Below are 57,671 nucleotides of genomic sequence, written 5' to 3' on the forward strand. Positions count from 1 at the left end.
CCCTACGTCGGTCACTTGGACCACGTGCCGATGAGCTACTGGGAGTGCTACTGGGCGGCCGACGACCCCATCGCCGACTACTACGACGCCGACCCGACCGACCAAGGCATCCACCTCCTCATCGGCCCGCCGGAGTATCTGGGGCAGGGGTACGCCGAACCGCTCCTGCGGGCGGTGACGGAGATGCAGTTCCGCCACGGCGAGACCGACCGAATCGTGACCGAACCCGACGTGCGCAACGAAATCGTCCACCACGTCTTCGAGCAGTGCGGCTTCGAACCCCAGCGCGAAATCGAGACGGACGAGAAGACGGCCCTGCTGATGGTCTGCGAGCGCGAGCGGTTCGAGCGGGAGGTGATGGAATGAGCGACCGCGACCCGACCGCCGCGGACGGCGGGACCGAGAACGTCCGTGACGTTCTCGGGGTCGGACTCGGCCCGTTCAACCTCGGACTCGCGGCCCTTCTCGACGGCGCGAACGCCGACGAGAACGCCGACGTAGACGCCGTGTTCCTCGAACAGGACGCCGAGTTCGCGTGGCACGAGGGGATGCTCGTCGAGGGCGCGACCCTCGAAGTGCCGTTCCTCGCGGACCTCGTGACGATGGCCGACCCGACCAACCCCCACAGCTATCTGAGCTATCTCCGGGCGCGTGACCGCATCTACGAGTTCTACTTCTACGAGACGTTCCAGATTCCCCGCCGGGAGTACGACGACTACCTCCGGTGGGTCGCCGAGCGTTTGGACTCGTGCCGGTTCAGTCGCCGGGTCGAGAGCGTGACGTGGGACGACGAAGCGGACTGCTTCGTCGTCACCGCTCGGAACCTCGAAACCGGCGAGGAACTCGTCTACCGCGCTCGGAACCTCGCGCTCGGCATCGGGAGTCGGCCCTCCGTCCCCGAGAGCCTGCGGGGCCACCCCGAGACCGACGTGTTCCACACCGCCGAGTACCGATTCCGGCGCGACCGGTGTCTCGACGCCGACTCGATTACGGTGGTCGGGTCGGGCCAGAGCGCGGCCGAGGTGTTTCAGGACCTGCTCGACCGGCAACCCGACGGCGACTACCGACTCGACTGGCTCACGCGCTCGGAGGGGTTCTTCCCCATGGAGTACTCGAAACTGGGTCTCCAGCACTTCACGCCCGAGTACGACCGGTACGTCTACGACCTGCCCCAGTCGGTCAAAGACGACCTGATTCCGAATCAGGACATCCTCTACAAGGGCATCGACCCCGAGACCAGCGCGGAAATCTACGACCTGCTCTACCGGCGGTCCATCGGCGACCGGGACCCCGACGTGGGGATGTTCGCCATGACCGACGTGCGGGACATCGAACCGGTCGGAGACGCCTACGCGCTCGACTGCCACCAGTGGCAGGCCGACGAGTCGTTCGTCCACGAGAGCGAGGTGGTCGTCCTCGGAACCGGCTACGAGCGTCCGATTCCGGACTTCCTCGACCCGCTGGAGGAGACCATCCACTGGGACGAGAAGGGCCGGTTCGAGGTGACGCGGGACCACCGCCTCTCGCTCGACGTGACGGGCGACGTGTTCCTCCAGAACGCCGAACTCCACACCCACGGCGTCGGCGTCCCGGACCTCGGACTCGGCTGTTACCGCAACACGAAGTTCGTGAACAGACTCGTCGGCCGGGAGGTCTTCCCCGAGGACGACGACACCGTGTATCAGGACTTCGCGGTCGAACGGTTCGCCGAGCGCACGCCCGACACCTCTCGCCGACGCGAGAGCGAATCGACTCCCCTCACCCGAGACTAACCATGAATCCGAACGACGCAACCCTGAACGACGCACTGGACGCCGAGATTTGGGAGACGGTCGAAGGCCGACTCCTGACGAAGATGCTCGAAGAGTTCGCCTACGAGGAGATAATCGCCCCGCGAAAGGTCGAGACCGGCGAGGACCGCTCGACCTACCGATTCGACCTCGGAGACGCCGCGTATCGGTTCGAGGCCACCGAGCGACTGATGGACAGCCTCCACGTCCACGGCGAGACGGTAGAGCGCCGCGCCGACGGCGAGTGGGAACCGCTCGGCGACCCCCTCCGCCTGCTCCGGGACCTCGGCGAGAACAGGGACCTCGACGGTCTGACCGAGGGTAATTTGGTCCGCGAGTACAAGCGGACCCTGCTGGCCGACGCCCACATCGAGGCCAGAAATCGCGGTCGGGACGAGAGCTTCGACCCCCTCGATTTGGACTACGCCCACCTCGAAGGCGAGATGGACGGCCACCCGTGGATTACCTACAACAAGGGCCGACTCGGGTGGGGGTACGACGACTACCGGGAGTTCGCCCCCGAGCGCAAGAACCCCGTCGAACTCTCGTGGGTCGCGGTCCGCGCGGAGAAGGCAACCTTCGTCGCCACGGAGGAAGTCGAACACGACTCGCTGGTCGAGAGCGAACTCGGCGACCGCTACGGCGAGTTCCGCGACCGACTCGCCTCGCAGGGGTTGGACCCCGACGCCTACTACTTCCTGCCGGTCCACGACTGGCAGTGGAACAACAGCATCGTTCCGCTGTTCGCCGACGACATCGCGGCCGACGACATCGTTCCGCTCGGCGATGGACCCGACGAGTACCTGCCACAGCAGTCGGTCCGGACGTTCGTCAACGTGGACCACGACGAGAAACACCACGTCAAGGTTCCGATGAAGATTCTGAACACGCTGGTCTGGCGGGGACTTCCCGGCGAACGCACCGAACTCGCGCCGACCGTCACCGAGTACATCAAGGGCATCTACGAGCGAGACGAGTTCTTGCAGGACGAAGGGCTGGTCCTGCCGGGCGAAATCGCGGGTCTCAACTACGACCACTCGGACTTCACCGACATCGACGGGTCGCCCTACCAGTACCACGAACTGCTCGGCGTCGTCTGGCGCGAGTCCATCTACACCTTCCTCGAAGACGACGAGCGCGCGATTACGCTCTCGTCGCTCATGCACGTAGACGGCGACGGCGTTCCCTACGTCTCCCGACTGGTCGAACAGTCGGGTCTCACGCTGGACGAGTGGTTGTCAGAGTTCTTCGACACCGTGCTTCCGCCGCTCCTGCACTTCCTCTACCGGTACGGGACGGTGTTCTCACCCCACGGCCAGAACACGATGCTCGTCGTGGAGGACGGCGTTCCGACGCGACTCGCCGTCAAGGACTTCGTGGACGACGTGAACGTGAGCGACCGACCCCTGCCGGAACTGGAGGCACTTCCCGACGAGATGCACGAGGTTCTCCGGAAAGAGCCACCGGAAGGTCTCTGTCAGTTCATCTTCTGTGGACTGTTCGTCTGCGTGCTTCGGTACGTCGCGGACGTGCTGGAAGTCCACGAGGACTACCCCGAGGAGGAGTTCTGGACCCACGCCCGCGAGACGATTCTCGACTATCAGGCCCGGTTCCCCGAACTCGAAGACCGGTTCGAGCTGTTCGACCTGCTCCAACCCGAGTTCACGAAGCTGAGTCTCAACCGGAACCGCATCTTCGACTACGGCTACGACGACGCACCGGGCCGACCCCACGCCTCCGAACACGGCACCGTGACCAACGCACTCCACGAAGTCGCCGAGGAACGACCGGAGTCCGCGCGGCCGATGGCTGACGACGACTGACGAGACAGTCGTCGGCTTCCTCTCGCCCGCTCTCGGTGGGCGCGTCCGAGCGCTTGGGGACAACTATACAATTGTTAAAGAAATATAATTGTTTCTTTGGGCGGTGCCGTCTGGGTAGCGCGGTAAGGAGTGACTGAGTTCGGCCGTACATCGGTCCCCGAGTCCCGACTAATCTGCGACCCAGCGATTTTAGACTGAATCAAAAACTCGATTAAACACGGCTAATGAGCGCTCTTAAGTGAAATCGGCACAAAAGAAAGTTTCGATGGCCGAAACTCGTGAGGCGTTCCTCAAAGTTTCGTGGGTGAACGTTCTGTTAAACGCCCTCAAGATTGTCGTCGAGGGGTCGATTGGTCTACTCACCGGGAGCCTCGCACTCACTGCCGACGCAGCGCACTCCGTTGCTGACCTCCTCGCAAGTGGTGTCGTCTTACTCTTGGGACGGTCCGTCCACGAAGACGCCGACAGCTCACATCCGCACGGCCACGACCGATTCGAACCGCTCTCCGCGCTCTTCGTCGGCGGGGTTCTCGTCCTCCTCGGACTCAAACTGCTCTACGATTCCGGCCGCTCGTTGCTCACCGGCGTCACTGCCGACTACAGCCTCTGGCTCGTCGTCGGTCTCCTGTTCGCACTCGGCGACATGTACGTCTGTTACTGGTACACCCGATACGTGAATCGGGAACTCGAACTGCCGAGTCTCCGTGCGCTCGCTACGGACAGCCTCAACGACCTCTACACGACCGGGGCGGCCCTTCTGGGCGTACTCGCTATGGCGGTCGGCTATCCAATCTTCGACCCGATTGCGGGCGGGGTTGTGAGCCTGCTCGTCATCTACCAAGGAATCGAAATTTCGCGGGAGAACGTCCAATATCTCACGGATAGCGCGCCCCCCGAGTCGGACCGAGAGGCAATCAAAGACCGGATACGTGAACATCCCGCAGTCCACGGCATTCACGATTTCGTGGCCTACTATTCGGGCCACGTCATCGAAGTGGAGTTCCACGCCGAAGTGGGCCGAGACCTAACCGTGGTCGAGGCCCACGACATCGAATCAGAACTCCACGAGCGCGTCCGCGACATCGAACCGGTCGCAGACGTTCACGTCCATCTCGACCCGGTAGGTCTCGGTGAGTGGAGAGACGCCGATAACTCCACCCCGACTCCCGCCAGAAGCTAAAAACAGCGAAGTTCGGTGACGGGTCGGCGCTCAGTCCGCGGACGTGGGCGGGTCGATAGTACGGTTCTTTCCGACGGTGTTCGTCCCGCTGAGCATCATCGCAGTCGTGAACTCGTTCTCTTCGTCCCCACCGACGCCCTTCGGGTCGAACGAGGCGAACGGGACGGTTACGCGCATCGTGAGCGCGAGTCGTCGCCGGTCCTCGGAGGTGTTCTCGAACGACCGGTGGAGCGTCCGCTCGTCGAAGATGAACGCTTCGCCCGCGTCGATTTCCATCCGGCGGGTGTCGTCGGTGCTGAACTCGTCGGGGTCGGCCATGTGTTGGAACGACTTGTTCGGCGGCGACTCTACTTCCGGGATAACTTCGTCGTGGGACCCCGGAATCAACTCCATCGCGCCGTTCTCGACGGTCACGTCGGTCAGCGCAATCCACGCCGTGAGCGTCACCGGCGGGTCCACGAGGACGTGGTGGTAGTGCTGGTGCCACGGCACTTCGGTCGTCCCGGGCACCTTCTCCCAGAACTTCGTACTCCAGAGCATCAGGTCGTCGCCGTAGAGTTGGCGCATCCGCTCTACGATTTCCCGCCGACTACAGAGGTCGTAGACGACGGGCGAATCGACGTGGCGGTAGAACTGCGACGAGATTTCCCCCGGCGTGGCCTCGGGGTTTTCGTCGGTGAGGACTTCGGCGTCGATTCGCTCTCTGATTTCGCGCATCTCGTTGCCCGAACAGACGCGGAACGGGTCGGTAAAGCCGCGTTCGTGGAAGGCAGATACGTCGACCGACCCGACCGCTGATTCTTCAGCCATACTATCGTAGATTATCCGAAGCAACAAAAATAAATCGGTGATTATAGGGAAATTATTCTTCCAGCGCGCGGTCGGTCGGAGTTCGTCTCCTCTCGTCCGCTCGGGCACCGGACCGCCGCGGAACCGGTCCAGACGGCTATTAGTCCCTTCTTCTTTTTATTAAATCAATCCACCCCAACTACTAAGTATATCCGTTGTTTCTCTGTACTTGGAGGTGAAACTAATGACTAACAACACAGACGACGCGATGGAAGCCGTTACCGAGGAAGTCGACGACGACGACCTCTTCGTTGCGGAACCGTACGTGGTGAGCTAATTCCGGCTCTGCCGTCTCGAATCGGCCTTCGATTATCGGCGGTTTCTCCCCGAAACCGAGTCTGACGACGGTTTCTGCCGAGTCTCGACGGAATAGCGGGAGACCAACGCGGTGTTTTGCAGTCGTCGTGACCCCCGAATACGCCCCAAACATTAAGTAGCTAAAATATTTCTATACTTTTGGAGGTGAAACTAATGACTAACAACACAGACGACGCGATGGAAGCCGTTACCGAGGAAGTCAGCGACGACGACCTCTTCGTTGCGGAACCGTACGTGCAAAGCTGATTCCGGGTCTATCGACTCGAATCGGTCTTCGATTACCCGCGATTTTCGCCGATAGCCGAACTCGACAGTGACGGTGCCCCTCAGTCCACGATGGCGTACCCGAACAGCGGTTCCCGAAGCGGGTCGAGTCCGAGTCGCTCCGAGAGCGTCCGACGCCGCTCGACTCGTCCGAAATCGAACTGGCGGTTCAGTCCAGCGCACGCGCACGCGAGCGTCTGGAGGACGTGACCGACATCGTGTTGGAGAACGCGAAACACCAGCGGGTCGCGGTACTTCGCCATGTTTCTCTCGACGACCGACGTGAAGAACGCGACCAGCGACGGCGGTTCCGGCGTGGACCCGAAGAGGGCGTCGAGTACCGCGTCGGGGTCCGTCTCGGCGATGCGCTCCAGCGCGTGCGTCTCGACGGAGTAGTGATAGACGCCGCGCTCGATTCCGTCTACGTCTCTCACCACGAGGTAGCCTTCCGTCGGGTGCAGACCGCCGCCGGACGGGTTCGGCTTCTGGAGGTGATACAGCGGCGAGTCGTAGTTACCGACGCCGGTCTGTCCGAGCGCCAGATACAACAGAAACGATAGCTCCTCGGGAGACAGCGGTGCGTCGTCCGGTTCGCCGGTCGCACCGACGCTCCCGTGGAGGACCTCGGACAGCGACGGGGATTGTTCGACCGAGAACGGGTGGGGGAGTGTCACCGTCTCGGCGTCCGGGTAGCGCACGTACCGCGACGGGAGGCCCTCCGTCTCGGACATCTCGCGCTGTTTCTCGCCCGCGCGGTCCACGTCGTCGATGAACGGGTAGTCGTGCATGAGCAGGTAGTACCGGAACGCGGCCGTCCAGTCGTGGTCGCACCATCGACCCGCCGCCCGTTCGGGGGCCGACGACTCGTCGTCGGCCCACAGCAGGCCCGCGTCTTCCAGACCGGCGACGAGCGACTCGGCGCGTTCGGGGGCGTAGTCGAACAGTCGGGCCGTCCGTTCGACCAGCGACGGTCTGTCGATACCCTCGGCCGCGTCGGTTAGCAGTCGGTACACCCTCGGGTCCGAGATGTTCTGGTACTCGTTGGCGTAGGCGTCTACGAGCAGTAACTCGTGGGTGTCGTCGGGGCGGGGCGCGAGCGAGAGGAACGGGTTCGTTCGCAGTTCGTCGGTCATGCGTCCACCTCCCCCTGTCCGACCGCGAGGACGTAGCCCGGCGCGTGCGCGAACTCGTCCACGCCGAGGAGTTCGCTCGCCACCGACTCGCTGACCGCCGCCGTCTGGAACACCTCGAACCCGGTTCCGACCGCGGTCAGAAGCAGGCGGTGGCCCGACGCGGAAGCAGTCGTGAACAGGTTTCGGAGGCAACTCAGGTTCCCGGACTGCTGGAGGTGGGCGATTCGAAACGTCAGCACGAGGGTCATCGACGCACCGTCGATGTAGGGTTGGCCGGTCACGAGTCGCTGGACCGCGGCGTCGGCCGCCGTGCCGTCGGCGTCGTCGGCGAGCGCCGTGCCTTCGACTTCGAACAGCGCGTGGTTCGCGGGGTCGTAGCGATAGACGCCCGTGTCGAGGTCACTGCCCCGATTGACGACGAGGAACGGTGCGAGACCGGCGACGGCGAGTCGTTCGTCGGTCGTCGCCGCTTCCACGTCGCCGGACCGGACTCGGCGAATCGGCTCGAACGTGTGAAACAGGAGCGTCGAGAGCGACTGGCGGGAAATCGCCGTCCCGTCGAAGTCCCGGCAGGTCCGACGCGACAGCAGTACGTCGGCGAACGGAACGTCCGGTAGTGGCTCCGGGTCCGGAAGCGCGACTCGCGGGCCGGGCGGCGACTCGGCCGCAGTCGGCGGGTAGTCGAACGCGCTCCCGTCGGCCGGGCCGTCGTCTCTCGTCTGTAGGTGGTAGTAGAGGGCACCGTACCAGCCACGACGCACCCACTCGACGGCGGACTCCGGGGTCGCACCCGGCGCGACGAGAATCCCGTCGTCGCGGAGCGAGGCCGTCAGCGCGGTCCGCCGGTCGGCGTCGAGCGAGGAGCGTTCCCGGAGATGCTCGTCGATTTCGGCCAGCGTCCGGGGTTCGGTTGCGAACGACAGGAGCGAGAGTGTCACAGGGGTCGTGAGTTCGCGCGTCGAAACGCTCTCACCGTCGTACACGTCGATGACGGGGCGCTCCGAGTCGGTCAGGACGCCCGGAAATCGAGTCCGGAGCGTCCGGTTCGTTCGTACCACGTTCGCGGGTTGAGAAGTATGTTCGTGCATGGCGTGTGAGCTACGTCCTTCTACGTTCGACTATGACGACCGATGGATTTAAATTGTGCGTGCGGAACTTATAATAATAACAGCCGCGTCGATGACAGAGATTACTACAGTCACCGGGAAGCTGTCGGCCGACGAGATGGGTCGTACTCTCCCGCACGAACACGTCGCTTACGGCGTACCGGGTTGGCGAATAGACAAGTCGGTCGCGCCGTACGACAGAGACGAGTGCCGACGACGGGCCGTCGAGACACTGAGTCGGTTGCGCGAGGAGTTCGGTCTCGACACCCTCTTCGACGCGACGATGAACGACGCCGGACGAGACGCCCGTCTGCTCCGCGACGTTGCCGAGGAGAGCGGCGTCTCCATCGTCTGCTCGACCGGCACGTATCCCGAAAGCCGCGGTTCCACGACGTACTTCGACCAGCATCGCCGACTCCTCGGCGACGTGACCGACGAACTCGAAGAACTGTTCGTCACCGAACTCCGTGACGGAATCAGGGACACCGGAGTTCGGGCCGGAATCGTCAAGGTCGGGAGTAGCAACGGCGAGATTACCGACTACGACGACGCCCTGCTCCGGGCCGCAGCGCGCACACAGCGCCGGACCGGTGCGCCGATTCTCACCCACACCGAGTCGGGCACGATGGGCGTCGAACAGGCCGAGACGCTCCTCGACGCGGGCGCGAACCCCGACCGGACGGTAATCGGGCACATCGACCAGCACGACCCGGAGGTCCAGCGCGAACTCGTGGAGATGGGCGTCCGCATCGGGTTCGACCAAATCGGCACGAACGGCGACGAGACCGACGACGACACGCGAATCGAGCGCGTCGCCAGTCTGTGCAGGGACGGCTACGCCGACCGGATTCTACTGTCACACGACTACATCGTCAACTGGCTCGGCCGGTCGGTCGAGGTTATTTACGACGACTTAGACCAGTGGCGTCCGGACCGCCTGTTCGAGTACGTAGTTCCGGAACTCGAAACCGCCCTCTCGCCCGACGACGTGACGACGATGACCGAGACCAACCCGAAGAGGCTATTCACGGCGTGAGACGCCGACGAGATACCATGAGTGAACGAACTGTCTTAGGACTCAAGTGCGGCGTCGTGGACTACTGGGGACACGACAACAGCGTCGTCGTCGCCCGCGACGGCGAAGTGCTGTTCGCCGCCGAAGACGAGCGATACACGCGAAGCAAACACGGAAGCCACGCGTTTCCCGAGCGAACTATCGAGGCCGCGCTGAGCGAGTGCGACCTCGAACTCGCCGACGTGGACCGAATCGCGGTGCCGTACGACCCGAAACTGGAACCGAAGCGACTCGCCCGGAAACTCCGAGCGATTCCGTTCGCCGACGAGTCGCTGTCCGAACGCTTCCGCCACCTCCGCCACGCCGCCGACCACTTCCGGAAGTTCGGCCTCTCGCTCCACTCGGAGGTCCGCGACCGATTCGCGGACCTCGGGTCGCCGGTCCCGCCGATAGCGACGACCGGCCACCACCGGAGTCACGCCGTCTCCGCGTTCGCGCCCTCCGGGTTCGAGTCCGCGCTCGTCGTGACCCTCGACTCGTCGGGCGAGTACGACTCGACGGTCGTCTGGGCCGCCGACGAAAGCGGACTCGAACGAGTCGCCACCTACCCCTTCCCGAACAGTCTCGGCATGTTCTACAGCGTCGTGACCGGCTATCTGGGTTACGTACCCCTCAACGGCGAGGGGAAAGTGATGGGGTTGGCACCCTACGGCGAGCGCGACGAGGACATCGAACGCGCGCTTCGGCGGGTGGTCACGACCGGACTCGACTACGACGTGACCGCACTCACCGGCGGCGAGACCACCGAATCGGGCATCCGGCGGTTGGAGCGACTCTTCGACCGCCCGCGGACGACCGACACCGAGACGTTCTCACAGTGGGAGAAAGACCTCGCCCGCGTCGTCCAGTCGATGGTCGAGGAGACCGTCACCGACATCGTGGCCCGCTACTGTAGCGAGACGGGACTCGAAAACGTCGCAGTCGCGGGCGGTCTCGGACTCAACTGCAAACTCAACCAGCGAATCCGCGAACTTCCGGCCGTCGAGGAGTTCTTCGTCCAACCGGTTGCGAACGACGCCGGTGTCGCACTCGGCGCGGCGCTAGACCAGTTCCCCGCCGATTCGGTGCCGACGCTGGAGACGGTCTACTGGGGTCCGGAGTACCCCCCAGAAGCCATCGAGACCTACCTCCAGCGGAAGAAACTCAGTTACAGCAAGCCCGACGACTTCGAGCGAGCGGTCGCCGAACGACTCGCGGACGGCGAACTCGTCGGGTGGTTCAACGGCCGACTCGAGATGGGACCGCGGGCGCTCGGCAACCGAAGCATCATCGCCGACCCGCGGACCAGCGAGTCGCGCCAGCGCGTCAACGAGTACGTCAAGGACCGCGAGCAGTGGCGGCCGTTCGCGCCGTCGGTCGTCGAGTCGCGCGCCGACGAGTACTTCGTGGACGGACGACGCGCCCCGTTCATGATAGAGACGTTCGACGTTCGACCGGAGAAACGAGACGAGATAGCCGCGGCCATCCATCCGAGCGACGGAACGGCGCGCCCCCAGACCGTAACCGAGTCCCAGAACCCGCAGTACTACCGACTGCTCGACGAGTTCGCCGACATCACCGGCGTTCCGGTGCTGTTGAACACCTCGTTCAACGACCACGGCGAACCCATCGTCACTTCGCCGGTGCAGGCCATCTCGGACTTCTACTCGATGGGTCTCGACGCCCTCGCCATCGAAGGGCTACTGGTCGAGAAGTGAGCAATCCGGGCGACCGGTCGTCACAACGTTTTTAAAATAAGGACTTCGACTAAGTAAACAAACTGGTCCGAACACGACTAAAGCGCCGTCTGACGGCGGTAGCGACGACTTCTCCTCGTCGCCGGGCCGTCCCGTCGCTACTCGCACGCTTATGACACAGAACCTACGCACTCGACTCGCACGCCTGTTCGAACCGTTCACCGCACAGTACGCGTCGCTCCGCCATCTTCGGGACCGCGACTTGGCCCTGCTGTCGGTCGCTCGACTGCTCGACCAGATGTCCATCTCGTTCATCGTGCCGCTTCTCCCGATATACGCCGAAAACCTCGGCGCGAGCGCGTTCCTCATCGGTCTGATATTCTCGGCCGAAACGCTGTCGAAGGCCGTGTTCTCGACGCCGTTCGGCCACCTCTCGGACCGGTTCGACCGCCGCCTCCTCGTCTCGGTCGGGTTGGTAATCAGTGCGCTGAGCGTCGTCGCGTTCGGCTTCGTCGAGGTCCCGCTACTCTTCATCGGGTTTAGAGCGCTCGACGGGGCCGCCAGCGCCATGCGGGAACCGGCGGCCAACGCGTACATCGGCGACGCGTTCGACGAGAGCGAACGCGGCGGTGCGATGGGCGCGTACCGCACCGTCGGGATGCTGGGCGTCGCCATCGGTCCCGCAGTCGGTGGTCTCCTCTCGGCCTCTTACGGGTACGCGCTCCCGTTCGTCGTCCTCGGGGCCGGAACCCTCGTCGGTGGTCTCGCCGTGTTCGTGTCGCTGAATCCGTCGAGCGACCAGTCGGCCGAGTCGTCGGGCGACGACTCGGCCGACGCCGAGACCGACTGGTCGCTCCTGCCCGACCTCTCGCTCGGGACGATACGCGAGGCGACGACGCTCCCGATGGCCGCACTCGGTGTGAGCGTCTTCGTGGCGCAGGTCGGGTCCGGCGCGTTCAGTCCGCTGTTCGCCGTCCTGCTCGAAACGACGCTCGGTGCCGGACCCGCCTACACCGGAACGATGTACAGCGTCTTCGGACTCTCGATGTTCCTGTTCATGCCGGTCGGCGGAACGCTCGCGGACACGGCGGGTCGGAAGCGGAGCCTCCTCATCGGGAAGGTCCTCTGGGCCGTGGTGGTGTTCGGTCTCGCGCTGGCGACGACGCGACTCGTCCCGCCCGTCCTGCTGTTCGTCGCCGGAATCGCCTCCGCGTTCGCGGGTCCCGCGCTCGGAGCGATGCAGTACGAACTCGCACCGGAGGGCCGAGAAGGGACGGTCCTCGGCGCGTACTCGACGCTCGCGTCCGCGGGGATGGCGGTCGGGCCACTTCTCGGCGGTGCGCTCACCGACGTGTTCGGCGTCACGACGGTCTTTCTGTTGATGGGCGGCCTGTGGCTGTTCGACACCGGGACAATCGCGTTCGGCGTCCGCGAGACGGTATCGAAGGGTTCGGAGTCGTCCGAACCCTCGGACTCGACGGCCGGTAGTTCGGAGTGACAATCGGCGCGAGGCGTCCTCGGAACGGACCTCGGACTCGCCCGCGACAGACCGCAGGTCACGATTCAATCCCACGAGCGTGTCTGGAATCCGTCCGGACTCTTCCGCGAACAGCAGACCGGCGATAGCGAACGTCACCGAGTCGAGGTAGCGGGCGTGCTTCGGCGACCCCTGATTCGAAGCCGTGTGATACAGACCGACAGCGCATACCTCCGTCTTCAGACCGAGGTCAAGCGAGCGTCGGGACCACTGCTTCGGCGCGCGAAGTCCGCGGGCGCGACTTATCTGGCGGTTGCAACGCGAGGCAGAACCTACATCGGCTGATACATCTGGCTGTGAATAGGGAGGATAGATTCGACAGGAAGCGCGGTTACGTGGTGGACTCGAAGTCGAGGCCGTGCCCGGCTTCAAGATGCTCGTTGAGACGTTGCACGAACCGGGTGGCCGGTGCGCCGTCAACGACATCGTGGTCGAAGGTGACGGTGAGGCTCAGGACCTCCCGAGAACGGAGTTCGCCATCGATGAGGCGTGGTTTGGTTCCGATGCCGCCGACAGTGAGTTGGAGGGTATAGTTCGTGGGACTGATAGCCCACCCGTTTCCGGTGCCGAACATACCTATAGAGGTGACAGCGACGGTGCCAGCGAGGTGCTTCCACCGAGACGGGAACCACTGGGGGAGATGCCAGATTTGTCGGCGGAGAACTCCGGGAAGGCGACGGGCGAGGCTCGCCAGTCTGGTGTCCGTGTGGTCCGCCGTGTCCGACTGAACTCGTCGAATCTCGTCGTGAATCGATTGCAGAGTCCGCTGGTTCGCCTGCCGAATGACGTGCGGAACACCGATTCGTTCCCCGTCGAGTTCCCGTTCGATGAGAACGTTTACATCGACATCCTCGAACTCGTGGATTCGTCCTCGCCAATCACGGTACCGTTGGACGTGCGGTTGTTCATCGACCGTAGTGGCAAGACAGTAGACGACGAACGCGGTGAAGGAGACGCTCGTTCCCGTCTCCTCTTCGAGTGTCCGGATTCGTTGTCTGGTCTCGGTGACATCAATCTCGACGAGTCCGTGAACGTTACTCCGGTGTCCCGCCATCCGCATGTAATCCATCGTGTACTGCTGGTGCGGAGACATCCGTTCGAAATCATCGGCGTGACCGCTCATAATCACACATGAAGGGCCAAAATCAAAACCGTACTCCCCCATCGGAGTGCCGTTCAATGTGAACGACTCCGGCAAACTGGTATCCAACCTACCGAGATTCCTCGGTCTGCTCACTGTATTCGTCTCGTCACGCTACCTCCGTTCGGATTGTTACGCTCGGGTGGTCTGAAAGAGTGGTCGAGCGGTCAGAACCGCCCGTATTTGCTAGTCGGTCAGTCGTCGCGTGCTGGCTTCCGGGCCTCGATAGTGGCGGAGACGAGGTAGTCACCGAGATCTCGGTCGGCGTCCCAGTCGCTGATGAACTCGGTACTCTCGTCTTTGGGCGCTATCTCGATTGCTTCGAAGCCAGCGCTGTCGAGCATCGCTTCGAGGTCGGCAACGGTTGACGCACCGGCGACACAACTCGTCAACGAGTCCGGGTCCATCTTCACCTCGTCGGGGAACGAGGCGGTCTGCACGACATCCGAGATGGCGACGCGGCCGCCGGGCTTGAGGACGCGGTAAGCGTCGTCGAACACGCGTTGTTTTTCAGGGGCGAGGTTGACGACGCAGTTCGAGATGACGACATCGACCGTCGCGTCGGAAACGGGGAGGTGACTGATTTCACCGAGACGAAACTCGACGTTATCGGCATCGTTCTTTGCGACGTTCTCCCTTGCCTTCGAGACCATTTCCGGCGTCATATCGACGCCGATGACATCACCGTCCGGGCCGACCTCCTGAGCAACGAGGAAGCAGTCGAAGCCCGCACCGGAGCCAAGGTCGAGTACGGTCTCGCCGGGCGTCATCTCGGCGAACGCCTTCGGGTTCCCACACCCGAGGCCGAGGTCTGCACCGTCGGCGACCGACGCAACGTCGTCTGCGTCGTAGCCGAGGCGTTCGCTCCCGGTCGCGTCCGCATCGCCGTCACAGCATCCATCGTCGTCGGTGACATCGATGCCGACATCGCCACAGCAGTTCTGGCCCTCGGAAGCGATAGTCCCGTAGCGTTCGCGCACCATCTCGCGGGTCTCCTCGGGGCCGCGGTCACCGGCCGCCGTTTCGGTGTCGTTACTCATGGGTGTCTCGTAGGTCGTCGAGCGTTTCGAGGAGGGCCGTGGTTGTTTCGGTCGGTTCGTAGTACCGCCAGGAACCCTCCTTGCGGCGCGTGACCAATTGTGCGGTGTACAAGCGGGAGAGTGCTTGGCTAACGGCACTCTGACTGACGCCGACTGCGGCTTCGAGGTCGCAGACGCAGATGCCGTCGTCGGCGTTCGTGATTCGGCGAAGCAGTTCGTATCGCGTGTCGTTTCCCATCGCGGTCAGGACTCGAAGGTCCGTCGCCATCGCGTCCGAATCAACGTCTCCGGGTGGGGTACAGCAGGTGTCTGCCCCGTCCGTGGCTCGGTCAGTGGTCGCATCCTCCGCCATATCAGTACTAGCTTATACAAGCAAATACTAATACGCTTCCCTCGACGGAACTACGTCTCTCGGTCTCCGGAACACACTAGCGGAGCGACGAATCGCGTTGATTACGGGATGTTTCAACCGGGCGAACAGAAAAAAGACGGTAACCCGACCATGAACCACCCCCCTCGTTTCATGTGTCCATTCTCCACGTCGCCGACGAATCAGAGACTCGGGACACACCTCCGTTCGTGTTCCAAACGGTCGACATCCCTCTCACCGTAGACCCCCCTCGTTTCATGTGTCTATGTAACTCGGCGTTAGTGACTGAATTGATAGAGTTCTCCAGAACCACCCCCCACCTCGTTTCACGTGTTTCATCTGTCCCACGGACGTAACTCACCCGAACAAGGGGTTCAGTCGGTCTGACTCACGGAACGCCTCTGCTACCGTCTGCGGTTGGACCGACAGCGAATACGTGTAGTACTTCCCCCCTTTCACACCCTGATTCTTCTCCTGCACTTCGAGAAACCCTTTCAACGCTAACTGTGACAGTTGATTGTGGACAGTCCGATTCGTCTTCACATCCGCATCGATAGCATTAGCCATCTCGACGTACCGGTCGTAAATGTCCGTCCGACGTACCGGCGTCTTCCCGCGGTCGTGAAACTGATAGACGGACGCCAAAACTAACTGGTTTTGTACCGGCAGTTGCCGGAGTTCATCGGCAATCTTGCTGGCCTCCACGATGTTGTCCGCCTCTCGAACGTGCGCTTCAGTCACCTGACTCGCGTCCTGTTTCCGCGCCAAGTCCCCGGCCTTATACAGGATATTCAACGCCCGTCGCGCCGACCCGCTCTCTTGAGCGGCGAACGCGGCGGCCAATCGAATAACAGCGTCGTCTAGCACGTTGTCTTGGAACGCGGCCTTTGCGCGGTCCCAGAGGATGTGCTGTAACTGCTCGGCGTCGTATGGTGCGAAGTGGATTTCTTCGTCACACAGACTGTCTTTGACGCGGGCGCTCAAGTTATCCCGGAAGGTAAAGTCGTTCGAGATGCCGACGACGCCGACGAACGTGTCCTCGACGTGGCCGTGGGCGGTACATCGGGGAATCTCGTAGAGGATGTCGTCGTCGGTGCCGAGGCTATCCACTTCGTCCAGCACGAAGAGGACGTGACTGGCGTTCGTGGCATCGATAGCCTCCCACAGCATCTCGTACACGTCACCGGGCGCGTATCCGGTGCGGGCAATCTGGTCGTCGTCGGGTCGCAGTTCGTTGACGAGACGAACCGCGACCTTGTAACTGCTGAGGGATTTGCAGACGACTCGAACCGGTTCGACGGTGAGGTCGTCGTACTGTCGAACGTCGGAAACCAGTTTGTCGAGGACGAGTCGAGAACTCAGCGTTTTCCCGGTTCCCGTCTGTCCGTAGACGAATATGTTCTTCGGCGGAGCGTTGTTGACGACGGGTTGGAGGGCGTTCTGGAACGCGGCTAGTTCTTCGTCACGCTCAATCAGTTCGTCGGGGGTGTAATCGTCTCGGAGTACGGCCTCGTCCCGAAAGATGGTGGTCGACCGCTCGAAGTCGTTTAACCCCATGTTCTGGGCGTCTCTGTCTACTATGTTAAACCCCAAGGTTCACGTGTTTCATCTGTCGTGGTGTGTTTAATACCCCACACCCCCCTCGTTTCATGTGTTTCGTGGAAATTGGGTGGGGGAGGGTCCTCCCCCACCCTATATGAAAGGAAAGATTTAAATTTGAATACGTAAAACCATATCCGTACTCCAATTGGTACGTTTTTACTACCCAGAGTATGTTTGGAATTAACAGCAGCGACGAAACTACCCCCCATCTAATAGCGTGAAACACATGAAACGAGGGGGGTGTCCCCCACGACGAGAATACGACGTTCCCCCCTCGAAAAAGAACTCGGAAAGCAAGCAGAACGAATGGGAAGCGTACTAGATAACGAACAGCGTTCTATCGGAGCGACGGGCCTGACCGTAGACGTTCGATTGTAGCTGTGAGAACGGGTGACTGCCCCAATAACGCGCCAAGTGACCCGAAGACGAGCGGCGAGAGGACAACGCGAAGCAGTCACCTGCCGTCCCGAACAGTCACCTGCCGTCCCGAACGGGTATCAAGAGGGTCGTAGTGGAGTCGGTCCAGTTTTCGGAAGTTCGCTCCCTCGTTATACTGGAACGAGTTGTAGAGCTGTCGAACACGTCGTTGATAGTCGTCGGGCGAGTGCGACGTTCCGAGAAGGTCTAACTCCCTTGCTCGTTGCTCTAACTCGTCTAGTTTGCTTTCCTCGTTGTCCCACAGGTAGCGGTAAGAGCGAGGGTTCACGAGTCACAGCACTCGGAAAATCCACGACGGGGGTGGCGTTAGATGTTCCCGGAATACATCCCGGAGACACGGTTGGTCGCAATACCAGCATCCATTATGGATTTGGACTGGGTATACGAGGCGATTCCCGAGGATGTGACCAGTGGACGACCGAAAGATTAGCTCAGCTCGCCGTAGCCTTCCTCGCGCATGAGCTGAGCAACTTCGTCGGGATGTTCGTGTGCGAGTTTCAGTGCGAATTCCCGAGCGTCGGTCTTCGCTACACCGTCGGTATCAAGCTCGTCCGCAAGTGCCGTCAAAAACGCACTCTCTTGGTCGGCAACGTCATCCCGGACATGCACTTCCAGTCGATTGGAGCGCTCGTCGCCGACGGAGTTCCGACGGACGAAGTACGGATACTTGGCGGGGGTAGACGTGGAAGAACGTGTGCCGTCCTGTTGTGGTTCGTCGGTTGTCTCGCTCGTCTCTGGCGACGTTTGAGTTGGTGGTGCTTGCTCTGAAACGGACTCGGGGGGCGATTCGTCCGTGTCGTCGGTGTCATTTTCTTCGAAGTCGAGCGACCCTGCGCCGTTCTTGAAGCTTCCACCCATCAGTTCGTCACCTCCATTTCGGAGCGGGTTTCGTAAGAGATGGTGCGTGTGTCAGCGTCTTGGATGTCGAGTGTGAGTTCAGGGTCGATGGTCACGTCGAAGGTTTCGGTTGCGACGAAGCCAGCGAGTTCCCAGAGGGTTTCGAGGGTCTCGACTTCGCGGTCCCGGATTCGTCGTTTCCCCGGTTCGGACACCATTTCGCCGTCCGCTTCGAGGGTCTTCCAGCGTTCCTCGACGACTTTGAACGCCGACCCGCGGGCTTCCCACATCGCGTCCATCATGCTTTCGCGGTCGGCGATTGCAACCGGAGTTTGGAACTCGTCGGTCTGGAGGAATTGGTCGCGGTACTGCTTGTGGGCGTTTGTCTGGCCGACGCCTTGCGGAATGACACACGACAGTCCGACTTCGATTCCCAGTTCCTGCCGCATGTTCGTGACGAGTTCTTCTAACCCGTCGAGGCTAAGACTGCCTTTCCCGGCGGGACGGACTGGCGCAACGAGCGTCCGCATGGCGTAGATGGCGTTGTAGAGGAGGTCTTCGGCGCGCGCGTTGGGGTCGATGAGGATTGCGTCGTACGAGTTGTGGACTTCCTCGGTCTCCCAGAGAAGCTTGTACAATAGCCCGTAGCGGTCGTAGTCCTCTGCATCGATGTTCTTCATTTGTGTTTCGTAGGAGATTTTCTGTTCGAGGTTGGACGTGAAATCACCGAGCATGTCGTGGCTCGGGATGATGTCAACCCCTTCGGCGCTGGTTTCGATGAGGTCTTCGAAGTTGCCTTCCGGCATTTCGAGAATGTGGCGGACGATGTTGTCGGCCTCGGGGTCGTCGCGGTTCTCGCCAGCGTCGAATAGGGTCGTGAGGTTGCCCTCTTGTGGGTCGAGGTCGATGGCGAGAACGTCGAGACCCATGCGGTCGAGTGCGACCGCGAGGTTCGCGGTGGTGGTCGTCTTGTACGTGCCGCCGGATTCAGCGTATACGACACTGCGAATCATACGCCCTGTTTCAGACCCGCGCTACATAAACCTATACCAGATGTATGTAACATAAGTCTATAACATAAACCTGTAACAGCTGTCTGTAACAGTTGCCAGTTACAGACGCCTGTTATAAATATCTGTAACAGTGAACAGAGACCGATTCGAGGAGCCAGTATTCACATGCCATGGTTGTCTGTTGCGTTCATCTGCAGTAATCATCTGTTTTGAAAGTTTGTAACAGTTATCTGTAACAGTTATCTGTAACAGTTATCTGTAACAGTTATCTGTAACAGCTATCTGTAACAGTTATCTGTAACATAAACTCGCAACAGTTATCTGTAACAGTTATCTGTAACATAAACTCGCAACAGTAACTTGTAACAGTAACCTGCAACAGACTTTTCTAGTAGTGATGAGTAGAGAGAGTCTATTGCTGGAGTCTCTACTTGCAGGAAACAGATGGGTTCGCGTCGAATACGACAATTCGCGTCGAACACTACAACAGCTGACTGGTACGGTTGTCGTTGAGAAGGGCTTCTTCGACGAGTTGGGGTCGATACTGAACTGATACTCGTAGCCACGAGTTTCATGAGAGTCGATTCTATAAGAAACACACCCCCTCCACTTTTCACGAGGGATTTCGGGTGGAACCGCAATCGCTCTCTAGATAGGAGCATATTATAAAAGGCAAGCGGTACAACTACATCCATACTACACTTAGATAACTTTATTCCGTTTCGAAGTTAGTTCAAGTAATCGGGACGTTTCGTTCGAGGTCCTACCTCGTGCATCTACTCTCGTGAAAAGTGGTGTGTCTCTGAGAGTCAGTCCTCGTTTCGTTTCGTAGTCGTCGTACGTGGTCTGGAGTACCGACGGCCGACGAGTCGCCGCTAACCAACAGCGGGCCGTCCTTGGTTGTCGGTGTGTCGGTGTTGATTAGCCGGTTCGTCCGCGTTCTCCCCGAGACGGGTCGGTGTGGCTGGCGTCGGGGTCGGCGTGGAGACTGGTTGCTCGGAAGTCCGGTCGCTAACCAACAAAGTGGTTCTCGGGGAATGGTGTGTTGGTTAGCCGGGTTGACCTGTCTGTCCCGCCCTCGGAATCGTATCCGATATGCCCGAGGGCGGAACTCGTCGCTAGGAGCGACTCTGCTTCATTCCTCGGTGGTCTCGTCGCTTGGAAGCCCTCCGAGTTGGTGGTGAGTTCGACACTCGCTTGCTCGACGGTGCGCGTTGAGGACCATACGGGTCCGGGCTTCCACTTTACTCGGGTTACAGACGAACCTCAGTAGGGTTGAACAGCGTTGCCTGTCAGCGACTGTCGAACTCGTGCCCACAGTTCTTGAAGGCGGAGTGTAAACCCTGTCAGTCGTCTGCCGGCGAGACGGGCGCGACGTACTGACTGTGGATAGTGTCGCGGTCGCGCCACTGGAAGTAGTAGTCGCGGCCGTCGATATGCTTCGTCGTGAGCGTCCCCCTTCGCACGCGCGAGGTCCGCCTTCTCACGGGCGTTCTCGACGACCGCCGCCCACTCGTCGGGCGTCTCGCCTACGTCTCGCTCGGCGCGCTCTTCGAGTTCTTGCTCTGCCCTCCGTTCCTTCTAGTCGGCCACCTGCTCGGCGTATTCTGCGAGCGCTCGGAGTTTATCCGGCGATTGCTTCTCGACGCCGACCGTTCCTGCGTGTCGGTCTTCCCCGCGAACACGAACATTACATTGCAGACACTCGAAGCCCCCACGACCTGCTCTGAAACAGGCCGGTGAAGCTATCGCTCACGCGCCGTCAACCACGTCCCGATACGCCCGCCGTTTCGCGTCTACCCGGTCTTCGAAGTCCACCGAGTACGAAGACGGATACTCGATGTCGTACGTCGCCAGAAACGCCTTCATCGCACCATAGGCGTTGTCGAACGCTGGCGTTCCGCCCCAGAACAACCGCTGGTCGAACGCCACTTCCTCGAAGACCTCCCCGGCAAGCCGATACTGTTCGAGCGCGTCACGCTCGCCGACCAACAGAGAGGCGTCACCCAGCCACTCGCGAGCAAGTCCCCGCAAGCACGCGTCGGTGGCGTTCTCCGCGAGGTCGAGAAGCACGGGCCGGACGAGACGAACGTGGCCACGCGCCCGCGACCGATTCTCGGCGCGAACGTCCGCGCTAATCGCTTCGAGGAAATACGTTACCCCCGTCGCGGTCCCCTCACACGGTTCGTACCCGGCCTCAACTAGCTGTTCCATGCCTGCGAGCGCGTACCACTTCGCGGCCGCTCGAAGGTCGTCGTCGGCCGCCGCGTCGAGCGCGTACTGGAGGTGGTCAACGGTCACGGTAGAACTCCCGGTATCGCTACCAGTCACCTGCTTCGACAACATCGGCGACGATACCCGGAAACGCGTCTCGTTTGTACCGGATTCGTTCGACCAGCGATTCCGTCTTGATTGCCGCTTTCTTCGTGCGCTCGATGTCGTGGTCGGCGGCCCGCGCCAGTTCGAGAAACAGCGTCATGTTGACCTCGAACTCGGGTTCGGCCTGCCAGCCAATCTGGTTGCTCGTGTCGGCGTACACCGCCTGTGCATCTCGATACGCGCCGTCGAACTCCGGCAGACCGCCGAGCAGTCGGAAGTCGCCGACGTACTCGTCCATCAGCCCGCGCTGTGGCTCGTAGGCCGCAACGTACTCGCGGATGTCCGTCGCTATCAGTTCCCCCTGCTCCGCACGGTTCGCCGCGCGCTCCGGTTCGCCGCCAAGCCGGTAACAGACGACTGCAGACAAGAGATTACACAATCCCCGAGCGACATCGGTCTGGCCGTCCTCTAGCGGTTCTCGCGTCACCTGCCCCTCGCCGAGACGGTGGTATGCGGCCAGCGTGTAGTCGTCGCCCGCCTCGCTGAACCGGCCAGCACGTCGATGCTGGTTCGCCGCCTCGTAGTCGCAGTATCGGTCGTCGTCTGCTCCGGACGTGGTGTCGTTCGATTTCACGCTCTTCTACTCCGGTCTAAGTCGTCACGGTGCTGTAAGACTCCGATACAGTTCCTTCACGTCGTACTCAATATCGTTCTCCTGCATCTTTTGTTGTGCATAAGATATACTTTCTTCTCGTTCCTTCGCTCCTTCCCGTTCGTCTTTCTTAGCGAAAACGTCTCGCAGAAGCGACTCTAAACTTCCCTGTAGTTCCTCGAAAGTCGTTCGAATCTTCAGAGGGTATTTTTTAACCCAAACGTACTCGTTTTCGTCTACGATTTCGATTGAAGACCCAGTACCTACGGTCAGTTGACAGGGTTTTTGATGAACGCTGTAGCCGTACAACTCCAACAACTTCAGTAGTGAAATATGCATTTCATGGGTTGTGTTCACTGTCCGTAACTGGACACTCATATCGTCGGGGATGGCGATTCCGCTCCATCCGTCCCATTCGTCCTCAAGCTCGAAATCAATCATAGTTATTCATCCGTTGGGTCCGGTTTCTCGTCCGGTGTTTCGGCCTGTTCACCCTCATCCACTTCCGTGACAATTCCACTAATTTCGTCATTTTCGTACTCTTTTATCAGTTCTTGATCCTGAATATACCACTTTGCGTATTCGTCGGAGTACCCTGTTGCTCCAGTATATTGTTCGTGAGTAGGCACAAAGGCTGAACGAACCTCTCCGTTCATGACGAACAGGACAACTATTAGTTCCCGCCCATTAAGTATCATCCGTTTTGTGTACATCCATCGATTTTGGTCCGGGTCCTTCCAGATTTCATCAGGGTTTTCAATTATTTCGATGAGATTATTGAGGACTTCCTGTTCGGAGTTACCAATCTGATTATGGTCCCAGTCGTCCCTCCTATTGATTATTTTATCTATGACTTCATCAGATATGGTGATGTGTTCGTCACGAACTTCGTCATAGGCAGTATGCGAAGCACTAACCACGACCCCACCTAACAACCACAGTTCGATTTGTCCCGGTCCGGTCGGATTATCCCCGATGACGATTTCGTACGGTCCCTGTTGGTCGTGGATGCTCGGGTTGTCGATGACGTGTTGCACGTCGCTTCGGTCGTTCAGACCCGGCAGTCGGTAGACGTGTTCTCGACCGAACCCGCGTTCGTGGTTCCCGCCGAGCGGCATCGGCGGGTCGTCGTACGTCGTTCCGCTCGGGAGCAGAATCTCGACATCGGCTTGCTCTTGGGGGATGGTCGCTGGCACGACGTAGGAGGTGTGCCCGGCGATTGCTTCGGAGTCGTACCCACCTGCGGGACGCTGGTCGTACGTCCAGAACAGACTGCCGCCGACGGCGACCACGACACTGCCAGCAGCGGCGGCGGTCGTGACCCCACCGGCGACGGTCCCGCCAGTGACGGTGCCCGTCGTCGTCGACCCCACGGTGGTACCGGCGATGACCGGGGTAGCGGCGACATCGGCCCATTGCAGAATCGACCCCTGCGACGGGTTGACCAGCATCGAGAGTTCGTTTCCGCGAACGTCGCTGGCGTTCACGTAGTACTTGTTCGGCGCTTCGCTCGCGCGGCCGTGTTGGTGGATGCCGACGACGTACGTCGAGATGTACTCCGTCTCGCGGTTCTCGACCGTGACGGTGCGGCGGTCCACGAGTTGGACCTCCGACTGCTTCCAGAACTGACCGCCGAGATACGGGTTGTACGACCCGTTCAGTTCGACCCCTGCGATGCGCGAGTTGTCTCGGACCGTCACGCGGACGCGCTCGTTGAAGTCCTTGTTGAAGACGTAGCCGGAGTCGGCGGCGGTGATTTTGACTTTCGGCGGCCGGTCTTCGACGTGGATGCGCTCGTCCACGTAGTCGATGAACCCGTCGTCGTCGGTGTCCGTCGAGAGCGGGTCGGCCTCCCACGCGAGTTCGCTTCGGTCGTCGAGGCCGTCGCCGTCGGTGTCGGCCAACTGCGGGCTACTGTGGAGGCGGTAGTCGCCGTCGATACGTCGTCCGAGTTCGCGGCTGTCGCTGAGACCGTCGCCGTCGGTGTCGGCCTTGAGCGGGTCGGTGTAGTCCGCGATGCCGCGTTGCCCCTCGATTATCACGTCGATGTCACCCTCGCGGCCGTCGAGCAGGCCGTCGCCGTCGGTGTCGGGGTCGAGCGGGTCGGTGCCAATCTGGTTGACTTCCCTGCCGTCCGAGAGGTAGTCGGCGTCGGTGTCCGCGAGGAACGCGTTCGTCCCCTCCTGCCGTTCCGCCGCGTCAGCGAGTCCGTCCGCGTCGGTATCGACTTCGCCGGGGTTCGAAGTCGCGTGTCGCACGCGGAGCGGGGACGCCGGGTTCGACGGTGCGGGGCCGAGTGAGACCTCTTGGTCGTCGTCCAAGCCGTCGCCGTCGCTGTCTTGGCTGGTCGGACTGAGCGTGAACGAGTCGCCGTAGCCGTAGGGGATGGTCCAGCGCTGGTTCTCGCGGTAGTCCGACAGCGAGTCGCCGTCGGTGTCCTGATAGACGCGAGCGTTCCGAGCGCGGATGACCGCACTGCCGGTCGTACTCAGTCGGACGGTGACGGTCTCGCCCGCGAACGTCCCGAGGTCGAGGGTGCGCTGACGCCATCCGTCGGTGTCTTGAAGCGACGTGAACTGCTCGCCGCCGGACCCGACGATGGTGAGGTTCGCCTGTTCGTCCGGGCCTTTGTCCACCGCGAACTCCATCTCGAAGTAGACGTTCCCCGTGCCAGCGGGCACGTCGAGTTGCCACGACGCCTCGTCGTAGTCGGGTTCGTCGTCGTCGCAGGCCGCGCCGTCGCCGTCGCCGTCGCGGTCAACCTGCGCGGCGTTCGGCTGTAACGGACAGTTGTCCTCGTCGTCGTCCACGCCGTCGCCGTCGTCGTCGGGGTCGCAGGCGTTTCCGTCGGCGTCACCGTCGGCGTTCGCCTGTCCGGCGTTCGGGGTATTCGGACAGTTGTCCTCGTCGTCGTCCACGCCGTCCCCGTCGCTGTCGGGGTCTTCCGGCGGGTCGTCACACCGGTCGTAGGGGTCTTGAGGACAGGGGTCGTTCTCGTCGCGCGTCCCGTCGTCGTCTTGGTCGTTGTCGGGACACCCGTTCGGCTTACTTCCCCACGTATCCGGACACGAGTCCTCGTCGTCGGGCACGTCGTCGTCGTCGCGGTCGGAGTCCTCGGGTATCGGACAGCCATCGTTCGACTCCGGCCCGGCGGTGAAGTCGCAGTCGTCCTCGTCGTCGGGCACGCCGTCGGAGTCGCTGTCTTCCACCGGACAGCCGTTCTCGCCGTTCGCGCCTTCCTTCTCGTATTTACACTCGTCGTCGCCGTCGTGGACGCCGTCGCCGTCAGTGTCCGGACAGCCGTCACCGGCGTAGCCGGGGGTACCGGGACACTCGTCGAATCGGTTGAGCGTGCCGTCTTCGTCCTCGTCACACGTCCCGTCGGGACCCATCTCACACTGGATGGTCACGTTCTCGGACGAGTCGTCGGCGGACGCCTCGACGGTTTCAGTTTCGGTCGCGTTCTCCGTGGTGAACGAGACTGCGGTCGTGTTGGCTCCCTCGCCGATAGCGATGCTGTTGCCCGCGCTGTCACAGGCCCCGATGCAGTCGAGCGACGAATCGTCGAACTCGCGGGGGGCTTTCTTCTCGACCGAGATGGACTCGTTCCACGCGGTCCGGTTGAGAACCGTCACGTAGGTTCCGGATTCGACGCTCGCGCTCGCGGTGCCGTCGCCGAGGTCGATGTAGGTGTCCACGGGATGCCATGCTTGGTTCGTGCTACCGTTCCAGACGTACACCGTCAGGTCCTCGGCCTCCGCGTCGGTCGCGTCCGAGTTCACCGGGACTGTGACGTTCGTCGCTTCGACCGCGCTCTCGTTGGCACTGTCGATGCGGACGGTCGGCCCGGCGCTCGCGGCCGTACCGTCGTGGTACGCTGGCTTGTGTTCGACGGACGTGTTGCTGGCGGCGTTCCCGTCGCCCGTCACCGACAGCGTGACGCCGGTCTCGCCGTCTTTCTTCTCGGTGGTGTACGTCTCGTTGCCGTCCAGCGTGCCGTCGCCGTCGGTGTCGGCGACGAGCGGGTCGGCCCCGACATCCACCTCCGCGGAGTCCGCGAGTCCGTCGCCGTCGGTGTCGGCGACGAGCGGGTTCGTCCCGAGGGCGCGCTCCCGGCCGTCTTCGAGTCCGTCACCCTCCGTGTCGTTCACCGCCAATTTCGTCTTCGAGGCGGCTTCTCGCCGGTTCGTCAGGCCGTCGCCGTCGAGGTCGTCGGCACCGTCTTCGAGGCCGTCGCCGTCGGTATCGGCAACGGTCGCGTCGAGCGAGTCGTACCCGACTTCCACCGAGTCACCCAGACCGTCCGCGTCCGTGTCCGCTGCGAGGGGGTCGGTGCCGAGGTTGTACTCTTCGCTGTCGGTCAGGTTGTCCGCGTCGGTGTCGGCCGCCAGCGGGTCCGTCCCGAGGTCGAACTCGGTCCCGTCCGTGAGGTTGTCCGTGTCCGTGTCCGCGACGAGCGGCAACGTACCGACCGCCTGCTCGTCGATGTTCGACAACCCGTCCCCGTCCAAGTCCTCTTCGGGGTCGGTCACGCCGTCGCCGTCGGCGTCGGTCGCGTTCGGGTCGAGGTCGGCGAACCCGACTTCGAACGAGTCGGTGAGACCGTCACCGTCCGTGTCCTCGCTGAACGGGTCGAGCCCCGAGTACTGCTCGAACGCGGTGTTGAGCGTGTCGTTGTCGAAGTCCTCGCGGCCGTCCGCGAGACCGTTTCCGGCCTCGTCGGGCGTCGTCCGAGTCGAGTCGCTGTCCGGATTCGCCGGGTCGGTCCCGGTCGTCTGCACCTCGTAGCCGTCGAACAAGCCGTCTCGGTCGGTATCGTTCACCAAGGGGTTCGTGCCGAACGCCTGTTCGCGGACGTTCACCAGACCGTCGTTGTCGAGGTCCTCCTGAGCGTCGGTGACATTGTTCCCGCGTTCGGTAGCGTTCGTCGCGGTCGAGTTGCTATCACGACCGAGCGGGTCGGTCTCGGTCGCGTTCACCTCGAAGGAGTCAGTGAGACGGTCGTCGTCGGTGTCGCCGTCGAGCGGGTCGGTCCCGATGGTGAACTCGAATTCGGTTCGCAGGCCGTCGCCGTCTAAGTCCTCGCCGCCGTCGATGCGGCCGTTCCCCGACTCGTTGGTCGGCGTCGTCGTCGCGTTGCTGTCCCGGCCGAGCGGGTCGGTTCCGGTGACCGAGACTTCGTAGTAATCGGGGAGCCAGTCGGCGTCGAGTCGAAGCACGTCCCGGCCGACCGTCCTGTTGTCGCCGCCGTAGTCGGGCGACCATCGCCGGTTCGGGTCCGTCGCCGACACCGTAATCCGGTTGACTTGCCGCGAAAGCGTGACGTTCGTCTCGAAGGTGCCGCGAGCGCCGGGCGTCGTGTTCACCGACAGGTCGAGCGTCCGGTTCGCGCCGTTCAGCGAGAGTTCTAGCGCGAGTTCGTGGCTCCGAACGTCGAAGACGCGCCCGCGAACCGCGTACGTGATGTTGCCGTCGTGAGCCATATCCTCGCGGGTGGTGATGGTGACGTTCGGGGTCGTCGAGAGGTCGAGTACGTCGAGGGCTTGCTGGGCGTGAATCCACGCGACTCGGTACTGGCTGATGGCGGTATGCTGTTGGCCACGGGTGCGGAAGCGTTCGGCGCGGCCGACCGCCGCGCGCGCCGCCGACAGGTTCTCTGCGACGGCCGACTCGTCGAACGAGACGTTCCGGTCGCGCAGGGTCGTGGCGAGACGGTCGGCGTCTGCGATAGCCGTGTGAGCTAATCGCTCGTCGGAGCGAACGAGCAGTTTCGTGACGCTCGGCGCGAACTGCGGCGGGGTACTCGCCTCTTTGTCGCGCTCGAACAACTGGGCGGAGGTGGTGCGGTTGGCGTCGAGAACGTAGTCGAGCGATTCGTTGAGTTCGCGGAGGGCTTGCCTTTGGTGGTCGTCGGCAGAACTGCCGGGCGCGTCGAACTCGGTGGTCTGGAGGGCGTCGATGGCGGCGAGCCGGTAGTCGGCGGCCGAGGCGTTCCCGCGGAGAGAGACGTTGATGGTCGCGTTCGCCAGTGGTTCACTTCGGTTGGCGAGCGCCGACCGGTTCGAGGCTGGCGGCAGGGTCTTTGCGTTCGTGACCCATTCGGGCGGGCCGCGTTTGTCCGCGTTCGAGTCTCCGCCCTTGTTCGGCACCCACGACGGAGGTCCCCGGTTTTCCGGTGGTCCAGCGTGCGGTGGCGGTCCCTGACCGGGGTTCTCCGGCGGACCTTGGCCGGGGTTCTCGGATGGTCCTTGCGTTTTGTTCTCGGGTGGTCCCTGTCCCGGATTCGCTGGTCCCTGTGTTTTGTTCTCAGGGGTCCTTGCGGGCCGTTTCCGGGCGGACCGTTCCCTTCGTTACCGCGGGTCGTAGTCGTCTGCGTTCCTTGTGGCGGTGTGGTCGTTTGGTTTCCGAGTAGCGTCGTGGTCGTCGCGGTGGTCGTCTTCCCCGGTCCGTTCCCGTTTCCGTTACCGGGTGTATCCGGTGTACCGTAGTCCGAGAGGAACTCCGTGAGCGAGGAAAGCGCGGTGTCGGACGGGGAGTGAGTCGTTGGTTCGAGGGCGGCAGTAGCAGGCGTGACCGTCGCCGTGACGATGAGAATGGAGAAAGCGACGGCGAGAACGCGCTGGCGGTGGGTATTCATTTCGTCAGTGTAGAAGTAAGTATCTAAAGTAATTATCGGATATTATGAAATATGATTTTAAGTGGAAGATTTAAATACCAGAGTTAAAACATAATTGTTGTAGAAACGATTGATAGAGACGGACACGTCGCTCGCACTCTCCGGATTTCGACGTTCGAGATGTCAAGCGGCCACTCCTCGAACGATAGGTCATAGGTGAGTTCCGCCCGACCTGACGCACGTCCATAACGTTCCAGACGAACCCGAGTAGGTTGAAGTACGCAGTCTGTTGGTGGCCGTCGAACTCGTGCCCACAGCTTTTGAAACTGAAGTACACCTTCCGCCACCTATTGCTCGCTGGCGAGACGGGGGCGACGTACTGGCTATGGATGGTGTCGCCGTCGCGCCACTGGAGGTAGTAGTAGTCGCGGCCGTCGATGTGCTTCGTCGTGAGCGTCCCCTTCGCACGCGCGAGGTCGCCTTCTCTCGGGCGTCTTCGACGACCGCCATCCACTCGTCGCCGGATACGTCGCTTTCGAGAGACTCGATATAGCAGTTGAGGATTTACCACGAGTTGAGTTCACCTACGTCGTCCATCACTCGCCGTCCCATCGGTATCCGAGAGGCGTCCGGCAGGACGGTCGAATCGACTGATACTCACGGTCGTCGCCTCGACTACGGCGCAACCATCTTTCGACGCGGATGCTGGCCCCGCCGTCGAGTACCGCGAGAACTACCGTGACTGCGAGGCGTGTGGAGTCCGGGAGCGAGCATGTTCGGCGTCCGAGTCAGCGTCGTCCGCGTGGTCGTTTACGAGTCGCTTTGTCTTGGGCTCGGTTTGGTGGCTGAAATTGGGCGGTAGCGGGCGTGCTTCGGCGACCCCGGATTCGAAGCCGTGTGATTTTGCGGCGGAGCGCGTTCCAATCAATTGTTTGAGTATTTGTCTGGCAGATTTTTCGCGGAGGGAAACCCAGAACAGACAATTCTCGGGGAGAGACTAGCCGTGAACTCATAAATTACATTACGGTATATAGAAGTTCGGCGGTTGGGGTGGTCTCGAACGATAGGTCATAGAGAGCGGTGGGTGGCTCAGCGAGACATAGACGCAGAGAGAGGCGGGAAACGCGAGAATCGAGTCGCTGAAAACGTATGAGTCGTTTTGGTGAGTAATTTGATGGCTTCGCGGGGGTTATGAGGGCGGCCGATATATGCTGTTTTGATGTCCAGTTACAGACGAACCCCAGTAGGGTTGAAGCGAGGGCGTGGTCGCCGCGCCCATCGAGGGCATCGACGTTACAGACGAACCCCAGTAGGGTTGAAGCGTCGCGGTCCTCGCACAGTCCGGTCTCAGCATTGCAGTTACAGACGAACCCCAGTAGGGTTGAAGCCATCAGTTGATGGGCGCGAAGTCGGGCTGGGGAAGTTACAGACGAACCCCAGTAGGGTTGAAGCCCGCCACTGCCGTCCGGGTCGGTCGCCTCTTTGCGTTACAGACGAACCCCAGTAGGGTTGAAGCGGTCTGGGTCCACTGTCCATGGTCTGGTGTCTCGGCGTTACAGACGAACCCCAGTAGGGTTGAAGCGATGATGGCCAGTACGCCAGCGGCTACTCCGCCGAGTTACAGACGAACCCCAGTAGGGTTGAAGCTCAACACGTTCACGCTTGAGGACCTGACGGGAGAATAGTTACAGACGAACCCCAGTAGGGTTGAAGCTCGAACTCGTGGTTGGGCACGTCGAGGGCGTCTCGGTTACAGACGAACCCCAGTAGGGTTGAAGCCTGCTGGCTTGGCGAGCCTACCAAGATGAAGAGAGGTTACAGACGAACCCCAGTAGGGTTGAAGCTCGGCATCGACAAGGGGACGCCGTTCGCCCCGGTTACAGACGAACCCCAGTAGGGTTGAAGCGACGGCCGCGGGTCGAGGAGCGCGACGTGCTGGCGTTACAGACGAACCCCAGTAGGGTTGAAGCACCGCCGTCGTCGGCGGGATGCAGGTCCGGCCGCGGTTACAGACGAACCCCAGTAGGGTTGAAGCACGGGCACCGTCAGACGCGCCGAAGAAGGGGCGACTGTTACAGACGAACCCCAGTAGGGTTGAAGCAACCGCCGCCGAGAGGTTCGATTGCCGCACCCGCCGGACGCCCGTCGTCGCCGAGAGATTCACCATCTCGCCCTCGACGCCGCCGACCAGCCCTCGAACCCGGACAGTCGGCGCGAACTCGTCGGCACACACCGCGAGCGTCCGCGTCGTCTCGTACTCGCCCGCAACCACGTCCACATCCACCGTGTCCGGGAGCATCCCCGCGGTCTCACCGTTAAGGACTGCCTCCACCACAACCCCCGATCCCGACCCAGTGTCGGTATTCGTGTTTCGCACGCCACGCCAGTACCGCGTCTCGCGCGCTCGCCCGCGACGAGAAGAAGTGTGGTGTCCGCGTCACGTTCCCCGCCGGAGTGAGATAAACGACGGTACCGTGTAGGTCGCCGGTCACGACGTACGCGCCGCCGTAGCCGTACACCGTCCAATTACCCATCTCGTCCGAGACGGTGAGGCTGGCGTCGGCCGTCGAGAGATTCTCGTAGGGTGCATCCGACGCGCTCGCCGTCCCGCCCAATCCGAGGTCGACCGACAGCGACAGGCCGCCAGACGCGAGTACGGCCGCGACGACCAGCAGGCCGACCGCCGCGACCATCGCGGCCGTCCGCAAACTGAACTCGCGGACCACACCCGCAAGGTCGAAATCGAACCCAACGCCGACGCCGACGCCCGACGAGAGTTGACGCCGCACCTCCTCGGGCGGCACGCGCTCGACTTCGCAATCGTCGTTCGGACACTGTGTCGCGTACACGTACTCCTCGCGCCTCGTGTCGTACTGGCCGGTGATACGGTCGATACTGTCGAGTCCGGTCGTAAAACACGCCGGACACTGTAACTCCGTTCTGTCGCTCGCCTCGCCGTCTGGATAACTTCCTGTCATACCCTCGATAGTCACTCCGCTCGTACTGCATTAGTTGAACTATCTATACAGCTAACTTTGGTAGTGTATCTAGCGTATAGAGACGTAGCGTCACTAATACGTTCTGCTCGGCGAACGCTAAATCCAGATCTACCAAGTCGAGAAACGAGACCTCGGAATAGGGTGGATAGCCGAGTCTCGACACGTAAGTTAGAGTGTAGAGACGGGTAGGTAGGCGACTAATCGGGGAGATATGGAATAGATTAATGGCGGGGCGGCGAGATGGTCGGGTAGAGCGCATGTACCGGAAAATCGACTGGATGAAACCGGCAGACCAAGTTATCCTCCAAGAACTCGCACGCTACGGCGGCTGGATGAAACCCGCGTCGCTCAAACTCAACGTCCACTTCTCGGGCGATTGGGTCGGCCAGCGCTGTCGCACCCTCACCGACCACGGCCTCCTCGAACGCCACGAGGATGCATCGGAAGGCGCGTATCGCATCACCGACCGCGGACAAGAATACATTGAGGGGGCGCTTTCTGTCAGCGACCTCGAAGCGAGTGACGGATAATTATTGGAGGATAGTAATCGACCCGTCTGTTACTGAATCTCATCGAACGCCTGTTCGATGTTCTGCATCGCTTCGTAGACGGCATCCGCGTCAGTAACCTCCATTGTAGTAATAACCAGCAAGCCACCGTCATCAAGCGAGTCAATACGAGCGGCGGGCAAGCTCTTCAACCACTCACGGCCGTACGCCTCTACCATCTCTGGCGGGAACAACATTAGCCACGTCGGATGGTTAATCCGGTTCTCGGCCAACTTCTTGTCGCTAATCGGTGGCGGAACTTCAACATCAATTGCTTCAAGTCGATACGAGAGCATCCCGAAACCGTACAGCGGATCGGTCGCGTGATAGATGAGCGTCACAAATTCGAGAAACGAGGCCAACCTCTTGTCGCCGTCATCCCGACGAAGTTCATCTAAACCGATTCCCATCGATAAAATTTGTTTGTTGTACGGGAATACATGGGACATTTTCTCGGGCGAGAGATAGGTGTGGATTGAATTGGATTTTAGCCTAAGCTTGTCTTCCCTTTCTGAAACATATGTAAGGTCGTTAGAGGAGTCTTCGTCAAGATAGTTCTGAACCTGTGAGATTGACTCGACAGGATTAGTTTCTTCGCAGAGAAATCCAGCGAGCAAATGAAACTCCGTCATATTGTAACTGGTTCTTTGAGTTCGTTTGATATTTCTTTTGGTTCGACAACCGCCGCGCTTAACGCTGAATTCCGATCCGAGGATGGTCGTAGTTGGACAGTGTATGTTCTAACAGTAAACCAATCCTTGTCAATCTTCGTGGCTATCTGTTGAGTTGCTTCCTCATTTCCGGAGTATAGCACCATCCGTACGTCGTCAACATCACTGCTGAGCTTGTCAAGTGCAAACATAAACGTTGCTTTCTTTTTGAGTTCTTCTTCCCGTAATGTTTTTACATTCTTTGCCTCGTAGTAGACATCACCGCCATCGCTATCGATTTTGAAACCATCGAACTCAGGGTCTTTATTATTCGATGAGTCCAGTCCGAGATCGTCTCGAACCTCTTCGACATCGTTCTTGCTTCCATAGACCTTCTTTGCGATGTCCTCAAGTTGCGCATCGCTAAGACGACTAAAGTCAAGGTCTGGCGTATAATCTAACCTGAGGGTGTCTCCTGAATCAAGCTTAGGACGCAATTTGTTGCGGGCGAACCGTAGTTCGTACGTACTACCTTTAATCCGATTGTAAGCTAATGTCGGTGTAGCCGGTAGATTCGTGATGCCATTAGGATCACCGTACAGGACTTCAGGAACACCTTCGATTCGCTCATCGCCATCTAAGACTCTTATATCGTCAGTGACTCGGCCAGTGTACTCCGCGCTGATGTGGTTGTACCCATACGACGTTGCAAGTGAATTCCGAACGTCGTCTTCTAAGTCGCTTGGAACATCGTAGCCACTCTTGTCAACGGTGAACGTCAAGAACTCCTGTACTTCAGACGCATCGTCGAAGCCACGGAGTAACGAAATACCGTCGCCGCCCGTCGTAGCAACTAATTGGACTAGATTTCTCTCTCCATAGTAGTCCAGCGACCCCATGCGCTTAAGAACATAGTCTACGTCGGCGGTTGACACATCCATACTCTCCGACCGCCACGCTTGAACGAGCAACCGCTGAGACTCGGTATCCAGCTTAACGAACTGGTTGAGTGCTTCGTCGTCGAGGTCGCTGGCCATCCGGACACCGTAGCGACTCGTCTGCGCGAAGGCTAGCCGGGCGTTGGCGTCTTTCACGTCGGTCGTGTCTAACCGTGCGCCGAACTCGCTCGGGTCCACGTCCGTCTCCGTGACTGCATCGCTGTACGCTCGTTGCTTGCGGTCGGATAGCTCCGTACACCCTCCGCCAGCGAATCGCTGTGTCCCGAGACCACTGCCGCACAGTCGGCCGAACAACGCCTCGAAGTCCGCGTCGTCCATCCGTCGGAGGTCCTCAGCCCCGTCCGCGCCATGGCGCGCGAGGTACCGCACGACCCGGTCGCGCTCAATGTCTGACAGGTCGCTCGTGTCCACCTCGCCTTCGCGTTGCAACCGCCAGAGTCGATAGGCCGCACCCGCCGACTTCGCCCGCCGGAGTAGCGGTCCCGACGCTCGCTCGGTCGCTCGCGCCAACCCGGTCGCCACCCGCGCTTTTCCGCGGTCGTAGGGTGCTTTCACTCGCATCGCGGCCTTGCCTGCGCGCGTGGATTTGGCGAAGTTCGAGACCTTCTGGGCGTACGTCGAACTCTTGATGACTTTCGTGGCTTGTGCGCCTGCAATCGCTTTCGTGATGAACGCGACGGTGTAGCCCGCATACCAGCTATTACGGTACTCGTCGTAGAGCGCCGACCCCTCTGCGTAGGGGTTGTTCGTCTTCTGTTTGTCTTGGAGGCTCGACACCATCGCGTCGAGGAACATCCCGAGCAGGCCCGACTCGTCGAGTAGGTCGATGAGGCCGGTCAGTCCTTTGACGAATCCGAGCGGGTCGTTGACCAACCCGAGGAGCGACTTGATGGTGCCGCCCATCCCCGCCGAAAAGCCAGAGAGCGCCCCAAGTTTCTCGGCGGCCCCCGTCGCGTACATCGTGTCCGCGTCGAGTTTCCCGGCGAGACGCCCCACAGCGTTGGCTTTCCGGATGCCGACCGTTTTCTTCCGGTTGCCGTGGCTGTCGGTCGCGGTGACTTCGACGGTCGCGCCCGCGAGTTCGTCCGCGACGGCGCTCACGCCCGACACCGAGAACGACCCGTCGTGGCGACTGAACACCGCGTTCGGCGACGCCCGGTAGCGCGTCTTCCCGTTCTTCTCGACGGCGGTGTGTTCGACGCCGCTGGGGTCGAACAGGAGGTACTCGAGGATGTACTCGATTTCCATCTCGCTGTAGTTGGCGAGATAGCCGTATCTGGCCAGACGGATGTCCGGCGGCCGATAGTCGTAGAGTGTCGGGTCTTCGCCGACCGCGCGTTCGCGGCCGTCAAGCAGGCCGTCGCCGTCGCTGTCGGGATTGTTCGGGTCGGTCTTGTGAAGCCACTCTTCGCGGTCCGAGAGGCCGTCGTTGTCCGAGTCGTACGCGAAGGGGTTGCTGTTGGTCCACTCCGTCGTGAGATGTTCGGCTTTGTCCGAGGGCGACTCGCCGTTGAGATACTTCCGGGAGGCGTCCGGACTCCGGGTGACCGCGGTGTCGAACCCACGTAGCTCTTGGGCGTCCGAGAGGCCGTCGTGGTCGGTGTCCCGGACCGTCGGGTTGCTCCGCAGGCGGTTGTACACCCGACCGTGAACCTGCTGGCGCTCGCCCACCTCGTAGCTGTCGCTCAACCCGTCGCCGTCGGTGTCCGCCAGCCGCGGGTCGGTGTCTGACACTGCCCCCGGCCGTCCCGCAGGCCACACGTCCCGCGTTCGACCGCGTCGTACAACGTGTCGCCGTCGGTGTCGTAGCCGAGTTTCAGCGCGTCAATCTCGAACGTGGCGCGGCCGACCGTCTCGATTTTGATGGTGACTTGCTCGCCCGCGTACTCCGAGAGGTCGTGTTCGACCGCCTCGAAATCCCCGTGAGCGTCACCCCCGCCGCCGGGGAGGACAGCCTCCGCGCCGAGTTGGGATTCGCGGACGCTCTCGGTACTCGCGTACGTGTTGTCCTCGCCGTAGACCCGAGTGCGTTCGCCGTCCGGCCCGATGACCACGAGTTCGGCCACTGACCGATAGCTGATGGCGTTGGCTTTCGCCACCACGCCGAGCGTGACGGTTTCGGCGTCGCGTAAGGTGACGGTGCGTTCTAAACTCGACTCTCGCGGGCAACCGTTGGGTTTCCAGCCGGGGAACTGGGGGCAGTCGTCGTAGTAGTTGCGGGTGTTGTCGCCGTCGTCGTCGGTGGGACAGCCGTTCGAGAGCGTCCCCGGTTCGTCCGGACAGTCGTCGAAAAAGTCGTTGTAGTCGTCGCCGTCGGTGTTTTTCGCACACCCGTTCTCGCGGACTCCCGGCGTGTTCGGACACTCGTCGTGGAAGTCCGACACCTCGTCGGCGTCGCTGTGGGTCGGGCACCCGTCGCCGTACCCCTCCTTGTTGTCGCACTCGTCGTTGTAATCTTTGATACCGTCGTTGTCGCTATGCTGGGGACACCCGTTGTTCTCACCCGGCGTCGCCGGACAGTCGTCGTAGCGGTCGTACGTTCCGTCGCCGTCCGAGTCGACCTTCGGGTCCGGGTTCGACACTTCCTCTTCGGTCGTCTCCGAGGGTTCCTCGGTCGGCTCACATCCCCAGTTGCTCTCCGGCCCGGACTGCTCGCAGTATTCGTAACCTGACACCGTTTCCGTCGTCGTCGCCGTCACTGTGGTCGTCGTTTCGGACCCCTCCGATGTCGTAGTCGTCTCGCTCTCGGTCTCAGACGGCTTCGACCAGTTGCGCTCGGTCTGCTCGCGCGTGAGCGACCCGACTACCGCCGCCGACTCCTCGCTGGCGGCGTCGCTCGTGGCGACTCCGGCGCGGTCGACCGTCGCCGTCGAGACGTTGCCGTCCTCTTCCCAGCCGTCGAGGGTGCTGAAGTTGTCCGTGTTCGACCACTTGTCCGGGAGCGCGCGGTCGAACCGCGATTCCCACGTCTCAGTTGACAGCACCGTGTACGTCGAGAAGTGCGGCGTCTCGGCGGTCACCGTGTCGTTGCGGGTGTCTACCGTCGAGTTGGTGACGGCGACGAACGTCTGGAGCGTCTCGTTGTACCGATACGCGCCGAGCGTCGTCTCGTTCTCGGCGCTGACCCGCGAGTCGTTGTACGGCAACGAGATGGTCGCCGTCGAGAAGTTCGCCTCCGCCTCGAAGTCGTAGGCCCTCGACGCGCTGGCGTTCCGCACGCTCGCGGTCTCCAGAATCGTCCGCGAACTCGTGTTCACCGACACCGCGCCCGCGACGTTGCCTTCGCCGGTGACGTTGACGGTGACGCCGGTCTCTTCGTCGGTGGTCTCGGTCGCAAACGTCTCGTCGCTGTCCAGCACGCCGTCACCGTCGGTGTCGGGGTCGGTCGGGTCGGTGCCGACTTCGTACTCGTCGGGGTCACGCAGACCGTCGCTGTCGGTGTCGGGCGACAAGGGGTCGGTCTCGTTGGCGAGTTCCGCCGAGTCGTTCAACGTGTCGCCGTCGGTGTCGTTTTCGACCGGATTCGTACCTGCTGTCTGCTCGCGGCGGTTCGACAGCGAGTCGTTGTCGAGGTCCTCGGCGGGGTCCCGAACCGTGTCGTTGTCGGAGTCGGTGTCCAGCGGGTCGAGCGCTTGGAACTGGAGTTCGAAGCCGTCCTGTAGGCGGTCGCCGTCGGTGTCGTTGTCCAGCGGGTCGAGGTCGAACCAGTAGGCTTGCGCGGCGGTCTCCCCGTCGTTGTCGAAGTCCTCCGCCCCGTCCGTGATGTTGTTGCCCGACTCGTTGAACGAAGTCCGCGAAGCGTTGCTGTCCGGCCCCAAGGGGTCGGTTCCCGTCACGTTCAACTCGTAGAAGTCCGGCAACCCATCGCCGTCGAGTCGAAGCACGTCCCGGCCGACGGTCGCGTTCTCGCCGCCGTAGTCGGGCGACCATCGCCGGTTCGGGTCGGTCGCCGACACCGTAATCCGGTTGACCTGCCGCGAAAGCGTCACGTTCGTCTCGAAGGTGCCGACCGCGCCCGGCGTCGTATTCACGGCGAGGTCGAGCGTCCGGTTCGCCCCGTTCAACGACAGCGACAACGCGAGTTCGTGGCCTCGAACGTCGAAGACGCGGCCGCGAACCGCGTAGGTGACGTTCTCCTCGTGGGGCATGTCCTCGCGGGTGGTGATGGTGACGTTCGGGGTGGCGGCGAGGTCGAGTACGTCGAGGGCTTGCTGGGCGTGAATCCACGCGACTCGGTACTGGCTGATGGCGGTATGCTGTTGGCCGCGCGCCCGGAACCGCTCGGCGCGCTCGACTGCTCGGCGCGCCCCGGAGATGTTCTCTGCGACGGCTTGCTGGTCGAACGAGACGTTCCGGTCGTTCAGAGTCGTGGCGAGACGGTCGGCGTCCGCGATAGCCGTATGAGCTAATCGCTCGTCCGACCGCACCAGTAGTTTCGTGACGCTCGGCGCGAACTGCGGGGGTGTACTCGCTTCTTTGTCGCGCTCGAAGAGTTCCGCGGAGGTGGTGCGGTTGGCGTCGAGAACGTAATCGAGTGATTCGTTGAGTTCGCGGAGGGCTTGTCTGCGGTGGTCGTCGGCGGAGCTACCGGGCGCGTCGAACTCGGTAGTCTGGAGGGCGTCGATGGCGGCGAGCCGGTAGTCGGCGGCCGACGCATTCTCGCGGATAGAGACGTTGAAAGTCGCGTTCGCCAGTGGTTCGCTCCGGTTGGCGAGCGCCGAGCGGTTCGAGACTGGTGGCGGGGCTTGGCCGTTCTTCGCCCATTCTGGCGGGCCGCGTTTGTCCGTGTTCGAGTTCCCGCCCTTGTTCGGCACCCACGACGGCGGCCCCGCGTGCGGTGGCGGTCCCTGACCGGGGTTCTCGGGTGGTCCCTGTCCGGGATTCTCCGGTGGGCCTTGCGTCTTGTTCTCCGGCGGTCCCTGTCCGGGGTTTTCGGGCGGTCCCTGCGTTTTGTTCTTTGGCGGTCCCTGTCCGGGGTTTTCCGGTGGGCTTTGGCCGGGCGTGGTCGTCTCATTCCCGGCCGTCGTCGTGGTCGCGGTCGTGGTCGTGGTCTTCGACGGTCCGTTCCCCTTGCCGTTCCCCGGTCCGTTTCCGTTGCCGTTGCCGGGGGTGTCGGGGAAGAGTTCGTGGCCTGCGATGGTGGTGGCGAGCGACGAGAGTGAGGGGAGGTCGGCGTCGGACTGGGAGGGTGGCGAGTCAAGGGCGGCGGTGGCGGGCGTGACCGTCGCCGTGACGATAAGGATGGAGAAGGCGACGGCGAGAATCTGCTGGCTCCGAGCGTTCATTGCAGTGCAGTAGAAACTAGCATCTAAAGTGTCTATTGCGTATTATAAAATCTGATACTGAATGGAAGATTGAAATAACAGAGACGAATGAGACCTGTTATAGCAGGTAGTTAAATACTGAAAGACTGTTACTCGGTTGCTCGGTTACTGATAGCAATTCACGGACTAAGCGGCGGTCATTCCGACGACAAACCGTCTCTCGGTGTTGGCTCCGGCATCCCTGCGGTTCTTCAGACCGATATGTTGGCGGGGGATTGCGGAAACTGGAACGGGGGGTTCTCTCGCGGGTGAAGCGGATAGAATTAATGTGTGTACGATGAAATGGCTGGTATGAGAATGATTGGAGATGTCTCGCGTTTGTTTCGGGGGAGCGGACGGGAGACAGTGCGAGTGTTCGCACAGCGACTCGCGGAGTTGAAACAGACGGGGTGTAGTATCCTCGTGACGGGGACCGTGGACGAAGATGGGTTCGGCGAGCAACTGGCGTTGTCGTTCGGAGGTCCCGACCGGAAACAGGTTCTCGTCACACCCCACGAACCCCGGAACCCCGGCCGTGTCCTCCCCGACGGGGTGACGGCCGACATGGAGAGCGTTCGACTCGTAAGCGGCGAGCAGGCGCGTCGAGCGGCGACCGCCGAACCGGGGATGGCGGACGGGCTTGGAGTCGTGAGCGACGACATATTGGCCGCGGTCAACGAGTTAGGTGACGAGTACGACCTCGCCGCGAACGACCTGCGGGTCGGAGTGACGGCGTTGGACCAATTGGGGACCGATGTTGGGTCAGAGTCGGTTCGGCGGTTCGTGCGGACGGCCTCGCAGTGTGTGAGTCTGGTGAATGGGACGCTGTACTGTCAGTTCCGCGATGACCCTGAGCGTGCCGCGTACTTGCTCGACGGAGAGTTGTTCGATGCGCGTGTCGAATTACGGTCACAGCCGGAGCAGGTCGAACAGCGCTGGCATCTGCCCGCCGACGACATCACCACGGACTGGATTCCGGTGTAAGCATGGAACCGACCGTCACACTACGCGACGACGGCCGTGGTATCCGGATTTTCGACCCGATAGAGAACGCCTACTTCGAAGTCGAGACAGCCACGCCGGTCGCCCCGGACACGGTGGCGTGCGACCACTTCCGATTCCCAGTTGAAACCGCGGTCGAACTCGTAACGACCGCGCTCCAGATTCCCGAGTTGACGAGTATCTTTCTCCACACCGACGATGGACTTGCAGACGCGTTCGACCCGTCAGACGGCCAGCTTCAGACGGACGGGCCGCGGACGCTCGAAGTGAATATCGCGCCGACGAAACTCTACCTCCGAGTCAACCAGCCCGTGACGATTCACCGCGACGGCGATGTCGTCCGCCTCGACTTCGATGGGGAGACGGTGGTCCGGGTGGGCGTGCGGTCGCTCCACGACCGGCCCGCAGGCACGATTACGACGACGCCGAATCCGGAGGGCGCGATGCGGGCGGTGTCGCTTCTCGGGTCGGCGCTCAAAACGACGAGTCCGGAACGGTCGTTCCCGACCCTCCGCGGGCATCCACCACTGATAGAAGTCGGCGACGAGTTCGACGCGCCCGACGGCATCAACCGTCCGGATACTGGCGTCCGTATCGAAGTCCCACCGGAGTACGAGTACGTCTATCCCGTGTCGTCGCTCGCCTACTACCTCGGCGCGGAAGTCGTCCCCGGCGACCGGCCGCGACTCGCCACCGACGACGGCTTCGCGTACAGCCTTGACGGGCCGGAAGGGTTCGAGCAGACGGTCGGCCGCGTCCTCCGACAGACGTTCCTGCTGGATTGCGTGACGCGAACCGAAGGCTACTATCAGGTCGACCTCCACGAGCGACAGCTAGTCGAATCCGAGGTAGACCTTGAGTTCACCGCGCTCTACGACCGGCCGCTCGCCGACCGCCTCTCGGCGTACCTCGGCGTGTCGTTCGAGACGGTCGCGGACGTAATTCCCGACTGGCCGCTGACGGTGGACGTGGACCCGACGGTGGAGAGTCTCGACGCGATTCCGTTCGTCGCCAACGATTTAGCGGTCGTGCGGACGACGCCCAACCCCGACCCGAAGTCGGTGAAAGAGACGCCGGAGGTGATTACGGACTTCCTCGGCGCAAAGAACGACGAACCAGTCACCACCGAGTTCGTCACACCAGAGCCAGTCCCGTTCGAGACGATTGGGCATGCGTGGGTGGGCGACCGGCCGCCGGTCGGCGCGAACAAACTCACCGTCGAGTCGCTCCGCCGGAGTCTCGACGTGGACCCCGACGAGTCGCCGATACGGATTCACGTCGTCTGCAACGACACCGCAATGCAGGACGAACAGGTCGTTTCGGAGTACTACCAGTTGAACGAACACCACCGGTTCGACATCTCGATGCACACGGAACTCTCGGTCGCGGAGTTCCGCGAGTTGCTCGCGGACCCGGCGGATTTCCTCCACTATATCGGCCACGTTGACGACGACGGTATCGTCTGTCCCGACGGCCACCTCGACACCACGACGCTCGTGGACGTGAACGTCAAAGCATTCCTGTTGAACGCGTGTGACTCCCACGAGCAAGGCATGGGACTCGTCGAAGCGGGAAGTCTCGGCGGCATCATCACCCTCTCGGACATCGCCGACTCAATAGCCACCCGTGCAGGCCTCCACTTCGCCCGCCTGCTCGCCGCAGGCCACACCCTCCGCACCAGCGTCCACGTCCTCCGCAAACAACTCCTCGCCGGAACCCGCTGGATGACCGTCGGCAACGGCGGCCTCTCACTCTGCCACTGCAAAAGCGGAAATCCGCTCTACCTCAGAATTTCTTGCCCTGACAAGGAAACATGGCGGACTGAAGTAGAGGGGTTCCCGTCACCGACTCACGGCCTTGGCACTGCGTTTAGTCTGTATCTCGATTCGGACACCCGTTACCTCGTCGGTGGTCAACTAGCTACCTTAGACCTAAACGCGTCTGAATTGGACAAGATACTAGAGAGTGACCTGATACCCATCGATTTCAACGATGAGCGATACTGGAGTAATGAGGTTGCCGCGTCAGACCTACGTTAGGGTCCGGGATGACCGTCTCCAGTTGGTGTGATACCATATTCGAAAAGGCGATGGGTCAGGAGGGTCGCGGTAAAGACTGCGCCGAGTGCTTTCGGGTGGTTGCGTCCGAGGGTGGTGAGTTTCTCTTTCATTGCAGGTGGAGTGTGTCGGTCGATTGTAATACTTTTAATGGTACGATTCTGGAATTTGTCAATAGGTACCGATTCCGGAGGAACGGACTACGATGTAGTCTCAATCCCGGTTAACGCCGTAGAAGTCTTCGACGGCGGCTTCAATGTCGGCGGCTATCGCGTCGAGACGGTCGGGTTCCAGACGTACCCGAGTAGGGTGGAGGCTCGGACGCGGCACGGACGGTCTTCGGCGCGTACGCTCGGGCAAGTAAGCGTCGAACTCGCCACTAACGCGGACGTATTCCCGAGCGACCGGACGGCCGGAGATGAGGCAGAGTCGCTTCTGGCGATGCGTTCGGACCTCGGGTATATCGGACACGATTCCGAGGGCGGGACAGACAGGTCAACCCGGCTAACCAACACATCGTTATCCGAGAACTGGATTGTTGGTTAGCGGCCGGACTCCCCGAACGTCTTGCTTCGACGCCGACCGGGACGCCCGTCGGTTTCGGTCGGAATACGGCCGGACCCGTAGTTAACCAACACGTCGCTATCCGGGAGTCGGGTTGTTGGTTAGCGACTCGAACGCCCGAGCGCCCCAAACGTACAGGTGGAATCGTGGCTAGCCAACGCGAGCGAACGAGCGACGGCTATCGTTGGTTAGCGGCCGTCGTGTCGTCGCTCCCGGCCGCGAAGAGGGGTCGGCGACGGTAGCAAGTTGTGCTAACCACTGGTTGCTCGGCGGCGGTGTGTCTCGCCCCCGGTTGTCCGCCGGTTTAAGTACTATTGCGGTGGTCTGAAAGTCCGGTTTTCTAGGGGTAGCGGCGCTATAGCTTGCGTATTGCTTCCAGTAGTTTTAAGTTACATCCGTGTCTACGAATAGATAGGAAAGCCGAGGCTCATCGGGCGTTCTCTACTTTTGTGGAGAACGGTCACGGGTGTTCCAGCACCCGCGAACCACGGCTTCCTGAATCAGGTGTGAAAGCCAATGTACGCTACGAACGCAGTCTGTGAAAAGTGTAACGCTCGTAAAGCAAGTGCGGCCCGGACGGAGGGTGTAAGGATGGGGTGTCGCAAGTGTGGTTGTCGCACGCCGAACCGTCTCTGTCGAGACTGTGAACTCATGGAGCGCGCGGAAGAGGCCGCGCGCCGAGAGTCCGACCGAGAGCTATTCCCCGCCGACTGTCCCGAGTGTGGCGGCCCAACCAGTGGCGAAGGCGTCGTCTGCGCGGGGTGTCGCTAGATGGCGTCGAACACGCACGAGACCGACGCCGAGACCGAGACCGACAGTGAGGTGGTGCGCGTCGAGGCGGCCGTCGAACAAGTCTTGAACGGCTTGCAGGTCGGACTTCCCGGCGCAACCACAACCTGCGCCTACTGCGGACGACAGCTGCACGACGGCGACTGTATAACCGTCTACGCCTACCGGAAAGCCGGACACCACCACTGGAACTGCCCCAGAGTGTACTGTCGCAGCTGTCGGAACAGCGACGACGGCGTACCGACGCCCACCCTCGGCACCACCGAGATTCTCGCCACCGCCTTCCTCGGCATCATGCAGGTCGCCGCCGCACAAACCACACGGTTAGCGTTAACGGACGTAGAGGTGCAGAGCTACAGTCACCCAAGCGACGGAAGCGAAGGATAACTACTTCCGGAGGTAATTTTTACCTACTATTATTATTTTATTCATTTAATCAAAGCTCGGTGGATAGTTGGCAAGTGAAGATAATCCTTATACGGCATTAGGAGCGATGTAAGCTTACAGATGGGCAAGATGCTTCCAATTCGCTGGTACGGCGGTAAATACTCACACTTAGATTTCATTCTACCACAGCTCCCTCAAACACACCAGTACATCGAACCATTTGGTGGAAGTGCCGCGGTTCTGTTGAATCGTGACCCCAGTCCTGTGGAAACATATAACGACATTGATGGAGATGTTGTCAATTTCTTTAAAGTTCTGCGAGAGAATCGGGACGAACTGCTGGAGAAAATCTCACTTACACCATTTTCCAGAGAAGAACTCGCTGAAGCGGTCGAAAAAAAGCAAAACGATGATTTGAGCGAGCTTGAACGGGCTCGCCTGTTTTTTGTCCGAGCGGGACAAACACGAAGTGGTCTTGCACAAGAAGCGACCCCCGGACGATGGGCATACTGTAAGTCCACATCACGACGAAACATGTCGGGGGCGGTTAGCCGATACCATGGCCGTCTTGAACAATTGTACGACGTAGCAGACCGTTTACGACGTGTTCAAATAGAGAACAAGGACGCAGTTGAAGTAATTGAACGGCATGAGGATGAAGACGCTTTGTTCTACTGTGACCCTCCTTACCCTCATGAAGTACGTGGCGATACAAACAGCTATGGTCACGAGATGACAGACGAAGACCATCGTGAACTCGCTGAGACTCTTCGGAATTGTGAAGGTAAAGTCGCGGTCTCAGGGTACTGTTGTGACCTCTACGAAGAAATTTTTGAGGATTACGGGTGGAACCGAGTAGACGCGGAGTCGAAAACGATGCACACGACCAAGGATGAGCGACAGGAATCGCTCTGGTTGAATTACGAACCGCCAAATCGAAATGTTGAACCCGGCGTGGATGTCGATGAAATTGATAATCAGCAACAAACTCTTGTGGATGCTACTGACGAGTAACTCATAACCCCACTAGGATTTTTCCTATACATTCGGTTTTTCGCTTATATAGCTTTTTACCTGACTCTTAGACTCTTTTCTCGGTGTCTACATTGGCGGAAAGCGTTGACAATAGCGAAGCCAAGGAACTTCTAAACCAGGAATGGAATCGCGTTTTGAACAACGACCAAAACACATACGTTGAAGATGGTTTCGTACGGCAGAAAATCGGCGAGGTTCTAAACGCTTCCCAACTCACATATAAGTATATTCTCACGACGAATATACTTGCAAAGGCTGTTAATCCTCGAATTCATTACCGAGCAATGCAGGCACAGTGGGACCATCCCGGTGCATACAACGCTCGTTCACTCGGACATGACGTACTCGTAGAATGGGAGAAAGACCATGGTGAGCGCCTTGGTGGTTCAAATGAACCGTTTCTGAATAAACCTGCTCGGTACCCCAATTTCTCGATGGAGAATCCCCATCGGTCCGAGAAGGCACATAGTCGTCTCTACGAGCTTCTGGAACAACTCCAAGAGAAGACTGAATCCGGCGAAATTGAACCGGTAGATATTCTTCGCCAGACCTTATCCGAAATAGAGGAACTAATCTCAAACCGTTGATTTTGTTTCACCATCGGATGTCCCGTACCAGTCTCTCCGAAATCAGGTAGAGAAATATATTCGTAAATCTGGAGGTGGAGAGCGTCTTGCGTCAATCACAGCAGGCGTGATGAAAGCGTACTATTCTCATACAGATGGGGAAGATTGGACTATTGAGGCAGAACATCCAAATGTTCCAGACGAATTCAGTAATGCGGCCGGTGACGTAGAAATAAAGCGTGGGGGTGACGTTGTACGGGCGATAGAGGTTAAAGACAAACATAGCGAGCGAAGTGATATTCAACATGCAATTACGAAAGCCCGTGAAAATGAACTCGGAGAGTACCTCTACGTCGTCGGTAGCGGTTGGCGGAATAAAACCGAAAAAGAGAGAGCCCAAGAAGAGATTGAAAACGCTCCTATCGAATTAATTCTCATCTATCCGGATGAGTTACTCAACCTTCTGAAATTCATTACGGATGCTGGACGAAAGCAATTCGTGGAAGCTGTCGGTGAGTATCTAAACAAGATGCGCGCGAGCGAGGAAAACAAACAAAACTGGAAGGAGTTAGTGACTGAGTTAGGAGATAGCTAGCATTTTTGCTATACATAGCAATTTTGCGTTATAAAGTAAAAATAGCAAAGATGGGTACATCATCCCGTGTCGTTAATCGGCGAGACGAAAATGGAAATCCTACGTCGGCTTGCAGAAGCACCTAGCTACGGTTATCAACTCCACAAAGATGTTGGTGTATCAACACCAACCATCTACCGTCATCTTAATGACTTAGAAGACGCAGGAATGGTCAAATCAACGCCAATAGAAGATGATAGCCGAGACAAGACGGAGTATCACATCACTGACGAAGGCCAACAGCTATTAGAACTATTAGGAGACTAACTCTTTTCTGATTTATCGGCGTTCTACTAAGCGAAAACACGTCGCTCTACTTCTCGCCCTCTAGTTCGGTCGCGTCGAGTTCGCCAGCCAGATACGCACGACCTTTCTCGGAGATGGCGTAGTAGCCTTCTTTGTCACGTACCTTCTCTACAAGTCCGTTCTGCTGTAGCTTCTTCAACCGTCGCAGAATTGTCGAGTAGGACACATCAATTCCTTCTCGCTCAAGGTTAATTTCTAATCCCGTCGGCGGAAGGGCTACATCGTGTTCGTGGAGATATTCCAAGATAGAATCGTCGTTTCCGGTCATCCACGAAACACGCGGGCGCATCTTATACTCGGCATTACCAAACAGAGTTTTAGTTACTCTGATACTCAGCATTTTGAGGGCATATGCAGCTATTTTGAAAGCATATACTGCCAACATTTATTACCTTGCTACGGTATATCCGTGGTTAGGAAGCAACTCGCGGACCTACAGCTACTGAATCCGGTCGCGGAAGGAAGCGGACCGATGGTAGGGACATCGGGTCCGCGAAACGCTTCCACCATCACAGCAGAAGCATGTACGCAATCAGAGCGCGGGGACTTGAATCTCCCGCACGGTTAGCGGCGCGTATCGCATTCAGAACCAACCCGTTCGCTGGAGGTGCCGAAGCGTGACGGCCGAGGCTCTGCCGTCGCTGGTGGACCTGCACGGGTTCCAACGGGACGTACTGTTCGCCGTTCGCGCGCTGGAACGCGGCGGCGACCCGCCGAGGGGCCTTCGGGTGAAACGCCGGTTGGAAGCGACGTATTACGAGGAGGTGCATCACGGCCGTCTGTACCAGAACCTCGACACGCTCGCCGACCAAAACCTCATCTCGAAGGGCGCGAAGGATGGCCGCGCGAACGAGTACGCGACGACCGACGCGGCGCGCACTATCCTCGACGCGCACGTCCGGGCGCGCGCCGAGCAAGCGGGCGTCGAACTCGCCAACAACGAACCCGACGCCTTCCCGAGCGACGAGACCGAGACCGAGACGCGAAGCCGCGGTGAACAGACGGAACTGGGCGACACCCCGGCAACGGAGGGCGAAGCGTAGTGACCGCCCGCGACGAGTTCGGGCCGGACCTCGACACCGCAATCCCGGAAACGTTCGACGTGTGCCCGGACTGTGGCACGCCGACGGTGAAATTGGGGAGTCACGACTGTCCGGCCGACGAGTCCTTGCAGGACCCGACGCGGGAGGAACGCGACCGGCGTATCGAGAACGACCCCTACTCGGACGACGAGACCGTGCTGGTGCGTGACCGGCCGCGGCCGTGGGCCTACGCCTATCACGAACGCGGTGACGACCGCCAAACGTTGTGTCCCGCCCACCAGAACTCCGAGTTCTACGAATGCCCGCGCTCGAAGGCGAAAGAACGCGGGTTCTCGCCGTGCCAGTTCTGCCGCCGCATCCGCGACGCCAACAGCGACGACGCCGACCGCGACCGGGACGGAAAGAGTTCCGACCGGGACGACGACGCCGAGAGTTCTGACCGAGAGCGCAACGACCGGGACGACGATGCCGACCGTGAGCGCGGGGTGGTTGCGTGTGAGTAGCGCGCGCCCGGCGCTTGCGGACGGCCGGTGTCCGGAATGCGGCCGCTCTATCACCGCGCTCTCGGCGACCGGCCCGGACGCCCATACCGCCGACCCCTGCGGTTGCACCGTCTAACAACCAACCAGACTCTCGAAACCAATGAGCGACAACATCGAAGACACGACTGACAGTACCGCCAACAAAGCACTCGACGCGACCATCGCGCCCGCCGCGACGAAAGCGGACAAGCAAGACATCGTGTACTACCTCGAACGCTTGTTCGTCGGGGCGTACCCACCCGGCACCACGCTCCAGTACTACGACTACGAACTCACCCACACCACGGAGGGCGTGTGGAGCGTTCAACACCGCGACGACGCCAACCCTATCGACGTGCTGAATCCCGACGCCTTCCGGAGCGCCACCGAACTACAGGCGTACCTCGACGCGCTCGCCGACTACGCGCCCGACGACCGCGACGACTGGTACGCCCACCGTGCGGGAGGTGACGGACAGTGAGCGCCGACGAGTTCGACCAGCCAATCGACGCGCTCGACCAGCAAGCACTCGCCCGCGAAGTCCGCCAACTCCGCGAGGAAGTCGAACAACTCCGCGCGAAGGTTGACGGGCAAGAAACAGAACTCGAACAACTTCGCGGCGACCTGCAACGCGAACGCCGTGAACGGAAGGACGCCGAGGAAGAACTCAGAAAAGAACGCACCCAACAGATTGCGAACGCGAAACTCTCCATCCACGACGACATCGAAGACCTCCACGACACGGTGGTCTCGGAGCAACAGACGCGAAGCCGTGCGGACGCCCGACTCAAGCATCGCGTGAACGAGGTTGCTGAAGCGGCCGACGTGGAAGTCACCGACGCCGACCTCATCGAGAAAGACCGTCTCGTCCGCCTCGTCCGGAACGGCCCGGAAGACGTGACGGACCGTATCTATCCGGTTCACGAACGCGCCCAAGCTCTACTTGAACACGCCGAGGATTGGGGGCGGGTCGTCTCGGACGCCAACGGCTACCGCGTCGTCTACACCGCCCCCGACGCACGACCGTTCTTGAACGCGTACTTCGGCCGGACGTTCAAGTCGAGCGAAATCAAGCGCATCTTCGAGAAAATCCGGGACCTCGCCGAAACCTCGCCCCGCACCGTCCGCAGGGACAAAACGCGGAAGGGTGAACACGTTCTGACGGTCGAAATCACCGCAGAGGACGGCATCCTCGCCGCCGACGGCTAGCCACGCTCCCCGACTCATAGGTGGTGTTAGCACAACCACCGCGGGCGGGGTGTCAGCGACACCCCGCCGTCCCTCGAAACACCGCTCTCACGACAACCACACTTGCACACACGGTCAGCGGACTTGTACAAGCCGGTATGGGTAGTCGTGGATGTAGTTGGAAGTGTGGTCGTCGGTGGTCGTCTAGCGGACAGACGCGGACCTGATTCTGCTAACACCACCTGTTCGGCCGACGGCGGGGCCGAGTAGCGGTCGAGAAACGACCGAGATGTTGGCCGGATAGCGTCCCGTCGGTCGCTTCCGGCCGAGTAGCCGTCGAGGAACGACCGAAACGTTACAGACGTACCCGAGTAGGGTTGAAGCTCGCTGATAGCGGCCCCGCCGACTTTCTTCACGTTGGTTACAGACGTACCCGAGTAGGGTTGAAGCTGGACGCGCACGGTCCTCGACGCGCACCTTCGAGCAAGTGAACGTCGAACTTCTCACCAACTCGGACACCTTCCCGAGCGACGAAACCACCGGGGAGTGAATCGGAGTTGCTTCTGGCGACGAGTTCGAACCTCGGGTATATCGACCGAGACCCCGACTTGGACGGCAAGAGTCCGAGCATGCGTCGTCTCAGCCAACCCGACTAACCAACACATCGTTATCCGAGAACCGGTGTGTTGGTTAGCGGCCGGACTCCCCGAGTGTCTTGCTTCGACGCCGACCGGGACGCCCGTCGGTTTCGGTCGGAATACGGCCGGAACCGTCGTTAACCAACACGTCGCTATCCGGGAGTCGGGTTGTTGGTTAGCGACTCGAACGCCCGAGCATCTTTAGACGGCGTACGGGCGGAACCGCGGCGACCGAATACGGACGAACGAGGAACAGCCAGCGTTGGGGAGCGACCGACGTGTCGTCGTTCCCGGCCGCGAAGAGGGGTGGGTGACGGTCGTAGCGTGTGCTACCCACCGGTCGCTCTGGAGGCTAGTTCTCGCCCGCGGTTGTTCGCCCGTTTAAGTACTGGTATGGTGGTCTGAAAGTGTGGTTTTCTGGCGGTAGCGGCGCTATAAGTTGCGTACTGCTTCCAGTAGTTTTAAGTTACATCCGTGTCTACGGATAGACAGGAAAGCCGAGGCTCACCGAGCGTTCTCTACTTCTGTGGAGAACGGTCACGGGTGCGCCAACACCCGCGAACCACGGCTTTCCGTTGGACGGTGAAAGCCAATGTACGCTACGAACGCAGTTTGTGAAAAGCGTAACGTTCGCCAACTAGTTGCGGCCTGTTCGGAGGGGGTGTAACGATGGGGTGTCGCAAGTGTGGGTGTCGGACGCCGAAGCGTGTCTGTCGGGAGTGCGAGCGGATGGAGCGCGCCGAGGAAGCCGCGCGGAACGGTTCGCCGTGGGCGGTGTGTAAGGCTGAGTGCCCGGAGTGTGGCGGCCCGACCAGTGGCGAAGGCGTTGTCTGTGCGGGGTGTCGCTAGATGGCGTCTCGGACCGGCACGGACGCCGACGGCGACGTGGACGGCGCGGACGGTGAGGTGGTGCGCGTCGAGGCAACGGTCGAACAGGTGTTGAACGGCGTACGGGTCGGACTCGACGGTGCGAGCGGTGTCTGTGCCTACTGCGGCCGCGAGCTACACGACGGCGACTGTGTGACGGTGTACGCCTACCGGAAGGCCGGACACGATACGTGGAACTGTCCGAGAGTCTACTGCCGCGACTGTCGCAGTGGTGATGGTGTTTCCACGCCCACCCTCGGTACGACCGAGGTGACGGCGACCGCCTTCCTCGGCGTCATGCAGGTCGCCGCCCAAACCACACGGTTAGCGTTGACCAACGTCGAACTCGAAAGCTACAGTCGGCCGAGCGACGGAAGCGAGGGTGGGTAATTCCCAGAGCGTTTTTGGATTATAGCGGTCGCGTAGGCGGGTGAGGCGTTGAATTAGTTGCTCGGGTTTTCGAGGACTTCGCGGAGGGGAAGGCGTTCGATGTCTCGAATCTCGCCTTCGGACGCTATTGACCGGAATTTGTCTTCGTGGCGTCGTTCGAACTGGCCGTAGAGTTCAGTCGGGTTATCCCACTTCACTGCGTCGTCGTTCACGTAGACACCGTTGCTGTCTTTTAATGCTGAATGGAGGCGGGCGGATTCTGACGCCGGTATCGCCAGTTCGAACCGTTTCATCGCTATCTTGGGGTCGTCGCTCCCGGTCCGGGCGTTGGCTTGGTTGTCGTGTTTGGTGACGCCTCGAAATTTGATTTCGTCTACGTCCTCTTTGTCGTATGCTGTCGGGACGTTTTCGTAGATAATCGCGTACGTCTGTTTCCGTAGGTATACAGCACGACAGTCTGCGATTGGCCCGCCAATTTTCCGTTCACCCTTCATCGGGTTGTCTTCGATAGCCTCGCACTGGGTGATGATTTCTTCCCCAGTGACGAATCAGACTGTTGCCATCTTCGAATATCGTTTAGGAATCCCTGATAGCGTGTGATTTTCCAACTCATGTCTTGGATAGTGGTTACTTCGCTAGTGCTTCCCGAAGGTCGGCGTCACTCTCGGCACGACAACCGTCGCGTTCCGCGACGCGCTCGCGTTCGCTCTGCGGGATAACGACTTCATCACGGTAGTACTCGAAGTCCATCGATTCTGCCTCGTCCGTGTTTTGATAGAGCCACGTTTGTTTGCTGAACTTCGCGAGGTCCTCGGTGGACATCGTGTTCGTCTCGTTGTGGATGTGTTCGATAATTTCTTTCTTGCCGGGGGATAACTCGCCGCCGTCCTCGTGGTGTGAGTATTCGTACGTCGGACCGTCCGGTTTGACGACGGTCTCGTACTCGACTTCCTCGTCGTTGCGCATCTCTTCGAGCGCGTCGGCGATGTCGTCCGAGAAGCTTCCGTAGTGGTGTGCTTTGAACGTTGCGTCGGTGAGACGCCGCCCGTAGGTTTGCAGACACCAGATTTCGCCGTAGTATACGAGCTTCTGTAGCCGGTAGTTGTAGGCGAAATCTAAGTGGTTCAGGAACTCTTTGATGATTTCTTTTAGTTCCCGTGTGTCCGTTCGTTCGACGGACTCTGAATCGGGCATAGTGTTATCCTCGTACCATATCCACAACGGCCAACCCTTATTAATCTTATTAATGTTCAACACGTCGAACAAATCATAAGACGCGGAAAAACGTGTAAAAACACGTCTCGAACAACTCAAACAACACCTACCAAATCTATAGTTATGCCAACCCAACATCGAACAGATAGACAAAATCAGTAGCCACAGTCACCCAAGCAACGGAAGCAAAGGGTAGAGAACGGAAGCAGATTTTTTCGGGGGAGTACTGGTAGTGGTGGTTGGTGTTTTACAGGTCGTCTTGGGTGAAGATTAGCTTCGCGCTGTTCTGGTTGAGCCAGTTGGATTTTTCTTGATAGTTGGGGATTTGGTCGGCAACTTGTTGCCAGAAGGCTTCGCCGTGGTGTTGTTCGGTGAGATGTGCGAGTTCGTGAACGACGATGTAATCAACTACGTCAGGTGGTGCCATGATGAGTCGCCAGTTCAGACTGAGTGTGCCGCCTGTCGAACAACTTCCCCATCGGGTTCGTTGGTTACGGAGTTCAATGTCGGTTCTTCCATTCTCCTTGGTCATGTTTCAATCCCGGTGTGGGTTTTCTGGGTTCTGCGACATTACGGACATGGCGACAAGCGGCCCGCACGCCGAGTTTCAATCCCGGTGTGGGTTTTCTGGGTACTGCGACCTGTTTCACGTTCTGGAAGTCTGACTGGGCCAGTGTTTCAATCCCGGTGTGGGTTTTCTGGGTACTGCGACGCTCCGACTCCCCTCGCGGCCGACCAAAACGTGACCGTTTCAATCCCGGTGTGGGTTTTCTGGGTACTGCGACCACGGACATCTAAATTAGTTGTGAACAGGCCGGTAAGCGTTTCAATCCCGGTGTGGGTTTTCTGGGTACTGCGACAAACTTCAATGAACCCTGCAAGCTCCCTTTCAAGGTTTCAATCCCGGTGTGGGTTTTCTGGGTACTGCGACGAGTCCACAGGACGCTGTGGTCGTGGCGGACGTCGTTGTTTCAATCCCGGTGTGGGTTTTCTGGGTACTGCGACCGGGGGTGAAAATCCGGCGAACGACCCAATAAAGCTTGCTCTTGCGCTCGTTGAACCGGCGTCGTTCGTGGACCCCTGCTGTACAGAGACTTTAAAAAGGTCCACGAAGATAACCGAGAATTGTTCTGCGACCGCGCTCGCGCGTCATGGCTTCGACCGAACTCGTCCTACTTGTCTTCTAGTTCGCTCGCGTCGAGGTCGCCAGCGAGGAACTGCTCACCTTCTTTGGAGAGTTCGTATTTGCCTCGTTCGACCCGATTAACGAGACCATGGTTCGTTAATTCTTGTAGGCGTCGAGAGACTCCTTCTCGGCTTGAACCAAGATTATAAGCGATAATTGAGGGTGATAGGACGAGACCTGCCGACTGGAGCAGTTCTAAAACTCGCTCGTCCATCGGTGTCATCCAGTCAGCCCGATAGCGCATCGCTGAATCTACTCGCCTCCAGTTTCTAAGTCGCTCGCGTCCAACTCGCCAGCCAGATACTCACGGCCTTTCGCTGTAATCTGATAGAGAGACCCGTGAGGTTGTGCGACAAGACCGACTTCGCGTAATCCTTTGAGCGCCCGTGTGACAGTTGCTTGAGACGGGGGACGTTCCAACTTCTGCTGTAGGTTATAGAAGATACCTGTCGCAGAGAGGGCTAAATCGTGTTCTGCAAGAAGTCTTAGCGTAGGCCTTGTTGCGCTATTCTCCCAGTCCGGCCCTCTCGTCATTGTTGGTAAATCTCATATCTCGGTTTATTACCTCTGACGATGGAAGCAATGTACGCAATCGGAACGTGGGAACCTGACCAGCGAGTCAGTTATCATCTTACTCGTCTTCAAGGTCGCTTGCGTCCAACTCGCCAGTTAGATACGCACGGCCTTTCTCCGTAATTCGATAGTACGACCCTTTCTGCCGTACTTGTTCGACAAGGCCTATCTCTTCGAGCATAGGGAGTCGGCGCTTGATTGTCGAGTAGGAGATGTCTTCGCCTTCAAGCTCAAAGTTGACTTCGAGGGCTTTCTTATTTAGAGCGACACCGCTCTCTGCCAGAAGCTCAAGGATTCTATCGTCACTTCCGGTCATCCACGATGCTCTGCGGCGTCGCATTGACCGAGACTCGCAAGACGAGATTATTAACAGCACCGAATACGTCACTTAAAGAACAAATATCAGTCCACTATAGCCCAATATTTGGGCAAGTTTTATTGTAGTGCCATATTCAGTGAACAGTACGGAGCAAATCGCGGACCCGTCGCTCTTCGATGGGTCCACTGAGAAAGCGGACCCCGATGCAGGGTCATCGGGTCCGCGTGAGCCTCCGTAATCAGGCTACGGAAGCCATGTACGCAATCAGAACGCGGGGACTTGAATCTCCCGCACGGATAGCGGCGCGTATCGCATTCACAACCAACCCGTTCGCTGGAGGTGCCGGACGGTGACGGACTCGCTCCCGTCGTTGGTAGACCTGCACGGGTTCCAACGGGACGTACTGTTCGCCGTTCGCGCGCTGGAACGGGACGGCGACCCGCCGAGGGGCCTTCGGGTGAAACGCCGGTTGGAAGCGACGTATTACGAGGAAGTGCATCACGGCCGTCTGTACCAGAACCTCGACACACTCGCCGAACAGAACTTGATAGCGAAGGGCGCGAAGGACGGCCGCGCCAACGAGTACGCGACGACCGAGGCGGCGCGCACTATCCTCGACGCGCACGTTCGGGCGCGCGCCGAACAAGCGGGCGTCGAACTCGCCACCGACGCGAACGCCTTCCCGAGCGAGAACGGGACCGGGACCGAGACGCGAAGCCGTGGTGAACAGACGGAACTGGGCGATACGCCAGCAACAGGGGGCGAAGCGTAGTGACCGCCCGCGACGAGTTCGGCCCGGACCTCGACACCGCCATTCCCGAGACGTTCGACGTATGTCCGGACTGTGGGACGCCGACGGTGAAACTCGGGAGTCACGACTGTCCGACCGACGACTCCCTCCAAGACCCGACACGGGAAGAGCGCGACCGGCGTATCGAGAACGACCCCTACTCGGACGACGAGACGGTTCTCGTGCGTGACCGGCCGCGGACGTGGGCGTACGCCTACCACGAGACCGACGCGGACGAGAACACGCTCTGTCCCGCCCACCAGAACGCCGACTTCTACACGTGTACCCGCGCGAAAGCGAAAGAACGCGGGTTCGCTCCCTGCCAGTTCTGCCGCCGCATCCGCGACGCCAACAGCGACGACCGAGACCACGACCACGACGACCACGAGCGCGGCCGGGACCGAGATACGTCGAACCCGAGCGCCAACGCCGACCGCGACGGAGAGCGCGAGCGTGGGGTGGTGGCGTGTGAGTAGCACTACCGCGTGTTCGGCGCTCGCGGACGGCCACTGTCCGAAATGCGGGACGCCGATTACGGCGCTGTCGGCGGACGGCCCGGACGCCCACCATGCCGACCCCTGCGGTTGCACCGTCTAACAACCAACCAGAGACTCTCGAAACCAATGACTGACAACACCAACACCGACGACACGGACTGTACCGACACGCAAGCACTCGACACCACCATCGCGCCCACGAAAACGAAAGCCGACCGGCAAGACATCGTGTACTACCTCGAACGCCTCTTCGTCGGCGCGTACCAACCCGGCACCACGCTTCAGTACCACGACTACGAACTCACCCACACCACCGAAGGCGTCTGGACCGTTCACCACTGCGACGGCGCGAACCCCATCGACGTGCTGAACGTCACCGCCTTCCACAGCGCCACAGAGCTACAGGCGTACCTCGACGCGCTCGCCGACTACGCCCCGGAGGACCGCGACGACTGGCAGACCCACCGCGCAGGAGGTGACGGACAGTGAGCGCCGACGGGTCCGACCAGCCAATCGACGCGCTCGACCACCACGACCTCGCCCGCGAAGTCCGGAAACTCCGCCAAGAAGTCGAACAACTCCGCGCGAACTACGAAAGCCAGCAGGTCGAACTCGAACAACTGCGTGGCGACCTCCAGCGCGAGCGCCGCGAGCGCAAGGACGCCGAGGAAGAACTCAGAAAAGAACGCACCCAACAGATTGCGAACGCAAAACTCTCCATCCACGACGACATCGAAGACCTCCACGACACGGTGGTTGACGAACAACAGATGCGGAGTCGCGCCGACGCCCAACTCAAACACCGCGTCAACGAGGTTGCTGAAGCGGCCGACGTGGAAGTCACCGACGCCGACCTCATCGAGAAAGACCGTCTCGTCCGCCTCGTCCGGAACGGTCCCGAGGACGTGACCGACCGTATCTATCCCGTCCACGAACGCGCCCGCGCCCTCCTCCAGCACGCCAACGACTGGGGCCGGGTCGTCTCCGACGCCAACGGCTACCGCGTCGTCTACACCGCGCCCGAGGTCCGACCGTTTCTGAACGCCTACTTCGACCGCACGTTCAAGTCCAGCGAAATTAAGCGCGTCTTCGAGAAGATTCGCGGTCTCGCCGAAACGTCGCCGCGGACGGTCCGGAAGGATAAGACGCGGAAGGGCGAACACTTGCTCGTGGTGGAACTCACCGAAGACGGCCACATCCTCGCCGCCGACTAACCACGACAGCGAACTCATAGGTGGTGTTAGCACAGCCACCACGGGCGGGGTGTCAGCGACACCCCGCGCCCTCCCGCAATCACGCTCTCACGACAACTACACTTGCACACACGGTCAGCGGACTTGTACAAGGCGGTATGGGTAGTCGTGAGTGTGTTTTGAAGAGTGGTCGTCGGTGGTCGTCTAGCCCGCAGTGACGAACCTGATTCTGCTAACACCACCTGTTCGGCCGACAGTGGAGTCGAGTAACGTTCGAGAAACGACCGAGATGTTGGCCCGGATAGCGTCCCGTCGGTCGCTTCCGGCCGAGTAACCGTCGAACAACAACCAAGACGGTCTCGTCCGACAGACGAAGGGGGCGACGAACAACCGAGTTCGGCGGTCGGAAGCGCCCCGTTGCTCGGAAAGTCAGTCGACCCCTTCTCTCGCGGTCGCTAACGGCGCTCGCTCCCACCCCCGGTGACTCGGTATCGTCGTGTTCAGGCGCTCTCGACCGTGGTATCGCGGCGTAATCGACCCCGGTCAACCCCGGACTCGGCAGGGTCGACTGAAACACCGGTCGATGAACGCCAGATACAAGGCCTCTCCCCCGCGATACACCCATGGTTACAGACGAACCCGAGTAGGGTTGAAGCCTCTTTGGTCACGTAGT

49 protein-coding genes, 3 pseudogenes and 3 CRISPR repeat arrays (2 of these 55 running past the window's edge) are annotated in these 57,671 nt (G+C 60.4%); of the genes and pseudogenes, 28 read left to right on the forward strand and 24 right to left on the reverse strand.

What is annotated here, in order from left to right:
* The 4 genes from P2T60_RS20080 to P2T60_RS20095 all read left to right on the forward strand — a co-directional run.
* On the forward strand, positions 1-366 hold the 3' portion of the coding sequence (locus P2T60_RS20080) for a GNAT family N-acetyltransferase (RefSeq protein ID WP_276282627.1). 222 nt of this gene lie to the left of the window's left edge; only the last 366 of its 588 coding nucleotides appear in the window; its start codon lies off the left edge, out of view; it ends in the stop codon at positions 364-366.
* Complete coding sequence (locus P2T60_RS20085; protein ID WP_276282628.1) at positions 363-1,772, forward strand: lysine N(6)-hydroxylase/L-ornithine N(5)-oxygenase family protein; 1,410 nt, start codon at positions 363-365, stop codon at positions 1,770-1,772. The genes P2T60_RS20080 and P2T60_RS20085 overlap by 4 nt, the downstream gene beginning before the upstream one ends.
* 2 nt (positions 1,773-1,774) lie before the next feature.
* Entirely contained in the window at positions 1,775-3,613 is a 1,839-nt protein-coding gene (locus tag P2T60_RS20090; protein WP_276282629.1) for an IucA/IucC family protein, read from the forward strand.
* Positions 3,614-3,878: 265 nt separating this feature from the next.
* Positions 3,879-4,793, forward strand: coding sequence for a cation diffusion facilitator family transporter (locus tag P2T60_RS20095; RefSeq protein ID WP_276282630.1), 915 nt, complete (start codon positions 3,879-3,881; stop codon positions 4,791-4,793).
* A gap of 30 nt (positions 4,794-4,823) precedes the next feature.
* Here the strand turns inward: P2T60_RS20095 and P2T60_RS20100 are convergent, their stop codons facing one another.
* The 3 genes from P2T60_RS20100 to P2T60_RS20110 form a co-directional block, all read right to left on the reverse strand.
* Entirely contained in the window at positions 4,824-5,603 is a 780-nt protein-coding gene (locus P2T60_RS20100) for a phytanoyl-CoA dioxygenase family protein (RefSeq protein ID WP_276282631.1), read from the reverse strand.
* 683 nt (positions 5,604-6,286) lie between these two features.
* On the reverse strand, positions 6,287-7,357 hold the full coding sequence (locus P2T60_RS20105) for a SagB/ThcOx family dehydrogenase (RefSeq protein ID WP_276282632.1): 1,071 nt from the start codon (positions 7,355-7,357) through the stop codon (positions 6,287-6,289).
* Positions 7,354-8,445 (reverse strand): nitroreductase family protein, encoded by a 1,092-nt coding sequence (locus P2T60_RS20110; RefSeq protein ID WP_276282633.1) that lies wholly within the window; start codon positions 8,443-8,445, stop codon positions 7,354-7,356. Before P2T60_RS20110 ends, P2T60_RS20105 begins: the two co-directional genes overlap by 4 nt.
* A gap of 91 nt (positions 8,446-8,536) precedes the next feature.
* Between P2T60_RS20110 and P2T60_RS20115 the strand changes: the two genes are divergently transcribed.
* From P2T60_RS20115 to P2T60_RS20125, 3 genes are all read left to right on the forward strand, one after another.
* Positions 8,537-9,499, forward strand: a complete 963-nt coding sequence (locus tag P2T60_RS20115) for a phosphotriesterase family protein (protein WP_276282634.1) — start codon at positions 8,537-8,539, stop codon at positions 9,497-9,499.
* Positions 9,500-9,516: 17 nt separating this feature from the next.
* Positions 9,517-11,235 carry a carbamoyltransferase family protein gene (locus tag P2T60_RS20120; RefSeq protein WP_276282635.1) on the forward strand — a complete coding sequence of 573 codons (1,719 nt, stop codon included), beginning with the start codon at positions 9,517-9,519 and terminating at the stop codon, positions 11,233-11,235.
* Positions 11,236-11,386: 151 nt separating this feature from the next.
* On the forward strand, positions 11,387-12,712 hold the full coding sequence (locus P2T60_RS20125; protein WP_276282636.1) for an MFS transporter: 1,326 nt from the start codon (positions 11,387-11,389) through the stop codon (positions 12,710-12,712).
* 370 nt (positions 12,713-13,082) lie between these two features.
* On the opposite strand, the gene P2T60_RS20130 is transcribed toward P2T60_RS20125, so the two are convergent.
* The 6 genes from P2T60_RS20130 to P2T60_RS20155 all read right to left on the reverse strand — a co-directional run bounded on the left by P2T60_RS20130 (position 13,083) and on the right by P2T60_RS20155 (position 19,192).
* Entirely contained in the window at positions 13,083-13,874 is a 792-nt protein-coding gene (locus P2T60_RS20130) for a 2-oxo acid dehydrogenase subunit E2 (RefSeq protein WP_420028724.1), read from the reverse strand.
* A gap of 212 nt (positions 13,875-14,086) precedes the next feature.
* Entirely contained in the window at positions 14,087-14,932 is an 846-nt protein-coding gene (locus P2T60_RS20135; RefSeq protein WP_276282637.1) for an arsenite methyltransferase, read from the reverse strand.
* On the reverse strand, positions 14,925-15,284 hold the full coding sequence (locus P2T60_RS20140; RefSeq protein WP_276282638.1) for an ArsR/SmtB family transcription factor: 360 nt from the start codon (positions 15,282-15,284) through the stop codon (positions 14,925-14,927). Before P2T60_RS20140 ends, P2T60_RS20135 begins: the two co-directional genes overlap by 8 nt.
* 375 nt (positions 15,285-15,659) lie before the next feature.
* A complete protein-coding gene (locus P2T60_RS20145) occupies positions 15,660-16,859 on the reverse strand; it encodes a Cdc6/Cdc18 family protein (RefSeq protein WP_276282639.1) in 1,200 nt (399 codons plus the stop codon).
* Between the two features lie 909 nt (positions 16,860-17,768).
* The gene (locus tag P2T60_RS20150; protein ID WP_276282640.1) at positions 17,769-18,200 is read right to left on the reverse strand and encodes a DUF7970 domain-containing protein; all 432 of its coding nucleotides are present in this window, start codon (positions 18,198-18,200) and stop codon (positions 17,769-17,771) included.
* The gene (locus P2T60_RS20155) at positions 18,200-19,192 is read right to left on the reverse strand and encodes a ParA family protein (RefSeq protein ID WP_276282641.1); all 993 of its coding nucleotides are present in this window, start codon (positions 19,190-19,192) and stop codon (positions 18,200-18,202) included. Before P2T60_RS20155 ends, P2T60_RS20150 begins: the two co-directional genes overlap by 1 nt.
* A gap of 1,446 nt (positions 19,193-20,638) precedes the next feature.
* Here P2T60_RS20155 and P2T60_RS20160 point away from each other — a divergent pair.
* The gene (locus P2T60_RS20160; RefSeq protein ID WP_276282642.1) at positions 20,639-20,935 is read left to right on the forward strand and encodes a hypothetical protein; all 297 of its coding nucleotides are present in this window, start codon (positions 20,639-20,641) and stop codon (positions 20,933-20,935) included.
* A gap of 9 nt (positions 20,936-20,944) precedes the next feature.
* On the opposite strand, the gene P2T60_RS20165 is transcribed toward P2T60_RS20160, so the two are convergent.
* The 7 genes and pseudogenes from P2T60_RS20165 to P2T60_RS20185 form a co-directional block, all read right to left on the reverse strand.
* Complete coding sequence (locus tag P2T60_RS20165) at positions 20,945-21,493, reverse strand: hypothetical protein (protein WP_276282643.1); 549 nt, start codon at positions 21,491-21,493, stop codon at positions 20,945-20,947.
* A gap of 19 nt (positions 21,494-21,512) precedes the next feature.
* Positions 21,513-22,145: a hypothetical protein gene (locus P2T60_RS20170; RefSeq protein WP_276282644.1), complete on the reverse strand. Its 633-nt coding sequence runs from the start codon at positions 22,143-22,145 to the stop codon at positions 21,513-21,515.
* A gap of 24 nt (positions 22,146-22,169) precedes the next feature.
* Positions 22,170-22,604 (reverse strand): hypothetical protein, encoded by a 435-nt coding sequence (locus P2T60_RS20175; RefSeq protein ID WP_276282645.1) that lies wholly within the window; start codon positions 22,602-22,604, stop codon positions 22,170-22,172.
* A gap of 2 nt (positions 22,605-22,606) precedes the next feature.
* Positions 22,607-28,312: a PBECR2 nuclease fold domain-containing protein gene (locus P2T60_RS20180; RefSeq protein WP_276282646.1), complete on the reverse strand. Its 5,706-nt coding sequence runs from the start codon at positions 28,310-28,312 to the stop codon at positions 22,607-22,609.
* 558 nt (positions 28,313-28,870) lie between these two features.
* Positions 28,871-29,350 (reverse strand): DUF6788 family protein, encoded by a 480-nt coding sequence (locus tag P2T60_RS22000; protein WP_465261648.1) that lies wholly within the window; start codon positions 29,348-29,350, stop codon positions 28,871-28,873.
* A 655-nt stretch (positions 29,351-30,005) separates the two neighbouring features.
* Positions 30,006-30,880: direct repeats of the CRISPR family, unit length 30 nt; unit sequence GTTACAGACGAACCCCAGTAGGGTTGAAGC.
* Between the two features lie 78 nt (positions 30,881-30,958).
* Positions 30,959-31,156, reverse strand: a pseudogene (locus P2T60_RS22005) (DUF8186 domain-containing protein); the annotation flags it as partial.
* The gene (locus P2T60_RS20185; protein ID WP_276282647.1) at positions 31,095-31,757 is read right to left on the reverse strand and encodes a hypothetical protein; all 663 of its coding nucleotides are present in this window, start codon (positions 31,755-31,757) and stop codon (positions 31,095-31,097) included. The pseudogene P2T60_RS22005 and the gene P2T60_RS20185, both read right to left, overlap by 62 nt.
* A gap of 278 nt (positions 31,758-32,035) precedes the next feature.
* Between P2T60_RS20185 and P2T60_RS20190 the strand changes: the two genes are divergently transcribed.
* Positions 32,036-32,308 carry a hypothetical protein gene (locus P2T60_RS20190; protein WP_276282648.1) on the forward strand — a complete coding sequence of 91 codons (273 nt, stop codon included), beginning with the start codon at positions 32,036-32,038 and terminating at the stop codon, positions 32,306-32,308.
* Between the two features lie 29 nt (positions 32,309-32,337).
* Here P2T60_RS20190 and P2T60_RS20195 read toward each other — a convergent pair whose 3' ends face one another.
* Genes P2T60_RS20195 through P2T60_RS20205 form a run of 3 tightly spaced genes read right to left on the reverse strand, consistent with a single transcriptional unit; the run spans position 32,338 to position 39,220 of the window.
* Positions 32,338-32,958 carry a hypothetical protein gene (locus P2T60_RS20195; protein WP_276282649.1) on the reverse strand — a complete coding sequence of 207 codons (621 nt, stop codon included), beginning with the start codon at positions 32,956-32,958 and terminating at the stop codon, positions 32,338-32,340.
* A complete protein-coding gene (locus tag P2T60_RS20200) occupies positions 32,955-35,669 on the reverse strand; it encodes a hypothetical protein (RefSeq protein ID WP_276282650.1) in 2,715 nt (904 codons plus the stop codon). The genes P2T60_RS20195 and P2T60_RS20200 overlap by 4 nt, the downstream gene beginning before the upstream one ends.
* Positions 35,621-39,220 carry a hypothetical protein gene (locus tag P2T60_RS20205; protein WP_276282651.1) on the reverse strand — a complete coding sequence of 1,200 codons (3,600 nt, stop codon included), beginning with the start codon at positions 39,218-39,220 and terminating at the stop codon, positions 35,621-35,623. The genes P2T60_RS20200 and P2T60_RS20205 overlap by 49 nt, the downstream gene beginning before the upstream one ends.
* Before the next feature lie 384 nt (positions 39,221-39,604).
* Between P2T60_RS20205 and P2T60_RS20210 the strand changes: the two genes are divergently transcribed.
* From P2T60_RS20210 to P2T60_RS20245, 8 genes and pseudogenes are all read left to right on the forward strand, one after another.
* Complete coding sequence (locus P2T60_RS20210) at positions 39,605-40,222, forward strand: DUF7504 family protein (RefSeq protein ID WP_276282652.1); 618 nt, start codon at positions 39,605-39,607, stop codon at positions 40,220-40,222.
* A gap of 2 nt (positions 40,223-40,224) precedes the next feature.
* Positions 40,225-42,279, forward strand: a complete 2,055-nt coding sequence (locus P2T60_RS20215) for a hypothetical protein (RefSeq protein ID WP_276282653.1) — start codon at positions 40,225-40,227, stop codon at positions 42,277-42,279.
* Between the two features lie 186 nt (positions 42,280-42,465).
* Positions 42,466-42,843: a hypothetical protein gene (locus P2T60_RS20220; RefSeq protein ID WP_276282654.1), complete on the forward strand. Its 378-nt coding sequence runs from the start codon at positions 42,466-42,468 to the stop codon at positions 42,841-42,843.
* Positions 42,844-43,632: 789 nt separating this feature from the next.
* On the forward strand, positions 43,633-44,037 hold the full coding sequence (locus P2T60_RS20225) for a DUF8112 family protein (RefSeq protein WP_276282655.1): 405 nt from the start codon (positions 43,633-43,635) through the stop codon (positions 44,035-44,037).
* 120 nt (positions 44,038-44,157) lie between these two features.
* Complete coding sequence (locus tag P2T60_RS20230; RefSeq protein WP_276282656.1) at positions 44,158-45,051, forward strand: DNA adenine methylase; 894 nt, start codon at positions 44,158-44,160, stop codon at positions 45,049-45,051.
* A gap of 83 nt (positions 45,052-45,134) precedes the next feature.
* The gene (locus tag P2T60_RS20235) at positions 45,135-45,659 is read left to right on the forward strand and encodes a restriction endonuclease, SacI family (RefSeq protein ID WP_276282657.1); all 525 of its coding nucleotides are present in this window, start codon (positions 45,135-45,137) and stop codon (positions 45,657-45,659) included.
* A 40-nt stretch (positions 45,660-45,699) separates the two neighbouring features.
* Positions 45,700-46,233, forward strand: a pseudogene (locus P2T60_RS20240) (restriction endonuclease, SacI family); the annotation flags it as partial.
* Between the two features lie 90 nt (positions 46,234-46,323).
* Positions 46,324-46,539 carry a PadR family transcriptional regulator gene (locus P2T60_RS20245; protein WP_276282734.1) on the forward strand — a complete coding sequence of 72 codons (216 nt, stop codon included), beginning with the start codon at positions 46,324-46,326 and terminating at the stop codon, positions 46,537-46,539.
* 46 nt (positions 46,540-46,585) lie between these two features.
* Here the strand turns inward: P2T60_RS20245 and P2T60_RS20250 are convergent, their stop codons facing one another.
* On the reverse strand, positions 46,586-46,846 hold the full coding sequence (locus P2T60_RS20250; protein WP_276282658.1) for a winged helix-turn-helix domain-containing protein: 261 nt from the start codon (positions 46,844-46,846) through the stop codon (positions 46,586-46,588).
* Positions 46,847-47,195: 349 nt separating this feature from the next.
* Here P2T60_RS20250 and P2T60_RS20255 point away from each other — a divergent pair, with 349 nt between their 5' ends.
* From P2T60_RS20255 to P2T60_RS20280, 6 genes are all read left to right on the forward strand, one after another.
* Positions 47,196-47,621, forward strand: a complete 426-nt coding sequence (locus P2T60_RS20255; RefSeq protein ID WP_276282659.1) for a helix-turn-helix transcriptional regulator — start codon at positions 47,196-47,198, stop codon at positions 47,619-47,621.
* The gene (locus P2T60_RS20260) at positions 47,621-48,124 is read left to right on the forward strand and encodes a hypothetical protein (RefSeq protein WP_276282660.1); all 504 of its coding nucleotides are present in this window, start codon (positions 47,621-47,623) and stop codon (positions 48,122-48,124) included. Before P2T60_RS20255 ends, P2T60_RS20260 begins: the two co-directional genes overlap by 1 nt.
* The gene (locus P2T60_RS20265) at positions 48,117-48,239 is read left to right on the forward strand and encodes a hypothetical protein (RefSeq protein ID WP_276282661.1); all 123 of its coding nucleotides are present in this window, start codon (positions 48,117-48,119) and stop codon (positions 48,237-48,239) included. Before P2T60_RS20260 ends, P2T60_RS20265 begins: the two co-directional genes overlap by 8 nt.
* 24 nt (positions 48,240-48,263) lie before the next feature.
* Positions 48,264-48,623, forward strand: coding sequence for a hypothetical protein (locus P2T60_RS20270; RefSeq protein ID WP_276282662.1), 360 nt, complete (start codon positions 48,264-48,266; stop codon positions 48,621-48,623).
* Positions 48,620-49,351, forward strand: coding sequence for a hypothetical protein (locus tag P2T60_RS20275; protein WP_276282663.1), 732 nt, complete (start codon positions 48,620-48,622; stop codon positions 49,349-49,351). The genes P2T60_RS20270 and P2T60_RS20275 overlap by 4 nt, the downstream gene beginning before the upstream one ends.
* Positions 49,352-50,817: 1,466 nt before the next feature.
* Positions 50,818-51,225: a DUF8112 family protein gene (locus tag P2T60_RS20280; RefSeq protein ID WP_276282664.1), complete on the forward strand. Its 408-nt coding sequence runs from the start codon at positions 50,818-50,820 to the stop codon at positions 51,223-51,225.
* A 53-nt stretch (positions 51,226-51,278) separates the two neighbouring features.
* Here P2T60_RS20280 and P2T60_RS20285 read toward each other — a convergent pair whose 3' ends face one another.
* From P2T60_RS20285 to P2T60_RS20305, 4 genes and pseudogenes are all read right to left on the reverse strand, one after another.
* Entirely contained in the window at positions 51,279-51,719 is a 441-nt protein-coding gene (locus P2T60_RS20285; RefSeq protein WP_276282665.1) for a hypothetical protein, read from the reverse strand.
* A gap of 133 nt (positions 51,720-51,852) precedes the next feature.
* Positions 51,853-52,419: a Panacea domain-containing protein gene (locus tag P2T60_RS20290; protein ID WP_276282666.1), complete on the reverse strand. Its 567-nt coding sequence runs from the start codon at positions 52,417-52,419 to the stop codon at positions 51,853-51,855.
* A 268-nt stretch (positions 52,420-52,687) separates the two neighbouring features.
* A pseudogene (locus tag P2T60_RS20295) lies at positions 52,688-52,945 on the reverse strand (M48 family metallopeptidase); the annotation flags it as partial.
* Between the two features lie 27 nt (positions 52,946-52,972).
* A CRISPR array of direct repeats spans positions 52,973-53,445; the repeat unit is 37 nt; unit sequence GTTTCAATCCCGGTGTGGGTTTTCTGGGTACTGCGAC.
* Between the two features lie 812 nt (positions 53,446-54,257).
* A complete protein-coding gene (locus P2T60_RS20305) occupies positions 54,258-54,515 on the reverse strand; it encodes a winged-helix domain-containing protein (RefSeq protein WP_276282668.1) in 258 nt (85 codons plus the stop codon).
* 352 nt (positions 54,516-54,867) lie between these two features.
* Between P2T60_RS20305 and P2T60_RS20310 the strand changes: the two genes are divergently transcribed.
* From P2T60_RS20310 to P2T60_RS20330, 5 genes are read left to right on the forward strand one after another with little or no spacing between them, the layout of a single operon-like run.
* Positions 54,868-55,290 carry a helix-turn-helix transcriptional regulator gene (locus P2T60_RS20310; RefSeq protein WP_276282669.1) on the forward strand — a complete coding sequence of 141 codons (423 nt, stop codon included), beginning with the start codon at positions 54,868-54,870 and terminating at the stop codon, positions 55,288-55,290.
* Positions 55,290-55,784, forward strand: a complete 495-nt coding sequence (locus P2T60_RS20315) for a hypothetical protein (protein ID WP_276282670.1) — start codon at positions 55,290-55,292, stop codon at positions 55,782-55,784. The genes P2T60_RS20310 and P2T60_RS20315 overlap by 1 nt, the downstream gene beginning before the upstream one ends.
* Complete coding sequence (locus P2T60_RS20320; protein WP_276282671.1) at positions 55,777-55,905, forward strand: hypothetical protein; 129 nt, start codon at positions 55,777-55,779, stop codon at positions 55,903-55,905. The genes P2T60_RS20315 and P2T60_RS20320 overlap by 8 nt, the downstream gene beginning before the upstream one ends.
* 26 nt (positions 55,906-55,931) lie before the next feature.
* Complete coding sequence (locus P2T60_RS20325; RefSeq protein ID WP_276282672.1) at positions 55,932-56,294, forward strand: hypothetical protein; 363 nt, start codon at positions 55,932-55,934, stop codon at positions 56,292-56,294.
* Positions 56,291-57,019, forward strand: coding sequence for a hypothetical protein (locus P2T60_RS20330; RefSeq protein ID WP_276282673.1), 729 nt, complete (start codon positions 56,291-56,293; stop codon positions 57,017-57,019). Before P2T60_RS20325 ends, P2T60_RS20330 begins: the two co-directional genes overlap by 4 nt.
* A 605-nt stretch (positions 57,020-57,624) precedes the next feature.
* A CRISPR array of direct repeats spans positions 57,625-57,671; the repeat unit is 30 nt; unit sequence GTTACAGACGAACCCGAGTAGGGTTGAAGC (it continues 989 nt past the right edge of the window).

This window comes from Halorussus caseinilyticus, assembly GCF_029338395.1.
GTDB classification, from domain to species: Archaea; Halobacteriota; Halobacteria; order Halobacteriales; family Haladaptataceae; genus Halorussus; species Halorussus caseinilyticus.

What these genes read in the sequence shown, in the direction of transcription:
- P2T60_RS20085 (WP_276282628.1), top strand. Translation starts at nt 363, where the DNA reads ATGAGCGACCGCGACCCGACCGCCGCGGACGGCGGGACCGAGAACGTC.
- P2T60_RS20090 (WP_276282629.1), top strand. Translation starts at nt 1,775, where the DNA reads ATGAATCCGAACGACGCAACCCTGAACGACGCACTGGACGCCGAGATT.
- P2T60_RS20095 (WP_276282630.1), top strand. Translation starts at nt 3,879, where the DNA reads ATGGCCGAAACTCGTGAGGCGTTCCTCAAAGTTTCGTGGGTGAACGTT.
- P2T60_RS20100 (WP_276282631.1), bottom strand. Translation starts at nt 5,603, where the DNA reads ATGGCTGAAGAATCAGCGGTCGGGTCGGTCGACGTATCTGCCTTCCAC.
- P2T60_RS20105 (WP_276282632.1), bottom strand. Translation starts at nt 7,357, where the DNA reads ATGACCGACGAACTGCGAACGAACCCGTTCCTCTCGCTCGCGCCCCGC.
- P2T60_RS20110 (WP_276282633.1), bottom strand. Translation starts at nt 8,445, where the DNA reads ATGCACGAACATACTTCTCAACCCGCGAACGTGGTACGAACGAACCGG.
- P2T60_RS20115 (WP_276282634.1), top strand. Translation starts at nt 8,537, where the DNA reads ATGACAGAGATTACTACAGTCACCGGGAAGCTGTCGGCCGACGAGATG.
- P2T60_RS20120 (WP_276282635.1), top strand. Translation starts at nt 9,517, where the DNA reads ATGAGTGAACGAACTGTCTTAGGACTCAAGTGCGGCGTCGTGGACTAC.
- P2T60_RS20125 (WP_276282636.1), top strand. Translation starts at nt 11,387, where the DNA reads ATGACACAGAACCTACGCACTCGACTCGCACGCCTGTTCGAACCGTTC.
- P2T60_RS20130 (WP_420028724.1), bottom strand. Translation starts at nt 13,874, where the DNA reads ATGAGCGGTCACGCCGATGATTTCGAACGGATGTCTCCGCACCAGCAG.
- P2T60_RS20135 (WP_276282637.1), bottom strand. Translation starts at nt 14,932, where the DNA reads ATGAGTAACGACACCGAAACGGCGGCCGGTGACCGCGGCCCCGAGGAG.
- P2T60_RS20140 (WP_276282638.1), bottom strand. Translation starts at nt 15,284, where the DNA reads ATGGCGGAGGATGCGACCACTGACCGAGCCACGGACGGGGCAGACACC.
- P2T60_RS20145 (WP_276282639.1), bottom strand. Translation starts at nt 16,859, where the DNA reads ATGGGGTTAAACGACTTCGAGCGGTCGACCACCATCTTTCGGGACGAG.
- P2T60_RS20150 (WP_276282640.1), bottom strand. Translation starts at nt 18,200, where the DNA reads ATGGGTGGAAGCTTCAAGAACGGCGCAGGGTCGCTCGACTTCGAAGAA.
- P2T60_RS20155 (WP_276282641.1), bottom strand. Translation starts at nt 19,192, where the DNA reads ATGATTCGCAGTGTCGTATACGCTGAATCCGGCGGCACGTACAAGACG.
- P2T60_RS20175 (WP_276282645.1), bottom strand. Translation starts at nt 22,604, where the DNA reads ATGATTGATTTCGAGCTTGAGGACGAATGGGACGGATGGAGCGGAATC.
- P2T60_RS20185 (WP_276282647.1), bottom strand. Translation starts at nt 31,757, where the DNA reads ATGACAGGAAGTTATCCAGACGGCGAGGCGAGCGACAGAACGGAGTTA.
- P2T60_RS20190 (WP_276282648.1), top strand. Translation starts at nt 32,036, where the DNA reads ATGTACCGGAAAATCGACTGGATGAAACCGGCAGACCAAGTTATCCTC.
- P2T60_RS20195 (WP_276282649.1), bottom strand. Translation starts at nt 32,958, where the DNA reads ATGACGGAGTTTCATTTGCTCGCTGGATTTCTCTGCGAAGAAACTAAT.
- P2T60_RS20205 (WP_276282651.1), bottom strand. Translation starts at nt 39,220, where the DNA reads ATGAACGCTCGGAGCCAGCAGATTCTCGCCGTCGCCTTCTCCATCCTT.
- P2T60_RS20215 (WP_276282653.1), top strand. Translation starts at nt 40,225, where the DNA reads ATGGAACCGACCGTCACACTACGCGACGACGGCCGTGGTATCCGGATT.
- P2T60_RS20225 (WP_276282655.1), top strand. Translation starts at nt 43,633, where the DNA reads ATGGCGTCGAACACGCACGAGACCGACGCCGAGACCGAGACCGACAGT.
- P2T60_RS20230 (WP_276282656.1), top strand. Translation starts at nt 44,158, where the DNA reads ATGGGCAAGATGCTTCCAATTCGCTGGTACGGCGGTAAATACTCACAC.
- P2T60_RS20245 (WP_276282734.1), top strand. Translation starts at nt 46,324, where the DNA reads ATGGAAATCCTACGTCGGCTTGCAGAAGCACCTAGCTACGGTTATCAA.
- P2T60_RS20250 (WP_276282658.1), bottom strand. Translation starts at nt 46,846, where the DNA reads ATGACCGGAAACGACGATTCTATCTTGGAATATCTCCACGAACACGAT.
- P2T60_RS20270 (WP_276282662.1), top strand. Translation starts at nt 48,264, where the DNA reads ATGAGCGACAACATCGAAGACACGACTGACAGTACCGCCAACAAAGCA.
- P2T60_RS20280 (WP_276282664.1), top strand. Translation starts at nt 50,818, where the DNA reads ATGGCGTCTCGGACCGGCACGGACGCCGACGGCGACGTGGACGGCGCG.
- P2T60_RS20285 (WP_276282665.1), bottom strand. Translation starts at nt 51,719, where the DNA reads ATGAAGGGTGAACGGAAAATTGGCGGGCCAATCGCAGACTGTCGTGCT.
- P2T60_RS20290 (WP_276282666.1), bottom strand. Translation starts at nt 52,419, where the DNA reads ATGCCCGATTCAGAGTCCGTCGAACGAACGGACACACGGGAACTAAAA.
- P2T60_RS20305 (WP_276282668.1), bottom strand. Translation starts at nt 54,515, where the DNA reads ATGACCGGAAGTGACGATAGAATCCTTGAGCTTCTGGCAGAGAGCGGT.
- P2T60_RS20325 (WP_276282672.1), top strand. Translation starts at nt 55,932, where the DNA reads ATGACTGACAACACCAACACCGACGACACGGACTGTACCGACACGCAA.